Source organism: Saccharothrix sp. 6-C, from assembly GCF_016695385.1.
Classification (GTDB): domain Bacteria; phylum Actinomycetota; class Actinomycetes; order Mycobacteriales; family Pseudonocardiaceae; genus Actinosynnema; species Actinosynnema texasense.
Map to the genome: position 1 here is coordinate 2,975,446 of NZ_CP064192.1, position 57,671 is coordinate 3,033,116.

The 57,671-nt window shown below is 73.1% G+C and carries 51 protein-coding genes (2 of these 51 only partly in view); 35 read left to right on the plus strand and 16 right to left on the minus strand.

The genetic code is table 11. The annotated features are described in order from the left end of the window. The 16 genes from IOD16_RS13155 to IOD16_RS13230 form a co-directional block, all read left to right on the plus strand. Positions 1-112: the 3' portion of an acyl-CoA carboxylase epsilon subunit gene (locus IOD16_RS13155; protein WP_201440270.1), read on the plus strand. The gene continues 95 nt to the left of window position 1, outside the view; 112 of the gene's 207 nt are visible here — the last part of the coding sequence; its start codon lies off the left edge, out of view; it ends in the stop codon at positions 110-112. A 15-nt stretch (positions 113-127) separates the two neighbouring features. Further along, positions 128-1,111 (plus strand): LLM class flavin-dependent oxidoreductase, encoded by a 984-nt coding sequence (locus IOD16_RS13160; protein WP_201440271.1) that lies wholly within the window; start codon positions 128-130, stop codon positions 1,109-1,111. Continuing rightward, complete coding sequence (locus tag IOD16_RS13165) at positions 1,104-2,285, plus strand: MFS transporter (protein ID WP_201440272.1); 1,182 nt, start codon at positions 1,104-1,106, stop codon at positions 2,283-2,285. Before IOD16_RS13160 ends, IOD16_RS13165 begins: the two co-directional genes overlap by 8 nt. After that, positions 2,282-2,866: an NADPH-dependent FMN reductase gene (locus IOD16_RS13170; protein ID WP_123741978.1), complete on the plus strand. Its 585-nt coding sequence runs from the start codon at positions 2,282-2,284 to the stop codon at positions 2,864-2,866. The genes IOD16_RS13165 and IOD16_RS13170 overlap by 4 nt, the downstream gene beginning before the upstream one ends. 11 nt (positions 2,867-2,877) lie before the next feature. Continuing rightward, positions 2,878-3,726 carry a TIGR03621 family F420-dependent LLM class oxidoreductase gene (locus IOD16_RS13175; RefSeq protein ID WP_201440273.1) on the plus strand — a complete coding sequence of 283 codons (849 nt, stop codon included), beginning with the start codon at positions 2,878-2,880 and terminating at the stop codon, positions 3,724-3,726. 55 nt (positions 3,727-3,781) lie between these two features. After that, on the plus strand, positions 3,782-4,609 hold the full coding sequence (locus IOD16_RS13180; protein WP_236594947.1) for an SDR family NAD(P)-dependent oxidoreductase: 828 nt from the start codon (positions 3,782-3,784) through the stop codon (positions 4,607-4,609). 81 nt (positions 4,610-4,690) lie between these two features. After that, positions 4,691-5,491, plus strand: coding sequence for an SDR family NAD(P)-dependent oxidoreductase (locus IOD16_RS13185; protein WP_201440274.1), 801 nt, complete (start codon positions 4,691-4,693; stop codon positions 5,489-5,491). A gap of 55 nt (positions 5,492-5,546) precedes the next feature. Beyond that, complete coding sequence (locus IOD16_RS13190; RefSeq protein WP_201440275.1) at positions 5,547-6,608, plus strand: methyltransferase; 1,062 nt, start codon at positions 5,547-5,549, stop codon at positions 6,606-6,608. A 257-nt stretch (positions 6,609-6,865) separates the two neighbouring features. Then, a complete protein-coding gene (locus IOD16_RS13195; RefSeq protein ID WP_201440276.1) occupies positions 6,866-8,323 on the plus strand; it encodes a helix-turn-helix domain-containing protein in 1,458 nt (485 codons plus the stop codon). Between the two features lie 132 nt (positions 8,324-8,455). After that, positions 8,456-9,664 (plus strand): vanadium-dependent haloperoxidase, encoded by a 1,209-nt coding sequence (locus tag IOD16_RS13200; protein ID WP_201440277.1) that lies wholly within the window; start codon positions 8,456-8,458, stop codon positions 9,662-9,664. A 227-nt stretch (positions 9,665-9,891) separates the two neighbouring features. Beyond that, entirely contained in the window at positions 9,892-10,653 is a 762-nt protein-coding gene (locus IOD16_RS13205; RefSeq protein ID WP_201440278.1) for a GntR family transcriptional regulator, read from the plus strand. Between the two features lie 156 nt (positions 10,654-10,809). Further along, positions 10,810-11,037, plus strand: coding sequence for a 4Fe-4S dicluster domain-containing protein (locus tag IOD16_RS13210; protein WP_123741971.1), 228 nt, complete (start codon positions 10,810-10,812; stop codon positions 11,035-11,037). An 11-nt stretch (positions 11,038-11,048) separates the two neighbouring features. After that, positions 11,049-12,398 carry an ABC transporter substrate-binding protein gene (locus IOD16_RS13215; RefSeq protein ID WP_201440279.1) on the plus strand — a complete coding sequence of 450 codons (1,350 nt, stop codon included), beginning with the start codon at positions 11,049-11,051 and terminating at the stop codon, positions 12,396-12,398. Then, positions 12,395-13,165 (plus strand): ABC transporter permease, encoded by a 771-nt coding sequence (locus tag IOD16_RS13220; RefSeq protein ID WP_123741969.1) that lies wholly within the window; start codon positions 12,395-12,397, stop codon positions 13,163-13,165. Before IOD16_RS13215 ends, IOD16_RS13220 begins: the two co-directional genes overlap by 4 nt. Further along, positions 13,162-13,827: an ABC transporter ATP-binding protein gene (locus IOD16_RS13225; protein ID WP_201440280.1), complete on the plus strand. Its 666-nt coding sequence runs from the start codon at positions 13,162-13,164 to the stop codon at positions 13,825-13,827. Before IOD16_RS13220 ends, IOD16_RS13225 begins: the two co-directional genes overlap by 4 nt. Next, positions 13,824-16,484, plus strand: a complete 2,661-nt coding sequence (locus tag IOD16_RS13230; RefSeq protein WP_201440281.1) for a fumarate reductase/succinate dehydrogenase flavoprotein subunit — start codon at positions 13,824-13,826, stop codon at positions 16,482-16,484. The genes IOD16_RS13225 and IOD16_RS13230 overlap by 4 nt, the downstream gene beginning before the upstream one ends. 101 nt (positions 16,485-16,585) lie before the next feature. Here the strand turns inward: IOD16_RS13230 and IOD16_RS13235 are convergent, their stop codons facing one another. Further along, complete coding sequence (locus tag IOD16_RS13235; RefSeq protein ID WP_201440282.1) at positions 16,586-17,971, minus strand: pectate lyase family protein; 1,386 nt, start codon at positions 17,969-17,971, stop codon at positions 16,586-16,588. A gap of 342 nt (positions 17,972-18,313) precedes the next feature. Here IOD16_RS13235 and IOD16_RS13240 point away from each other — a divergent pair, with 342 nt between their 5' ends. Further along, positions 18,314-19,657 (plus strand): alpha/beta hydrolase, encoded by a 1,344-nt coding sequence (locus IOD16_RS13240; RefSeq protein ID WP_201440283.1) that lies wholly within the window; start codon positions 18,314-18,316, stop codon positions 19,655-19,657. Here IOD16_RS13240 and IOD16_RS13245 read toward each other — a convergent pair. Continuing rightward, the gene (locus tag IOD16_RS13245) at positions 19,615-20,784 is read right to left on the minus strand and encodes a serine hydrolase domain-containing protein (RefSeq protein ID WP_201440284.1); all 1,170 of its coding nucleotides are present in this window, start codon (positions 20,782-20,784) and stop codon (positions 19,615-19,617) included. The two genes, IOD16_RS13240 and IOD16_RS13245, sit on opposite strands and share 43 nt — an antisense overlap. A 150-nt stretch (positions 20,785-20,934) precedes the next feature. Then, on the minus strand, positions 20,935-21,213 hold the full coding sequence (locus IOD16_RS13250; protein WP_123741963.1) for a PspA domain-containing protein: 279 nt from the start codon (positions 21,211-21,213) through the stop codon (positions 20,935-20,937). A gap of 235 nt (positions 21,214-21,448) precedes the next feature. Between IOD16_RS13250 and IOD16_RS13255 the strand changes: the two genes are divergently transcribed. Next, positions 21,449-22,546: a hypothetical protein gene (locus IOD16_RS13255; protein WP_201440285.1), complete on the plus strand. Its 1,098-nt coding sequence runs from the start codon at positions 21,449-21,451 to the stop codon at positions 22,544-22,546. A gap of 187 nt (positions 22,547-22,733) precedes the next feature. On the opposite strand, the gene IOD16_RS13260 is transcribed toward IOD16_RS13255, so the two are convergent. The 5 genes from IOD16_RS13260 to IOD16_RS13280 all read right to left on the minus strand — a co-directional run bounded on the left by IOD16_RS13260 (position 22,734) and on the right by IOD16_RS13280 (position 27,839). Then, positions 22,734-23,909 carry an MFS transporter gene (locus IOD16_RS13260; protein ID WP_201440286.1) on the minus strand — a complete coding sequence of 392 codons (1,176 nt, stop codon included), beginning with the start codon at positions 23,907-23,909 and terminating at the stop codon, positions 22,734-22,736. Then, complete coding sequence (locus IOD16_RS13265) at positions 23,906-24,682, minus strand: DeoR/GlpR family DNA-binding transcription regulator (RefSeq protein WP_236594948.1); 777 nt, start codon at positions 24,680-24,682, stop codon at positions 23,906-23,908. The genes IOD16_RS13260 and IOD16_RS13265 overlap by 4 nt, the downstream gene beginning before the upstream one ends. A gap of 148 nt (positions 24,683-24,830) precedes the next feature. Next, positions 24,831-25,496 carry a hypothetical protein gene (locus tag IOD16_RS13270; protein WP_201440287.1) on the minus strand — a complete coding sequence of 222 codons (666 nt, stop codon included), beginning with the start codon at positions 25,494-25,496 and terminating at the stop codon, positions 24,831-24,833. A 191-nt stretch (positions 25,497-25,687) separates the two neighbouring features. Continuing rightward, a complete protein-coding gene (locus tag IOD16_RS13275; protein WP_201440288.1) occupies positions 25,688-27,028 on the minus strand; it encodes a multicopper oxidase family protein in 1,341 nt (446 codons plus the stop codon). Beyond that, complete coding sequence (locus tag IOD16_RS13280; RefSeq protein WP_201440289.1) at positions 27,021-27,839, minus strand: cupredoxin domain-containing protein; 819 nt, start codon at positions 27,837-27,839, stop codon at positions 27,021-27,023. The genes IOD16_RS13275 and IOD16_RS13280 overlap by 8 nt, the downstream gene beginning before the upstream one ends. Before the next feature lie 195 nt (positions 27,840-28,034). Here IOD16_RS13280 and IOD16_RS13285 point away from each other — a divergent pair, with 195 nt between their 5' ends. Together IOD16_RS13285 and IOD16_RS13290 are read left to right on the plus strand one after the other, a co-directional pair. Further along, complete coding sequence (locus IOD16_RS13285) at positions 28,035-28,946, plus strand: hypothetical protein (protein ID WP_201440290.1); 912 nt, start codon at positions 28,035-28,037, stop codon at positions 28,944-28,946. A 163-nt stretch (positions 28,947-29,109) separates the two neighbouring features. After that, positions 29,110-29,634 (plus strand): hypothetical protein, encoded by a 525-nt coding sequence (locus tag IOD16_RS13290; RefSeq protein WP_201440291.1) that lies wholly within the window; start codon positions 29,110-29,112, stop codon positions 29,632-29,634. A gap of 9 nt (positions 29,635-29,643) precedes the next feature. Here the strand turns inward: IOD16_RS13290 and IOD16_RS13295 are convergent, their stop codons facing one another. Beyond that, positions 29,644-31,125, minus strand: a complete 1,482-nt coding sequence (locus IOD16_RS13295; RefSeq protein WP_236594949.1) for a cellulose binding domain-containing protein — start codon at positions 31,123-31,125, stop codon at positions 29,644-29,646. A gap of 325 nt (positions 31,126-31,450) precedes the next feature. Between IOD16_RS13295 and IOD16_RS13300 the strand changes: the two genes are divergently transcribed. From IOD16_RS13300 to IOD16_RS13315, 4 genes are all read left to right on the plus strand, one after another. Then, positions 31,451-33,145 (plus strand): HAL/PAL/TAL family ammonia-lyase, encoded by a 1,695-nt coding sequence (locus IOD16_RS13300; protein ID WP_201440293.1) that lies wholly within the window; start codon positions 31,451-31,453, stop codon positions 33,143-33,145. Positions 33,146-33,358: 213 nt separating this feature from the next. Then, entirely contained in the window at positions 33,359-36,541 is a 3,183-nt protein-coding gene (locus IOD16_RS13305) for a LamG-like jellyroll fold domain-containing protein (protein ID WP_201440294.1), read from the plus strand. Between the two features lie 613 nt (positions 36,542-37,154). Beyond that, positions 37,155-40,508 carry a DEAD/DEAH box helicase gene (locus tag IOD16_RS13310; protein ID WP_236594950.1) on the plus strand — a complete coding sequence of 1,118 codons (3,354 nt, stop codon included), beginning with the start codon at positions 37,155-37,157 and terminating at the stop codon, positions 40,506-40,508. A gap of 80 nt (positions 40,509-40,588) precedes the next feature. Then, positions 40,589-41,347: a maleylpyruvate isomerase family mycothiol-dependent enzyme gene (locus IOD16_RS13315; RefSeq protein ID WP_201440295.1), complete on the plus strand. Its 759-nt coding sequence runs from the start codon at positions 40,589-40,591 to the stop codon at positions 41,345-41,347. 130 nt (positions 41,348-41,477) lie between these two features. Here IOD16_RS13315 and IOD16_RS13320 read toward each other — a convergent pair whose 3' ends face one another. Beyond that, positions 41,478-42,149, minus strand: a complete 672-nt coding sequence (locus IOD16_RS13320) for an AIM24 family protein (RefSeq protein ID WP_123741948.1) — start codon at positions 42,147-42,149, stop codon at positions 41,478-41,480. 121 nt (positions 42,150-42,270) lie between these two features. Between IOD16_RS13320 and IOD16_RS13325 the strand changes: the two genes are divergently transcribed. Together IOD16_RS13325 and IOD16_RS13330 are read left to right on the plus strand one after the other, a co-directional pair. Next, positions 42,271-42,984: a class I SAM-dependent methyltransferase gene (locus tag IOD16_RS13325; RefSeq protein WP_201440296.1), complete on the plus strand. Its 714-nt coding sequence runs from the start codon at positions 42,271-42,273 to the stop codon at positions 42,982-42,984. Between the two features lie 147 nt (positions 42,985-43,131). Continuing rightward, positions 43,132-43,719 (plus strand): hypothetical protein, encoded by a 588-nt coding sequence (locus IOD16_RS13330; protein ID WP_201440297.1) that lies wholly within the window; start codon positions 43,132-43,134, stop codon positions 43,717-43,719. On the opposite strand, the gene IOD16_RS13335 is transcribed toward IOD16_RS13330, so the two are convergent. After that, the gene (locus tag IOD16_RS13335) at positions 43,716-43,988 is read right to left on the minus strand and encodes a helix-turn-helix transcriptional regulator (RefSeq protein WP_123741946.1); all 273 of its coding nucleotides are present in this window, start codon (positions 43,986-43,988) and stop codon (positions 43,716-43,718) included. The genes IOD16_RS13330 and IOD16_RS13335 overlap by 4 nt on opposite strands. An 87-nt stretch (positions 43,989-44,075) precedes the next feature. Here IOD16_RS13335 and map point away from each other — a divergent pair, with 87 nt between their 5' ends. Then, positions 44,076-44,882 carry a type I methionyl aminopeptidase gene (gene map, locus IOD16_RS13340; protein ID WP_201440298.1) on the plus strand — a complete coding sequence of 269 codons (807 nt, stop codon included), beginning with the start codon at positions 44,076-44,078 and terminating at the stop codon, positions 44,880-44,882. 93 nt (positions 44,883-44,975) lie between these two features. Here map and IOD16_RS40955 read toward each other — a convergent pair whose 3' ends face one another. Beyond that, positions 44,976-47,168 carry a rhamnogalacturonan lyase family protein gene (locus tag IOD16_RS40955; RefSeq protein ID WP_201440299.1) on the minus strand — a complete coding sequence of 731 codons (2,193 nt, stop codon included), beginning with the start codon at positions 47,166-47,168 and terminating at the stop codon, positions 44,976-44,978. 804 nt (positions 47,169-47,972) lie between these two features. Between IOD16_RS40955 and IOD16_RS13350 the strand changes: the two genes are divergently transcribed. The 3 genes from IOD16_RS13350 to IOD16_RS41440 all read left to right on the plus strand — a co-directional run bounded on the left by IOD16_RS13350 (position 47,973) and on the right by IOD16_RS41440 (position 49,148). Next, the gene (locus IOD16_RS13350; RefSeq protein ID WP_201440300.1) at positions 47,973-48,161 is read left to right on the plus strand and encodes a hypothetical protein; all 189 of its coding nucleotides are present in this window, start codon (positions 47,973-47,975) and stop codon (positions 48,159-48,161) included. Positions 48,162-48,232: 71 nt separating this feature from the next. Continuing rightward, positions 48,233-48,634: an ATP-binding protein gene (locus IOD16_RS13355; RefSeq protein WP_201440301.1), complete on the plus strand. Its 402-nt coding sequence runs from the start codon at positions 48,233-48,235 to the stop codon at positions 48,632-48,634. Continuing rightward, positions 48,576-49,148 (plus strand): SPW repeat protein, encoded by a 573-nt coding sequence (locus IOD16_RS41440; protein ID WP_442978101.1) that lies wholly within the window; start codon positions 48,576-48,578, stop codon positions 49,146-49,148. Before IOD16_RS13355 ends, IOD16_RS41440 begins: the two co-directional genes overlap by 59 nt. A gap of 208 nt (positions 49,149-49,356) precedes the next feature. On the opposite strand, the gene IOD16_RS13365 is transcribed toward IOD16_RS41440, so the two are convergent. Beyond that, on the minus strand, positions 49,357-50,073 hold the full coding sequence (locus tag IOD16_RS13365; RefSeq protein ID WP_201440303.1) for an SDR family oxidoreductase: 717 nt from the start codon (positions 50,071-50,073) through the stop codon (positions 49,357-49,359). A gap of 91 nt (positions 50,074-50,164) precedes the next feature. On the opposite strand from IOD16_RS13365, the gene IOD16_RS13370 reads away from it, so the two are divergent. Then, the gene (locus IOD16_RS13370; protein ID WP_201440304.1) at positions 50,165-51,031 is read left to right on the plus strand and encodes a LysR family transcriptional regulator; all 867 of its coding nucleotides are present in this window, start codon (positions 50,165-50,167) and stop codon (positions 51,029-51,031) included. A 125-nt stretch (positions 51,032-51,156) separates the two neighbouring features. After that, positions 51,157-51,717 carry an EF-hand domain-containing protein gene (locus IOD16_RS13375; protein ID WP_201440305.1) on the plus strand — a complete coding sequence of 187 codons (561 nt, stop codon included), beginning with the start codon at positions 51,157-51,159 and terminating at the stop codon, positions 51,715-51,717. 70 nt (positions 51,718-51,787) lie between these two features. Here IOD16_RS13375 and IOD16_RS13380 read toward each other — a convergent pair whose 3' ends face one another. The 3 genes from IOD16_RS13380 to IOD16_RS13390 form a co-directional block, all read right to left on the minus strand. Then, entirely contained in the window at positions 51,788-52,465 is a 678-nt protein-coding gene (locus tag IOD16_RS13380; protein WP_201440306.1) for a hypothetical protein, read from the minus strand. 95 nt (positions 52,466-52,560) lie between these two features. Beyond that, positions 52,561-53,907 (minus strand): beta-xylosidase, encoded by a 1,347-nt coding sequence (locus tag IOD16_RS13385; RefSeq protein WP_236594951.1) that lies wholly within the window; start codon positions 53,905-53,907, stop codon positions 52,561-52,563. Between the two features lie 73 nt (positions 53,908-53,980). Beyond that, positions 53,981-54,991 (minus strand): LacI family DNA-binding transcriptional regulator, encoded by a 1,011-nt coding sequence (locus IOD16_RS13390; protein WP_201440307.1) that lies wholly within the window; start codon positions 54,989-54,991, stop codon positions 53,981-53,983. A 165-nt stretch (positions 54,992-55,156) separates the two neighbouring features. Here IOD16_RS13390 and IOD16_RS13395 point away from each other — a divergent pair, with 165 nt between their 5' ends. The 3 genes in view from IOD16_RS13395 to IOD16_RS13405 are tightly spaced (at most 47 nt apart) and all read left to right on the plus strand, a layout consistent with a single transcriptional unit that may run on beyond the window. Beyond that, positions 55,157-56,398, plus strand: a complete 1,242-nt coding sequence (locus IOD16_RS13395) for a sugar ABC transporter substrate-binding protein (protein WP_201440308.1) — start codon at positions 55,157-55,159, stop codon at positions 56,396-56,398. A gap of 5 nt (positions 56,399-56,403) precedes the next feature. Beyond that, complete coding sequence (locus IOD16_RS13400; RefSeq protein ID WP_201440309.1) at positions 56,404-57,282, plus strand: carbohydrate ABC transporter permease; 879 nt, start codon at positions 56,404-56,406, stop codon at positions 57,280-57,282. Between the two features lie 47 nt (positions 57,283-57,329). After that, positions 57,330-57,671 carry the beginning of a carbohydrate ABC transporter permease gene (locus IOD16_RS13405; protein ID WP_201441342.1) on the plus strand. The gene runs 420 nt beyond the window's last position, so only the first 342 of its 762 coding nucleotides appear in the window; it begins with the start codon at positions 57,330-57,332; the stop codon falls past the right edge of the window.

Sequence of the window (57,671 nt, forward strand, 5' to 3'; positions counted from 1 at the left end):
GTTGCGGGCGGCGGTCGTCGTCGTGTCGGAAGAGGTGCCACGGCGGTCGGCGCGGTGGCGCAGGCCCGAGCGCGTCGCGGGCTTCGCGGGCGCGCGCACCTGGCGGAACTGACCCAAGGAGACCCGGATGGACGTCGGCTTTCTCTTCGACCTGCGCAACCCCGCGCAGTGGGCACGGCCCTGGGCGGACCACTACGCGCGCAGCCTGGAGCTGTGCGAGGAGGCCGACCGGCTCGGCGCGAACGGCGTGTGGTTCACCGAGCACCACCTGTTCCCCGACGGCTACCTGCCCCAGCCGTTGACGTTCGCCGCCGCGGCCGCGGCACGCACCCGCAACGTCCGCATCGGCACCGCCGTCACCCTGCCCGCGCTCCGCCACCCCGCGCACCTGGCGGAGGAGGCGGCCGTGGTGGACCTCGTCAGCGGCGGCCGCCTGGAGCTCGGCATGGGCGCCGGCTACCGCGTGCCCGAGTTCGAGCTGGTCGGCGCGGAGCACAGCCGCCGGTTCGCCGAGACCGAACGCGTCATCCGCGAGGTCCAGCGGCTGTGGCGGGAGGGCGGCATCACCCCGCTGCCGGTGCAGGACCCGGTCCCGCTGTGGGGCGGCTTCTACGGCCCGCGCGGCGCGCGCATCGCCGGTCGGCTCGGCATCGGGCTGCTGCACATCTCGCCCGAGATGTTCCGGCACTACCGCGACGGGCTGGTCGAGGGCGGCCACGACCCGGCGTCGGCCAGGGTGTCCGACCTGCTGCCCGTGCTGCTCGCCGACGACCCGGACGCGGCCTGGGCCCGCGTCGCGCCGCACCTCGCGCACCAGATGAACACCTACCGGCAGCTGTCCGTCGAGGGCACGGGCGCGCCGGTGCCGCCACCGCTGGAGCCGGGGGAGTTCCGCGACCGCCGCGAGGACGGTCCGTGGGGCGCGCTGGAGATCATGACGCCCGCCGAGGCCGCCGCGCGCATCTTCGAACGCACCCGCGGCCTGCCGGTCGAACACCTGATCTTCTGGGCCAGCGTCGGCGCGATGCCCGACGACCTGGTGGTCCGGCACCTGGAACTTGTCAGCCGCGAGCTGGCCCCGCTGCTGGACAAGGCGTCCGCCCGTGCGTGACGGCGTCGTGTGGGACCGCAAGGCGTGGGCGCTGCTGTTCGTCCTCTCGGGCAACATGCTGCTCGACGCCCTGGAGGTCGCCGTGGTGCTCCCGGCGCTGACTCCCCTCGGCGCCGGGTTCGCCATCACGACCTCGGACGCGCAGTGGGTGATGAGCGGCTTCGCGCTCGGGTTCGCGCTGCTGCTCGTCCCCGGCCCCCACCTCGCCGCCCGCATCGGCCGCAAGGAGCTCTACCTGGGCGCGATGCTGGTGTTCGCGGCGGCGTCCGTGGTCGCGGGCCTCACCGACTCGTTCGGCGTGCTCGTCGCGACCCGCGTGGTGAAAGGCCTCTGCGCCGCGCTCACCGCGCCCGCCGGGCTGGCGATCATCGTGTCGGTGTTCGACGGCCCGGCCCGGCGGCGCGCGGTCTCGGTCTACTCGCTGTTCGGCGCGGCCGGTTTCACCTCGGGCCTGCTGCTGTCCGGCGTGCTGAGCGCGCACGACTGGCACTGGACGTTCCTGTTCCCCGCGCCGGTCGCGCTGGTGCTGTTCGCCGCCGGCCTGCGGGTGATCCCCCGCGCGCCCGCCGAGCCGCCGCCGCCGCTCGACCGGGTCGTCCTGCGCGACGGCTCGCTGCTGCGCGCCGGGTTCGGCGCGGCCGTGCTGAACGGCACCTACATCGGGTTGATGCTGCTGGTCACCACGCAGCTCGCGCACCTCGCGCCGTGGCAGCTCGCGCTCGCCCTGCTGCCCGCCAGCCTGCCGCTCGTCCTCGCCGCGCCGCACGGCGCGCGGCTCGTGCGCCGGTTCGGCACGGCCCGGCTGATCGCGGCCGGCGCGCTGTGCTCGTCGGCGGGCAACGCCCTCTACCTCGCGCGGCCGGAACCCGAGCCGTACGCCACCGCCCTGCTGCCGGTGCTGCTGCTGGTCGAGGCCGGGTTCGTGCTGTCGTTCGTCGCGCTGAACCTCCAGGCCACCGCGACCGTCCCGGCCGACCGGCGCGCCGCCGCCGTGCCCGTCTACCAGACGTTCGTGCAGCTCGGCTCGGCCGTGTCGCTGCCGTTGGTCGCGCTGCTGCTCACCACCGGCGGACCGCGGGCGGCGATGGCGCTGGTCACCGCCGCCGCGGCGGTCGGGGCCGCCGTCGCCCTCACCGGCCTCCGCTCGACCACCACCGGAAAGGTCCCGTCATGACCGGAGAACCGCTCACCCTCCTCGTCGTCGTGGGCAGCGTCCGCGACGGCCGGTTCGCGCCGACCGCCGCGCGGTGGTTCGCGACCGTCGCCCGCACCCACCCGGACTTCCGGGTCGAGCTGCTCGACCTGCTGAACTACCCGCTGCCGCTCGTGCTGCCGGAGCCGGGCAGGCGACCGGACCCCGGCACGGCGAAGGTGCGCGACGCGCTGGCGGCCAAGCTCGCCGCCGCCGACGCGTTCGTCGTGGTCACCCCCGAGTACAACCACGCGCCGCCCGCCGCGCTGAAGAACGCGATCGACTGGTTCAACGCCGAGTGGAACGCCAAGCCGGTCGGGTTCGTGTCCTACGGCGGCGCGGGCGCGGGCCTGCGCGCGGTCGAGCACCTCCGGCAGGTGTTCGCCGAGCTGCACGCCACGACCGTCCGCGAGTCCGTGAGCTTCACCAACGTGTGGGACCTCTTCGCCGACGGCGCGCCGCGTGACGCGACCGGCAGCGAGGCGGCGGCGAAGGTGATGCTCGACCGGCTCGCCTGGTGGGGCTCGGCACTGCGCGCGGCGCGGGCCGCGCGCCCGTACTGAAGGGAGAGCACGTGACCACCGTGCACGACCGGCCGTTCCGCTTCGGCGTCGGCCTCTTCACGCCCGTCGAGCGAGCCGAGTGGGTGGCCAAGGCCAGGCTCGCCGAGGAGTTGGGCTACGACGTGGTGCACGTGTCCGACCACCTCGGGATGCCCGCGCCGCTGCCGACCCTGCTGCTCGCCGCCGAGGCCACCGAGCGCATCCGCGTCGGCACGCTCGTGCTGAACACGACGTTCTACGAGCCGGCGGTGCTCGCCCGCGACATCGGGACCATCGACCGCTACTCGGGGGGCCGCGTCGAGGTGGGTCTCGGCGCGGGTTACGAGCGCGGCCAGTTCGACGCGGCGGGGCTGCCCTGGACCCCCGCCGCCGAACGGGTCGCGCACCTGGAGCGCACCGTCGACCGGCTCAAGGCGTCGGCGGGACCGCCGGTCATGGTCGCCGGTCGCGGCGACCGGGTGCTGCGGCTGGCCGCCGAGCGCGCCGACGTCATCGCGTTCACCGGCACCAAGCGCGTCCGGGACGGTGAAGGGCTCAAACTGGGCACCGTCGAGGAGTTGACCGATCGCGTGGAATTCGTGCACGCGCACCTCGGTGATCGCGTGCACGACGTCGAACTCAACATTCCCGTGCACCGCGTATTGCTGCCGGGGGCCGAACACGTGATCGCCGACGTGTGGCAGAATGATCTAGAGCTCACGGTCGACCAGCTCGTCGAGTTGCCGTCAATGCTGATCGGCACACCCGAAGAATGCGTGGAGCAACTGCACGAGGCGCGCAAGCGATTCGGCATCTCCTACTTCAGCGTCCTCGAACCCGAGATGATGTCCTTCTCCCGGGTCATCGAGGCGATGCGTTGAGCAGCACCACACCACCACACCGGTCCACCGGTGAACGAGATCCAGGGAGCATGGTTTGAAGAGGACATTCGTGATCACGGGCGCCACCGACGGCATCGGCGCGGCCGTGGCGCGGGCGCTGGTTTCCCGCGGGGACCACGTCGTGGCGCTCGGCACGAACCCCCGCAAGGGCGAAGCGCTGGTCGGCGAGGCGGACCGCGCCCCCGGCTCCCTGGAGTTCATCCAGGCCGACCTGAGCCTGGTGTCGACCAACCGGCGCGTCGTCGACCGGATCCTGGACGCCAACCCGGCCATCGACGGCCTGGTGCTGTGCGCGCGCTACTTCCGCACCTACCGGCGTGAGACGGCGGAGGGCTTCGAGGACAACTTCGCGCTGTTCTACCTGAGCAGGCTGCTGTTCAGCTACGGGTTGCGGCCCGCGCTGGAGAAGACCGAGCGGCCGGTGATCGTCAACGTGGCGGGCCCGGGGCACGACACCCCGATCGCGTGGGACGACCTGCAGAGCACCCGCCGCTACGACGGCGTGAACGCGATGTTCATGACCGGGCGGCTGGACGACCTGCTCGGGGTGACGTTCGCGGAACGGCACGGCGACGGGCCGGTGCGCTACGTCCTGTTCCACCCCGGCACCACGTCCACCGGGTTCGTCGGCGAGTTCGACCCGCCGACCGCGATGTACATCGAGCAGCAGAAGGCGATGGCGAAACCGGCCACCGAGGTCGTGCCGCCGATCGTGCGACTGCTGGACGACCCGCCGGCCGAGCCGCTCACCGCGTTCAACATGCACACCCGGATGAGCGTGCGCAGCGGGCTGTTCTCGCCCAAGGACGCGGCCCGACTGGCCGAGCTGACCGACGAACTGCTGGCACGCGTCGACGGATAACCGCAATACGGCCCCCGGACGGGTACACCGAGACTCACTCGTCCGGGGGTCGTCGGCGAATGATGGTCACGAGGAGCATTCGTGGATTTGGGGCTGAGCGGCAAGCGGGCGTTGGTGACGGGGTCGAGTTCCGGCATCGGCGCGGCGGTGGCCGACGTGCTGGCCGCCGAAGGCGCGGACGTCGTGGTCCACGGCCGCGACCGCGACAAGCTGGAGGCCGTGGCGGAGCGGGTGCGCGGCCGCGGCCGGCGGGTCGACCTGGCGCTGGGCGACCTGTCGAGCGACGCCGGCGCGGACGAGGTGGTCCGCGCCGCGGCCGAGGGCGGACCGGTCGACATCCTGGTCAACAACGCGGGCGGCACCGACCTGGTGCCGTGGTTCGACGCGGAGCCGGACCTGTGGGCCGCCGCCTACCAGGTGAACGTGGTGTCCGCGGTGCGGATGATCCGCGCGTTCGTGCCCGCCATGCGGGAACGCGGGTGGGGTCGCGTGGTCCAGGTGGGCGGCGGCCTGGCCACCCAGCCGATCGCGATGCAGCCGCAGTACTCGGCGGCGCTGGCCGCCCGGCACAACCTCGCGGTGTCGCTGGCCCGGGAGCTGAAGGGCACGGGCGTGACGTCGAACGTCGTGTCCCCCGGGCCGATCATGGTCGAGTACATGCGCGACTGGCTCGCGCGGGTCGGCCCGGAGCGCGGCTGGGGCACGGAGCTGCCGGAGATCGAACGCCGCGCGGCGGCGGAGTGGGTGGCCAACGACGTCGGTCGGTACGGCACCCCCGAGGAGGTGGCCGCGGCCGTCGGCTACCTGGCGAGCCGGCAGGCCGACTACGTGACCGGCTCGGTGCTGCGCGTCGACGGTGGCTTCGTGGCGGCGGTGTCGTGACCCCCGCGGGACGAGCGGGGCGCAGGCCGATCAACCAACTGACAGGAGTCCGGTGATGGACGGCGCACAATTCGCGGCGGACGACGGCACCGCGCCCGTGCTGCCCGCCGCGGCCCGCGGTGACGCGCGCGAGCTGGTGTTCCACCTCGCCGCGGTGAAGTGGTCGATCGGCACGATCCGCGCGCTGGTCCAACTCGGCGTCCCGGACCTGCTGGCCGAGGGGCCGGGCACGGCGGCGGAACTGGCCGCGGTGGCGGGCGTGGACGCCTCGCGCCTGCGCCGGGTGCTCGGCGCGGCCGCGACGGCGGGCGTGCTGGCCGAGGACGGCGCGGGCCGGTTCTCGCTCACCCCCGCCTCCGACGGCCTGCGCACCGGCGGGCCGGGTGGTTTCCGGGACGTGCTGCTGTTCCTCACCGACCCGATGATGTGGCGGCCCTACGAGGACGTGGCCCACGCGGTGCGGACCGGCGAACCGGCGTTCGACCACCTGTTCGGCGAGCCGTTCTACGAGCACCTGCGCGGTGATCCCGCCGCCTCGGACCTGTTCGACCGGGCGATGGTGCAGAACGACGGCCCCGAGACCTACGAGCTGTTCGACGACCTGCCCCGGCGCCTCCGGATCGCCGACGTCGGCGGCGGGCGCGGCAGCTTCCTGGCCGAGCTGCTGCGCCGCCACCCCGGCGTGACCGGCGCGGTGTGCGACCACCCGCTCGCGATCGCCGGCGCGGCCGACGAATTCGCCCGCTGCGGTGTGGCGGACCGGGCGGAGGCGATCGCGACCGATTTCTTCGAGAAGGTGCCCCGGGGTTTCGACGCTTATCTGATCAAGCGCTCGCTGCAGAATTGGGAAGACGTGGACGCGGCGCGCGTGCTGGCCAGGGTCAGGGACGCGATCGGCGACGATCGTGACGCTCGGTTGTGGATTGTGAACCACCTTCTCACCCGATCAGGTGTACCTGACCTCGGTAAGCTTTCGGATATCGAGATGATGACTATTCTGGGTGGCCGGGAACGGGGATGGGGGGACTGGACCCGTCTGGGGGCTGAAGCGGGTTTCGCGCCGGTCGGAGAACCGGGCGCCGGGCGTGTCACGTTGTTGACGTTCCGCCCGATCTGAGCGCACAGGCTTGAGCACGAGTCAGCCCGCAGCGTCGCGGACTGCGAATCCCACGGCCGGGGCGGGAAGCGCCGTTCACCGCGCGGCGGTCACGGGTGGCGAGGCCACCGACCGACGGGCGCCGCGGCGCGCTCGCACCCCCTGTGGAGAGGTTTCCCCTCGGTGGCGCCGCCGCACGCCGACGGGATCGCGGAGGCGAAACGACAACGCCGTGCCCGGCGCCGTGGCGTCCGGGCACGCCGATCTTGGGGGTGTGTGTGGAGCACGACGTCGATCGGTCCGCCGGCACGGGGCGTCGCGTCCCGGCGGAGTGGCGGCTGCCCGACGGCCTCGGCCTCGACGGGCTGTCCCTGGAGCGGGTGCGGCGGACCAGGGCCGAGTTGGTGGAGCGCGGGCGGTGGGGTGAGGCCGACCAGGTGGTGCGGGAGGTGATCGACCTGCTCGCCGCCGGCCCGGCCGGGGTGCGCGGCCCCCAGCTGGGCGGCCTGGTGTACGTGCCGGGTGGTCCGTCGCCGGACGACTCGCAGTGCGCCAAGGGGGACGTGGCGGGTGTGCCGGAGGAGCAGCGGCTCGCCGCGCGGGCCGTGCAGCTGGCCAACCGGGGCGTGGACCGGGCCGGGGCGGTCGCCACCGCCAGGCAGCTGCTCGCGCTGCCCGGTGGCCGCGAGACGGGCGCGTTCTGGTGCGGGATCCTGGTGTTGGCCCACGCCGACGAGCTGGACACCGCGATGGACCTCAGCGTCCGCGCGATGCGCAGCCCGGACGTGATCGACTTCGGCGAGGCGCGTGGCGTGGTGGCGCTGCTGGTGGCGCGGCTGATGTGGCTGGGCGGCGACCCCGGCGGGGCGGCGAAGGTGCTCGGCGGGTCGCTGCGGCGCGACGTCTGCCGGCAGATCCGCAGCGTGGCCGTGGCGTGGCTGGTGTCCGCGCTGGTCGACCTCGGCGAGCTGAGCCGCGCGCACGACCTGCTGCTGGAGCACGGGTTCAGCGGCACGCTGGCCGGCGTGCAGGACCGCGCGGAGCTGTTCATGGCGCGCGGCGCGCTGCGGTTCGCGCTCGGGCAGTACGACCGGGCGCTGGACGACTTCCTGGACTGCGGTCGTGACCTGACCGCGTGGGGCGTGACGAACCCGGCCGTGGCGCCGTGGCGGTCGCGGGCGGCGGTGTGCGCGAACGCGGTCGGCCGCACCGACCTGGCCCAGGCCTTGGTGTCGAAGGAGATGGCGGCGGCCCGCCGCTGGGGCAGCCCGCGTTCGGTGGGCCTGGCCTCGCACGCCGCGGCGCTGGTCGCGGGCGGCGAACCGGCGTCCCTGCGCGAGGTGGTCGCGGTCCTGGACGGCACGGACGCGGTCGGCGACTCGCTGCACGCCCGCTACGACCTCGCGCTCGCGTTGGGCACGCGGGAGCTGCGCGGCGAAGCGCGCAAGACGCTGGAAGCGGTGCGGGACACCGCCCGCCGCCGGGGGTACGCGATGTGGTCCGGGCGGGCGGAGGAGGTGCTGGCCAGGATGACCGCCCTGGACCGCGCCGGCGGCCTCACCCGGCAGGAGCGCAAGATCGGCGAGCTGGCCCGCACCGGGCGCAGCAACCGGCAGATCGCCGAGGAGCAGTACCTGACGGTCCGCACCGTCGAGTTCCACCTGTCCCGCGTCTACCGGAAGCTGGGCCTGACCGGCCGGCGCGACCTGAAGGCCATCCTCACCCCGCTGTCCTGAGCCGGCCGACCACCTGCTCTGACACCGACATTTCTCCGGTGACGCCGGGGGAACAGTAGCGGGTGGTGCGGCGCGCTCCCGCCATGTGGGCGGCATGGACAGCGCTTCCGTTGTGCCCCAATGCTCTTGGGCATGAACAGAGTTCTGGTCCTGGTGCTCGCAGTGGCCTTCGCGGTGGTGGGTGCGACCCCGGCGGTCGGGTCGCCCCACCACCGGGCGGACGTGGTGGCCGAGTGGTTCGACGTGACGGCGGCGACGGTCGCCGCGGCCGGCGCGCCCACCCAGTCGACCAACAGCCGGACGTGGGCGATCGCCTGGCTCGCCGCCGCACGGGCCGCGCACGACGTCCCCGCCGCGCAACCCGACCGCGCCGACGCGGCGGTGGCGTCGGCCGCGCACACCGCCCTGGTGGCCCTGGCGCCCTCCCGCGAGGCGGAGTTGGACGCCGCGTTGCGCACGACGCTCTCCCGCCTCTCGCCCGGTGGACAACGCGACCTCGGCGTGGCCGACGGCGTCAGGGAGGCGGGCGCCCTGCTCGCCGAACGCGAGGGCGACGGCCTCGACCCGGCTTCGGTCAACGCGCCGTTCGAGGTGCCCGCGCCGGCGCCGGGCGTCTGGCAGCCGACGCCGCCCTCGCTCACGCCGCCGCAGCAAGCGGGCAACCGCCGGGCGCGGCCGTTCCTGCTCGACCGCGCCGACCGGTTCCGCCTGGCGCCGCCACCCGCCCTCGGCTCGCCACGCGACCAGGCGGACTTGGCGGAAGTGCGCGCCTACGGGTCGGCGGACAGCACCGCGCGCACGGCGGCGCAGACCGGGACCGCGCAGTTCTGGTTCCAGGGATCGTTGGTCGGCTACACCCGACCGCTGCGCGCGGCCCTCGACGCGACCGGCGGCCCGCCCGCCCGCCGGGCGGCGCTGATCGCGGCGTTCCACGTGATCCTGGTCGACACCCAGATCGCCACCTCGGACACGAAGTACGCCTACCTGCGCCGGCGACCGGTCACCGCCATCAGGGCGACCGCCGATCCACAGTGGACGCCCCTGCACGCCACGCCCGCGCACCCCGACTACCCGAGCGGCCACACCACCTACTCCGGCGCGGCCGAGGTGGTGCTGACCGCGTTCGCCGGACCGTCCGCGCGGCGGCCGTTCACCACGACCAGCCCGACCGCGCCCGGCGTCACCCGGACCTACCGGCGGTGGGCCGAGCTCACGGAGGACAACGTGGACGCCCGGGTCTGGTCCGGCATCCACACGCGCACGGCGGACGAGGCGGGAGTCGTCCTCGGGCAGCGCGTCGCCCGGTTCGGCCTGAGCCGCTTCGGCTCCCTCCTCGACTGACCCCCGACCGCGGTGCCCGCCCGGCTGGTGGTCGATATCGTCCACCAGCCGGGCATCCCTTGACACCGACGGGATTCGCGGCTCGCCGCGCCGGGGAACGGCTGTCCACCATGTGGACGTGGCCGGAGGTGGCGGAACGGCGGCGTTGTCCCAGGAAACACGGCGATCCAGGTGGCGTAATGCGGTCGTTACCGAGCAAGCCGGGACGGGACCGCAGACTGTGCCGCATGAGCAGCCCCCGACCGGGTCCCACCGAGCGGCGCCTGCGTGCCGACCGGGCGCGACAGGCTGCCGACGTCATCCGCCAGCTCGTCGTGCAGCGCGCCTTCCCCGACGGCGTGCTGCCCGACGAGCGGTTCCTCGCGGCGGAGTTCTGCGCGTCGCGCAACGGCATCCGCGAGGCGTTGGACCTGCTGCGCGAGGAGGGGCTGATCGAACGCGTGCCGGGCGTCGGCACGGTGGTGGTCGCGCAGAAGTACGCCCACGGCCTGAACCAGCTGATGGGACTGGCCGAGACGTTGCACGAGCACGGCGAGGTCGGCAACGACGTGCGGACCGCGGGTCTCGTCCGACCGCCCGGCCCGGTGGCGCAGCGGCTGCGCCTCGCCGAGGGCGAGCAGGTCGTGTACGTGGAACGGCTGCGCAGGCTCAACGGGCTGCCGCTGTCGCTCGACCTCACCTACCTCCCGCGCGACGTCGGCGAACCGCTGTTGGCCGAGGACCTGGAGAACCAGGACATCTTCTCGCTCATCGAGCGCACCACCGGGCTGCGGCTGGGCGCGGCGGCCGTGACGCTGGAAGCGGTGAACGCCGACCTGCACTCGGCCGCCGTGCTGGAGGTGCCGCGCGGCTCGGCGCTGCTGGTCGTGCAACGGCTGAGCCACCTCGCCGACGGCCGCCCGGTGGACCTGGAGTTCATCCGGATGCGCGGCGACCGGCTGACCATGCGCGCCGAGCTGCGGCGCACGCCGCCGGGGGAGGCGCGGTGAACGTCGCACCCCGGTTCCGCCTGCACGTGGACCTGCGCCGCCAGGCCAGCGCCCTCTGTCGCTGACCTCCCCCCCCGCACCTCGCGCCGCGTCCACCCCGGACGTGGCGCGGTTCCGCACGCCCCCACCACCAGGTGACGATCCCGGGAGAACTCCGTGGCCCTAGTGAACAACCGCGCCGACGTGCCGGTGACCATCGACCAGTCGCTGTGCATCGAGGGCTGCCGCCTGTGCGTGGACGTCTGCCCGCTCGACTCGCTCGCGATCAACCCCGAGACCGGCAAGGCGTTCATGCACGTGGACGAGTGCTGGTACTGCGGGCCGTGCGCGCTGCGCTGCCCCACGGGCGCGGTCGAGGTCAACATGCCCTACCTGTTGCGCTGAAGGGAACGACGATGCTCAAGCGAATCCTCGGCGCGGCACTGGTCGCCGTCGCGTCGACCTCGTGCGTGGCCGGCGCGGCCTCCGACGACGAGGTGACCGTCGTGGTCGGCTACCAGTCCAAGACCATCAACACCGTCACCGCGGGCACGCTGCTGCGCGAGCTGGGGCACTTCGAGCGGCGGCTGGCCGAGCTGGGCCGCCGCACCGGCAAGCGGTACGAGGTCACCTGGCAGGACTACGACACCGGCGCGCCGATCACCGCGCAGATGCTCGCCGGGAAGGTCGACATCGGCTCGATGGGCGACTACCCGATGCTCATCAACGGATCGCGCGCGCAGAAGCTGGGGGACGACGGCACGCGGATGGTGTCCGTCACCGGCTACAACGCCCGCGGCGCGTTGAACATGGTCGTGGTGTCGCCCGACTCCACCGCGACCACGCTCGCCGACCTCGCCGGCAAGAAGGTGTCGGCCAGCGTCGGCTCCGCCGGGCACGGCACGCTCGTCCGCGCGCTCGGCGGCACGCAGGTCACCGTCGAGAACCAGCAGCCGTCGGTCGGCGCGTCCGCCCTCCAGGCGGGCAACGTCCAGGCGCTGGCCCAGTTCGTCGCCTGGCCCGGGCAGCTGGTGTTCGCCAAGCAGGCCAAGCTGCTCTACGACGGTGCGGAGCTGAACCTGCCGACGTTGCACGGCGTCGTGGTGCGCAACCGGTTCGCCCGGGAACGGCCGGAGGTCCTCTCGGAGTTCCTCCGCGCCCAGCAGGACGCGACCGCGCACCTGCACGCGAAGCCGCTCGACGCCGCGCACGTCGTGGCGAAGGCCACCGGCCTGCCCGTGGAGGTCGTGTACCTCTACAACGGACCGAACGGCATCTCGACGTTCGACCTGAGCCTCAAGCCGGTGCTGCGCGACGCGTTGCGGCAGGACGTGCCCTTCCTGAAGTCCATCGGCAACATCGAGGAGCTGGACGTCGACCGGTTCATCGACGACGGCCCGCTCAAGGCCGCCGTGGGCGAAGGCACGGCGGACACCGTCAACCCGGCGCGGATCACCGGCCGCGACAGCGCGTGCCAGGTGGACGTCGCCGACCCCGCCACGGCGAGCGAGGTGTGGTTCGAGGGCGAGGAGGCGCCTCGTCCCGCCGCCGACCCGACGTGCCTGCTCAAGCTGGTCAACCAGGTGGGCAAGGCGGTCCGCGTGGCGTACGTGCCCGACGCCGTGACCGGGACCAGGTGGTTCGCCGACCACGCGTTCTGGGTGCGCGACGACGACGGCGCCCTCCGCCCGCACACGACCCGCGCGGGGGCGCGCGGCGACGTGCTGGACTTCACGCAGGCCCTCGCCGCGGCGGGCGCACCGTGACCGCGCGATGGGTGGTGCGGATCGCGTCGTTGGCGTGCGGTCTGCTGCTGTGGCAGGTGTTGACGGCCACGGAGACGGTGGCGTGGCTGCGGTTCGACCGGCTGCCGACGGTGCTGGAGGTGGCGCGCCGGCTGGTGGAGGAAGCTGCCGCCGCCCAGTACTACACGGACCTCGGGGCCAGCCTGGCCCGCATCGCGGCGGGCTTCCTGCTGGCCGCCGCGCTCGGCGTGCCGCTCGGCATCGCGGTGGCCCGGTCGCGGGTCGTCGGCGACGTGCTCCAGCCGCTGCTGGAGGTGGTGCGGCCGATCCCGGCGATCGCGCTGGTGCCGATCGCGATCCTGCTGTTCCCCAGCGACGAGCAGGGCATCGTGTTCATCACCTGCACGGCGGCGTTCTTCCCGGTCCTGGTCAGCACCCGGCACGCGGTGCGCGCGCTGCCGACGATGTGGGAGGACGCGGTGCGCACCATGGGCGGCGGCCGGCGGCACGTGCTGCTCAAGGTGGTGCTGCCGGGCACGTTGCCGGGCGTGTTCGGCGGCCTGTCGGTGGGCATGGGCGTGGCGTGGATCTGCGTGATCTCCGCCGAGATGATCTCCGGCCGGTACGGCGTCGGCTACCGCACCTGGCAGGCCTACACGATCGTGGACTACCCCGGCGTCATCGTCGGCATGGTCACCATCGGCCTGCTCGGCTGGCTGACCTCCTCCGCCGTCGAGCTGACCGGCCGCCGGGTCACCCGGTGGCTGCCGAGGGAGGCGCGGGCATGAGCGTGCGGGTGGAAGGGCTGGCCGTGCGCTACGGCGCGGCCACCGTGCTCCGGTCGTTCGACCTGGACGTGCGGACGGGGGAGATCCTGGTCGTCGCGGGGCCGTCCGGCTGCGGCAAGTCGACGTTGCTGCGCGCCGTCGCGGGCCTGGCGCCGATCGCCGCCGGCCGGATCGTGGTGGACGGCCGGGAGGTGCGCGGCACGTCGAAGGACCGCGCGCTGGTGTTCCAGGACGACGGGCTGCTGCCGTGGCGCACGGCCCAGCGCAACGTCGAGCTCCCGCTGGCGCTGCAAGGCGTGCCGCGCGCCGAACGGCGTGCCCGCGCGTCGGCCTGGCTGGACCGGGTGGGGCTGGCCGGGTTCGGCCGGCACCTGCCCCGGGAGCTGTCCGGCGGGATGAGGCAGCGCGTGCAGCTGGCGCGGACGCTGGCCCAACGACCGAAGGTGGTGCTCATGGACGAGCCGTTCGCCGCGCTCGACGCGCAGACCAGGGCGGACATGCAGCGACTCGTGATCGAGGTGCTGAGGGAGGCGGGCACGACCACCGTCTTCGTCACCCACGACGTGGACGAGGCCGTGCTGCTCGGCGACCGCGTGGTCGTGCTCGGCGCGGGCGAGGTCGACGTCCGGCGCGAGGCGATCCTGGCGGCGGTGATGGCGTGACGACACCGCTGGAGGTCCCCGACGTGTCCCGGCGCGTCCACCTGGAGTGCGACGTGCTGGTGATCGGCGGCGGCACGGCCGGCTCGATGGCCGCGATCACCGCCGCCGAGCACGGCCACGACGTGCTGCTGCTGGAGAAGGCCCACGTCCGGCACTCGGGCGCGCTCGCGATGGGCATGGACGGGGTCAACAACGCCGTCATCCCCGGCAAGGCCACCCCCGAGGCCTACGTCGCCGAGATCACCAAGGCCAACGACGGCATCGTGGACCAGCGCACCGTCATGCAGACGGCGACCCGCGGGTTCGCCATGGTGCAGCGGCTGGAGCGCTACGGCGTGAAGTTCGAGAAGGACTCCTACGGCGACTACCACGTGCGCCAGGTCCACCGGTCCGGCAGCTACGTGCTGCCCATGCCGGAGGGCAAGGACGTCAAGAAGGTGCTGTACCGGGTGATGCGCGAGCGCCGGATGCGCGAGCGCATCCGGATCGAGAACCGGGTGATGCCGGTGCGCGTGCTGGTCTCCGGGGGCCGGGCGGTCGGCGCCGCCGGGTTCAACACCCGCACCGGCGAGTTCGTCACCGTCTCCGCCGGCTCGGTCATCCTCGCCACCGGCGCGTCCGGGCGGCTCGGCCTGCCCGCCAGCGGCTACCTCTACGGCACCTACGAGAACCCCACCAACGCGGGCGACGGCTACTCCATGGCCTACCACGCGGGGGCGGAGCTGTCCGGCATCGAGTGCTTCCAGGTCAACCCGCTGATCAAGGACTACAACGGGCCGGCGTGCGCGTACGTCGGCAACCCGTTCGGCGCCTACCAGGTCAACCGGCTGGGCGAGCGGTTCGTGGACTGCGACTACTGGTCCGGGCAGATGATGGCGGAGGTGGCCCGCGAGATCGCCTCCCCGCGCGGCCCGGTGTACCTGAAGGTGACCCACCTGCCCGAGGAGTCGATCGCCGCCCTCGAAGGGATCCTGCACACCACCGAACGGCCCACGCGCGGCACGTTCCACGCCGGGCGCGGGCACGACTACCGCACCCACGACATCGAGATGCACATCTCCGAGATCGGGTTGTGCGGCGGGCACTCGGGGTCCGGCGTGTGGGTCGACGAGAACGGCGCCACCACCGTGCCGGGCCTGTACGCGGCGGGCGACCTGGCGTGCGTGCCGCACAACTACATGATCGGCGCGTTCGTGTTCGGCGACCTCGCGGGCGCGCACGCGTCCCGGCACGGCGGCACGCCCGGACCGCTGCCCGAGGACCAGGTCGTCGCCGCGCACGAGCTGATCTACCGGCCGCTGCGCCACCCGGGCGGCCCGCCGCAGCCGCAGGTGGAGTACAAGCTGCGCCGGTTCGTCAACGACTACGTGGCGCCGCCGAAGACCGGGGCGAAGCTGAGGGTCGCGCTGGAGGCGTTCGCCCGGATGGAGGGCGAGATCGCCGCGATGGGCGCCACGACGCCGCACGAGCTGATGCGGTGCGCCGAGGTGACGTTCATCCGGGACTGCGCCGAGATGGCCGCGCAGGCGTCCCTGATGCGCACGGAGAGCCGGTGGGGCCTCTACCACGAGCGCCTGGACGTGCCGGAGCGCGACGACGACACCTGGTTCCACCACCTCAACCTGCGCCGGAACGACGCCGGGGAGATGGAGTTCGTCAAGCGGCCGGTCCACCCGTACCTCGTGCCGGTGGAGGGCGTCGAACACCGGACGGGGCAGGTGGAGCACCTCGGCTCCCTGTCGGTGCGGGCGGCGCGGGTCGCGGGCGTCCGGCAGGCGGGTGGCGCCGCCGGCTCGCCCCGGTTGCTGGACCTGGTGGCGTTGGCCGAGGAGCAGCCGGACCTGGCCGCGTTGGAGCCGTACCTGGGCGACGCGGACCCGGCGGTGCGGCGGGCCGCCGTCGCGACCATCACCGAGGTGGTGCCGCCCGGCTTCGAGTTCGCCCTCGTGCGCGCGATGGCCGACGACCGGGAGGAGGTCCGCTCGGCCGCCGCGGCGGGCCTGCGGGAACTGGTCGAGGTCGTGCCGCGCGGCGACGCCCTGCGGGACGCGTTGCTGGCCTCACCGGCGCGTTCGGTCGCACTGGAGGTGTTGTGGGCGCTCAAGCTCGGCACCACCGAGGTGTACGCCGAGGCGCTGGCCGACCCGGACGCCCCGGTCCGCTCGGCGGCGATCCGGGGTCTCGTGTCGCTGCGCGAGCACGCGCTCGTCGCCGCGGCCGCCACCGACCCGCGCCGGGAACTGCGCGTCCAGGCGGCCGAGGGGCTGGGCGTGGTGGGCGACCCGGCGTCGGCGGGCACGCTCGGCGCGCTGGCGGGCGACCCCGACCCGCTGGTGCGCGCGGCGGCCCTGGAGGCGGTCGGGCGGATCGGCCGACCGGCGGCGCTGCGGGACGTCGTCGTCGCCGGCCTCGCCGATCCCGCCTGGCAGGTGCGGGTGGGCGCGGCGTGGGCGGTCGACGACGCGGACCTGCTCCTGCCGCTGCTGGACGACCCGAACCTCGACGTGCGCAAGGCGGCGGTCCGCGCGGTGACCCGGTGGGCACGCCTGCCGGTGGTGGCCGAACGGCTGGCGGCGGCTTCGCACGACAGCGACGCCGACGTGCGGGCCTACGCCCGTCACGCGCTGGAGGAGGTGTCCGCCGCGCCGGGCGCTTGACGGGCGCGCCCGTCGTCCCGGTCCGGACGGCGGGGACGGCGGGCCCCGACGACGGGCGGCGACCGGCCGGGCGCCGGTCGCCGCCCGTCGTGGCGCGGAGGTCAGAGCTTGCCCGCGCCGGAACCCGCCGTGACGGACGACTTCACCGTGCCGACGGCGTCGGCGGTGTAGCTGTACGGGATGGCGGCCACCGTGCCGTTGACCTCGCAGGGGCCGGAGTCGGTCAGGGAGTTGTTCCGCGCCACCAGACGGCCGGGGTCGGAGTCCGCGTAACCGCTCGCGGACCAGCACGCCTGCCGCACGTTCTCGAAGACGTTGCCCTCCACCAGCAGACCGGCGTCCATGACGGAGGCGATGGCGTACGAGTCGGCGTTGTTGTCGACGTTGGTGTAGTAGTTGTTGAACACGTGGACCGTCTCGCCGAAGCGCACGCGAGGGCTGCGTTCGAAGGTGCGGTCGAACCAGTTGTGGTGGTAGGTGACCCGCAGATGGCCGCGGTCCTCGCTGCCGTTGCCGTCGGAGTGGCCGACGAGCGAGGTCTTCCAGTGGTTGCGGATCACGTTCCACGACACGGTGATGTAGTCCGCGGCGTGCGTGATGTCCAGCATGCCGTCGTAGTAGTCGGGGCTGTCCTCGATGGTGCTGGACATGGTGTTGTGGTCGATCCAGATGTGCGTGGCGCTCTCGATCTGGATCGCGTCGCCGCCGACCTTGCCCCGGATGTTCATGTTCTGGATGATCACGTTGGCCGGGCTCATGTCCTCGATGTTGAGGGTGGTCCCGGAGATGCCGGAGCCGGAGCCGACGCCGCGGATGGTCTTGTCCGCGCCGATCTCCACGGTGCCCGAGCCGCTGAGCATGCCGTCGACCAGGATGGTCTTGGCGCCGGAGGACTGCGCCTGCGTGCGGAAGTCGGCGAACGTGCTCACGGTGACCGTGGAGCCGCCCGCGCCACCGGTGGTGCCACCGGCCTGCGCGGCCCAGCCGACGAGCCCGCCCGGCGGCCGCGGGTCCCCGCCACCGGCCTCGACGTCCAGGTAGTCGACGTTGGGCAGCCCGGCCGAGGTGGTCGGGTTCAGCCGGATCGTGTTGCTGCCCGCGGTCAGCGACACGCTGAACGTCCTGGTCACCCAGGTCGACCAGGCGCCGGTGCCCTCGAACGACGGCGACTGGGCCGTCGATCCGTTCACCAGCAGGGCGGCGGAGCGGGCCGCGGACGTGCCGTTGGCGAACCGGACGCCCACCGTCGCGGTGCCCGCGGCCGCGGCGACCACGGTGAACTGGAGGTAGCCGCCGGTGGAGTTCGAGCCGTTGCAGAACCCGCTGCCGGAGTAGCCGGTCCAGTCGGTGTCGATGGCGCCGGAGCAGACCGCGGGCGTGCTCTCCGCCTCGTACCGCGTGGGCGCGGCCTGCGCGGTGGACGACGCCACCGCGACCAGCGCCCCGGCTAACAGGCCGACGCAGGCGATCATGGGTTTCACGCGCATAAGACGTCTCCGTGGCGTAGGGAATAGCCGATTCCGGCGCAACGGAAGACACGGTGCCCCTGGTGCCTCATTGCGCCGCAGGACGGGAAATCGTTTCCCGTCGGATGCTAGGAGGTCTGCAACGGCAGGTCAACGGGGTCGCCGGGAAAACACCGGCTGGTCACGCTTGTGAACAAAAATGGTCGGAGGCGGTCATGTCCGTGAACCGGCGGCGTGCTTTTGCGCGGCCGGCGCCCAGATATGTGAATTCGGTCGGGACCGGCGACCGGTGTTTTACAGGGGTTGCGCCGGGCGCGCCGGCCTCGCGAGACTGCACGCTTCCGCTCACGGTTGGGGGACTCCATGCGGACGTTGCTCGTCACCGCGCTGGCCGCGAGCCTGCTGCTGGTCGCACCCGAGGCGGAGGCGGCGACGATCGCCTGGCAGCCCTGCCCGGACCAGCCCGCGGCCGACTGCGGCACGGTGTCCGTCCCCCTCGACTGGTCCCACCCGCGCGGCCCGCGGGCGGACCTGGCCGTGTCACGGGTCCGCGCCACCGACCCCGCGCGCCGGATCGGCGTGGTGTTCGTGGACGCGGGCGGCCCCGGCGGGTCCGCCGCGGAGTTCGCCCGCGCCCCCTACCTGAGCGCCGAGGTGCGGGCCAGGTTCGACGTCGTCGGCTTCGACCAGCTCGGCACGAACAACAGCTCGGCGATCCGCTGCTCGTTCGACGTGACGCCGCCGAACCCCGGCGACGACCCGGCCGACGAGGCCGGGTTCGCGGCGCTGGCCGAGTACAACCGCGCCGTGCGCGACGACTGCCGCGCCGAGCACCCCGTGTTCGACCACGTCGACACCGCCCGTTCGGCGCGGGACCTGGACGCGGTGCGCAAGGCGCTGGGCGAGCGGCGGATCAGCTTCTACGGCATCTCCTACGGCACGCTGCTCGGCCAGCAGTACGCGGAGCTGTTCGGCCCGCGGGTGCGCTCGATGGTGCTCGACGGCGTGATCGACCACAGCGCCGAGCTGCCCCGGCTGCTGCTGGACCGGGCGCGGGCCGCGGAGGAGGCGTTCGGCGTGTTCGTCGCGTGGTGCGCGGAGAACACCACGTGCGCGCTGCACGGCCAAGACGTCCACGCGGCCTGGGAGCGGGCGCTGGACGAGGCCGACGCGATCGGCTGGGGCCGGGGCGAGCTGATCCACAGCGCGTTCATCGACATCCGCGGCGGCGAGTGGGAGAGCCTGGCGTCGCTCATCGCCGACGTCGGCGGGGTGCGGGCGTCGTTCGAGCCGAACTACGACTCCCTGCGCTACGCCGTGGTGTGCCAGGACTTCGCGCTGCGGTTCGCGGACTTCGCCGAGTACCGGGCGTCGCGCGACGCCGAACTGCGCGCGGCGCCCACGCTGCGCGGCTCGTTCCTCGGCCACCAGGAAGCCGCCACGTGCGTCGGCTTCACCGGGCGCCCGGCCAACCCGCCGCACCGCCTCGACGTCGACGAGGCGCCGCCGCTGCTCGTCCTGACCAGCCGCTACGACGTGGCCACGCCGTACCGGTGGGCGCAGACCGTGCACCGGCAGGCGAAGGGCTCGCACCTGGTCACGTTCGACGGCCCGGGGCACGGCGTCTACCACGCCAACGAGTGCACCCGCGCCGCCGCGGACTCCTACCTGCTCGGCGCCGCGCCCGGCCGCGACGCGACCTGCTGACCCGCCGGGCAGAACTCGGCGAACACCGCGCCGAGGGCGGCGTCCTGGGCCGGGGGCGACGTCAGGTTCGCGGTGACGCCGACCGTGACCTGCCGCCGGGCGTCGGGGGAGTGCATCGTCCACGTGTGGTAGCCGGGCACCGAGCCGTTGAAGCCCCAGATCTCCGGCGCGGCGCAGCCCGGCGGCAGCGGGATCCGCATCAGGCCGAGCCCGAACTCCAGCCCCGCGATCCCGCTGGGCACCGTGCCGCGCATCTCGGCGGCCTGCGCCGCCGGCACGAGCCCGCCCGCGAGCAGGGCGCGGAAGAACCGGTTCAGGTCGTCGACCGTGGACACCAGGTTGCCCGAGCCCCAGAACCGGGACATCTCGTAGTCGGTGACGTCGGTCGGCGCGGCGTCGGGGCCGTGCAGCCACTCGTAGCCGCGCGCGGCCGGCCGGTCGACGCGGGGGTGGCGGTAGGGGAGGTAGCTGTCCCGCATCCCGGCCCGGTCCAGCACGCGCCGCTGCAACTCGGAGTGCAACGACCGGCCGGTGAGCTCCTCCACGAGCTTCCCGAGCACCGCGTAGTTGGTGTTGGAGTACTCCACGCCCCGACCCGGCGGGAAGGACAGCGGCTTGCCCTCGGTGCCCTCGCGGATCGTCTCGTCCGGTGTCCGGTGCCGCCACCGCGTCGAGTCGATCTCCGCCGGGGTGTCCCACCGCTCGGTGAACGGGATGCCGCTGGTGTGCTGGAGCAACTGGCGCACGGTGATCGGTTCGGCGTACGGCAGCAGCCCGGGCAGCCGGTCCTGGACCCGGTCCTCCAGCCGCACCCGCCCCTCGCCGACCAGTTGCAGCACGGCGGTGGCGACCACGGTCTTGGTGATGCTGCCCGCCCTGAACTGCCCGCGCGGCCGGGGCGCGCCGCGCTCGGCGAGACTGCCGACTCCGCTGTGGCCGTACCACTGCCCGTCGGCGTCGAGGACACCGGCGAAAGCGCCGGGCGAGCCGACGGCCACCGCACCGTCCAGCGCCGCTTGGAGCCCGGCGCGCGACGACGGCACCGCCGCGGCCGACGTGACCGCCGCACCGGTGAACAAGACCGTGCCCGCGGCAAGGGCGACCGCTCGGCGCACCACACGATTCATGCGAGATCCCCCAGGATCCGTCAGCGTCGTGAAACCAACGCTGAGCACCCTAGGCAATTCCGCTTCCGCCGGTAACCGGTCGTCGCGCTATATCTTTTCCATATTCGACGTCCGGCGCTTTTCGCGCTTTCGCCGTTCCGGCGCTTCGGGCTACGCGTCGCCGCGCATGGACCGGCGGATCTCCTCGAGCTTGTCGAGCCCGGCCTGCCGACGTGCCTCGAACCGGTCCTCGACCGCCTTCGCCTCCGGGGTGGCCTCGGCGAGCTCTTCCGCGCCGATCCCGGTGGCGACCCGACCCTCGATCCGGTCGCGGACGTGCTCGAACGTGGGCACGCCGCCCTCGGTGTAGTCGGCGGGAGGCACCACGACCGGGGCCGCCTCGTGCTCCACGACCTCGGCGTCGATCACCGGTTCCCGTTCGCCGCTCATCGCCCACTCCGTTCACTGTGCCGACCACGAGGCTACCTCTCGAGGAACGCCCAGGCCTCTTCCCGCCGGTCGCACCCGCGCCACCGGCAGAACCCTCCAGCCCGCGCCGGAGTGCTCGGGGCTGTTCGACTCCGTGCGTTCTTGTCCGGTTGTGTCAGTGACAGGCGTTTGGTCCAGACCATAGCCTGGGAGGTGCCGCCGCTGTCCGTCCCTGTCACGCAGAGGAGTTCCGCTCGTGAGGACAGCACGCACGATCACCGCCATAGCCGCCGCGGCCGTCGCGTCGGCCGCCCTGATCACCGCTCCCGCCGCCACCGCCGTCGCCGGTCCGGTCACCGACTGGGACCGGATGCTCGCCCAGCAGCCGCTCGTGCGCACCGCCGACACGATCCAGGCGGAGGTGCGGCGAGGCGGGCACACCGGTTTCGCCGGACTGGTCCTGGAAGACGACCACGTGGCCCTGTGGTGGAAGGGCGACGTGCCGGCCGCCGTGCGCGCCGCCGCGTCCCGGGGCGAGGCGCCGGTGACCTTCCAGGCCGCCCGCCACTCCGACGCCGAACTGCGCGAGGCCGCGAAGGTCGTGCAGGCGCAGCGCGGACCCGGCGTGCACGCGATCAAGCTCCCCGCCGACGGCAGCGGCCTGGTGCTGGGGGTGACGTCCGGGTTCGCGACCCGCTCCGTGCGGGTCGACGTGCCGGTGCGGACCGTGGTGGAGGAGCCGCTGGCGCCGGTGTCCCGCCAGAACGACGCGCCGCCGTGGAAGGGCGGCGCGACGATCGTGCTGGGCAACGCCGCGTGCACGTCCGGGTTCTCCGTCCGCAACGGCGACAACGCCCGGTTCCTGCTCACGGCGGGCCACTGCGGCAACCCCGGTGTGCGTGTCACCGACCCCACCGGCGAGTACATCGGCACGGCCGGCGCCAAGCACGGCGACCACGACATCATGCTCATCCCCACCGGCAACGTGGTGAACCAGCAGTACGTCGGCGGCGGTGACAGCAACTCCACCGAGGTGGTCCGGGGCTGGGGCGACGTCTACACCGGCGAGTACCTGTGCCAGTCCGGTGTCACCAGCGCCCGGGTGACCGGCGCGCCCGTGTGCAACATCAAGGTCCTGTTCTTCTACGCCGACCGCGAGGACCTGGTGGAGGGCGAGCAGATGAACGGCCAGCCCGCCGCGCGCGCCGGTGACAGCGGCGGACCCGTGTACGGCCCCTCGTCGGCGGGCGGCGTGATCGCCAAGGGCACCGTGACGAGGGCGGCGGGCGCGCGGATCGGCTTCCAGGACTTCCGCACCGCGAACCGCGACTTCGGCGTCTACATCCCGCTCTGACCGTCGACCGTCCACTGTCGACCCCGACCGCCGCCGGGGTCGACAGCGGGACGCCGTGACCGGACCTGCAACCGTCGGCCTCGCCTGACCCGGGGCCCGTGATGGACCGGTACCCCGCTCCTGCCCGCCTTCGAAGGCCCTCGGCCGCGGCCACCGCGCTGGTGCCGCGGCCCGAACGGCTCGGGGGTCAGCGCGACTCGACGCGCTCCTCCGCCTGGCGCGGCGCGAGGACGTTGGCGAAGCCGACGGCCAGCAGGCACAACGCCACCGGCACGAGGAACGCCACGTTCAGCGGGATCCAGTGGGCCAGACCGCCGATCAGCGCCGGGCCCGCGAGCAGACCCACGTAGCCGAGGCCGACGACCCGCGCCATCAACGCGCCGGACGACCGCTTGTCCAGGTTGCCCGCGGCCGAGAAGAGCTGCGGCACGCTGCCCGACAGCCCCAGGCCGAACAACGCCCAACCCGCGAACGCCAACCCCACCCACGGCGAGAACACCACGAGCAAGAGCCCGAACGCGGCCAGCGCCGACCCGTACCGCACGATCGCGACGGGCCCGACGAGCGCGGCGACCCGGTCGGTCGCGAACCGGCCCACGGTCATCGCCACCGCGAACGACCCGTAGGCGAAGGCCGCCGTGCTGGTGGAGGTGCCCAGGACGTCCTCGGCGTGCAGCGCGGCCCAGTCGTTGGCGACGCCCTCGGCCAGCATCATGGCGAACGCGATGGCGCCCAGCAGCCACACCAGCTTGGTCGACGGCTTGGCGGCCGGCGCGTCCGACGCGGCCTCCTCCGGCTCGGGACGGCCGTCCATCAGGAACCGGCTCGCCACCAGCGACACCACGATGGTGAACACGCCGCACGCGCTCAACGTCACCGCCGTGGGCACGTCGGCACCCAACGTGACCGCGCCCACCAGGGCCGCGATCGCGCCGCCGATCGACCACATCGCGTGGAACGACGCCATGATCGGCCTCGGGTAGGCGCGTTCCACGACCACGGCGTGCGAGTTCATCGCCACGTCGATCGTGCCGTTGCCGAAGCCGAAGCACAGCAGGGCCAGCCCCAACGTCCACCACGACGTGGCCAGGCCGGGGAAGAACAGGGCGATGCCGAGCAGCACCCCGGCCGCGGGCAGGAGCTTGCGCTGGCCGAACCGGTCGGCGAGCGGACCGGCCACCTGCATGCCGAGGAACGCCGCCGCGCCGAGCACGAGCAGCAGCCCGCCGAGGGCGCTGTGCGAGATGCCGGTCGCGCGTTCGACGTTCGGGATGTGCACCACCCACAGCCCGACGGCGAACCCGTTGATGGTGAAGTAGGTCCACGTCGCGACGCGTGCGGCGCGCGGCAGGGCGGTCGTCACAGGTTCTCCAGTCGTTCGGCTACGTGCACGAGCACCCCGCGCGCGGCCAGCTCGCGGCGCGCCTCGGCGGGGGAGTCGGGATCGGTGACCAGCACGTCCGGTCGGTCGGCGGGGCAGACGTGGGCCAGCGCGGTGCGCTCGAACTTCGTGGCGTCGGCGAGCACGACCGTGCGACCGGACACGGCCATCGCCTGCTGCTTGACCTCGGCGTCGGCCAGGTTGTGCGCGGTGAGCCCGGCGTCCAGGTCGATCGCGCACGGGCTGAGCACGGCCACGTCGAACCGCAGGGCGCGCAGCGACGCCAACGCCAGCGGGCCGACCATCGCCAGCTCGCCGGGCCTCGGCTCGCCGCCGGGCAGCAGCAGCCGCACCTCGGGCGCGTCGAGCAGCTCGCGCACCGCGTGCAGGGACAGGGGCATCACGGTGACCGGGCGGCCGCGCAGCAGCTTGGCCACCTCGACCGCCGTCGTGCCGCTGTCGAGCACGATCGTCTCGCCGTCCCGGATCAGCCCGACGGCCGCGGCGGCGATGGCGCGTTTCGCGCCGTTCGCGGTCGCCGTGCGCGCGGTGAACGGCGGTTCGACGCCCGCCGGGCTCAGCGGCACCGCCCCGCCGTGCACGCGGCGCAGCGCACCGCCCGCCGCGAGCAGGTCCAGGTCACGGCGGATGGTCATCTCCGACGCGCCGGTGGCCGTCGCCAGGTCCGCCACGGCGACCTGCGCGCCGGAGCGGAGCCGTTCGATGATCACCCGGTGGCGGTCGGCGCTCTTCACGTGAGCAACGGTCGCAAATTATGTGCGTTCGAACAAGTGGTTTGTGCTTACGATCGCATCCGGTCGGTCGAGCGGCCTCCGGCCGGTCGATCCGCACGTGACCGGGCTGGTGGGCGTGCCCGTGCGCGGCGCTCGGCCGAGGGCACCGTCACCTCCGCCGCCCGAGGTCGCCGGGCATCGCCGGCTCCGTCACCGCGCGGGCGAGTTCGTCGGCCGTCCCGGTCCGCCGCGGCGGCGGCGCGCCGACCGCCGCCGCGAGCGCGGACAGGTCGCCGACCTGCTGCTCGGTCAACCGGTGGGCCACGAAGCGGAAGTCGAGCCGCACCTCGACCCGCTTCGAGTGCTCCTCGACCAGGGCGCGGACCGCGGCGGCGTCCTTCCCGCACGCCTCGACGCCGTTGCGGGCCACCACGACGACGCGGTTGCTCTTGTCGCCCCGGAACGGGTAGTAGCGGTCGAAGTCGTCGATGGCGGCGAGGATGCCGCTGAGCAGCGTCGACCGGCCGCCCGGCTCGATCGAGCGGACCGCCTCGTCGATCCGCCCGCCCTGCCCTTCGCCGACCGGGACGACCTCAACCGTGTTGTCCGGCCGGTCGCACTCGCCGCCGAACCGGCGCAGGGCCAGCGCGTCGCCGTCGCCCGCGTTCCGGGCGGCCGAGCCGACCGCGTCCGCCACCTCGCGGAAGTCCGGGCCCGACGCGGAGGCGTCGACCAGGAACGTCACGCGGTGGTCCGGTGGCAGGTACGCGACGAGCCCCACCGTGACCAAGATCAGCAGGACGACGACTCCGATCAGCGTCAACCAGCGCTTCACCTCGCACCTCCTGTCCCCTGGCGCGCAGCGCGGTCCTCCGAGCCCACCGCGACGACCGTCCGGCGGACGGCACGACCGGCCTCGGTGACAGGGCTCCGCTCGTGTCGCGGATGTGCTGCGCCGGTTCGGTTGTACCGCGCGGTGGGAGCGGCTTGTGCGTCACATGACTCAGAAGCGCGGTGTTCCGCGCGTCAGCCGGTGACGTCCAGCACCCCCATCATTCCCAGGTCCTCGTGGGAGGCGATGTGGCAGTGGTAGACCGTGCGGCCCGGTTCGCCGCGGAACGGGACGGCGATCTCGACCGTGCCGCCCGGCGGGACGTTCACGGTGTCGCGCCAGGCCCGCAGCGGCTCCGGGACGCCGTCGCGGGACAGGACCTGGAACGAGTAGCTGTGCAGGTGGAACGGGTGGTCGGTGGTGTGGTCGTTGACGACCTCCCAGACCTCCAGGGTGCCGAGACGGGCCTGGAGGTCCACCCGGTGGTGGTCGAAGGTCCTGCCGTCCAGGGTGAAGTGGTCGGTCGCCGCGCCGCCGAACGCGATCCGCCGCCGGCGCGCGGCGTTCGCCTCGTCCAGCGCCTCCACGTCGCGCAACCGGGCGGGCAGCGCCACCGGGGCCAGGCCCGCCGGCACGTCCAACGCGGCCACCCGGAACGCGGCGCCGGCCGCCCCGCCCTCGCCGTAGACCGAGTACGGCAGCGCGGTGAGCTCCAGCCGGCCGGCGACGCTGGTGTCCACCAGCACCTCGGCGCGTTCACCGGGGGCCAGCAGGACTTCGGCGAGCTCGACCGGCTCGGCCACGAAACCGCCGTCGGTCGCGACCAGGTGCAGGGCGGTGGGCTCGCCCGACCGCCGCACGCCGAGCAGCAGGTGGTCGCCCGCCGTGGCGTTGAGCAGGCGCAGGCGGGTCCGGCCGCTGGTGGGCGTCAGCACGGGGCGGACCGCGCCGTTGACGCTGACGTCCGGGCCGGTGCGGGTGAGCATCAGGAGCCGGTCGTCGCACGACTCCAGCAGCTCGTCGGTCGCGCCGGTGACGACGATCGGCCCGGCGAGGCCCGCGAGCAGCTGCCGTTCGACGTCGCCGTGGGCGTGCGGGTGGTACCAGTAGGTGCCGGCGACACCCTCGGGCACGGTGAACTCCTGCGCGCTCGTCGAGCCGGGCGACAGGTGGGTCAGCGGGGCGTCCACCGCCGGTGCGAGCGGCAGGCCGTGCAGGTGGAGGCTGCTGTCGGCGTCGAGGCCGTTGCGGAACTCCAGCCGGACCCGGTCGCCTTCGCGGAGCTTGACCAGCGGACCGGGCGTGGAACCGTTGTACTGCAGCGAGTTCCCGGTTCCGGTGGCGACCAGCTCACCGCGCAGCACGCCGTCCGCGCCCGCGCGCAGCGGGAGCGTGGCGGGCTGGGGGAGCGCCGGGCCGTCGGCGGGCCCGGCCAGGGAGGCGCGCAGGAGCGGCACACCGCCGGCGACGAGCGCCCCGGCCGTCAGCCCGCCCGCGATCAGCGCGGTGCGCCGGGACATCTTCCGCTCAGCCATGGTGGTGCGCTCCGGTGGACGTCGCGGGCGCGGCGGTGGGGGACGTCAGCGCGTCGTCGGTGACGGTCAACCGGCCGACCATGCCCTTCTCGCGGTGGTCGCCGGCCGCGCAGTGCACCGCGTACCGACCCGGCCGGGCGTCCACCACGGCGATCCGGGTCCGGCCGCTGGGCACCTCGAGGTCCACGCCCAGCTCGGTGATGGTGAACGTGTGGTTGTCGTCGGTGTCGTTGGTGAACTTGAACGCCACCGGCTGTCCCCGGCCGACGCGCAGCTGTGCGGGGGAGAACTTGAAGTTCGTCAGGTCCACGGTCGGCAGCGCGGCGAGCTGCTCGTCGGTCAGCGACCCGGTGTCGTCGGCCTGGGGCCACACCACCAGCAGGGTCGCCGCCAACGCCACCCCGACGGCCGCGCCACCGCCGACGCCGACGAGCCGGTCGCCGCGCCCGGCGCTCGGGCGCAGCACCAGGACCAGCGACGACACGATCGCCACCCCGGCGGCGGCCACGAGCGCCGCCGCGGTCGCGAACGGCAGCACGGCACCGGGTCGGACCAGGTCGAACGCCAGGTCGACCGGCCGGATGATCACCACCAGTGCCGCCACCGCGATCGTCGCGAACGGCGCCACCCGGGCGCGTCGCCACAGCAGCACGGCCGCGGCCAGGGGCAGGACCGAGACGGCGGCCATGCCCGGGTCGGGTCGCCCGGCCAGGACCAGGAAGGCGAACGCGTTCGCCGCCGCCAGGACCGCGGCCGCGGCCAGGGCGGTGTTCGCCGAGGAGGTCCGGCGTCGGGGTGCAGGGGTGCTCATGACGACTCCAGGTTGGTGATTGATTAGTCACTCACTACTCGCACAGCTCATCGTGCACCTGACAACCTGTCAAGCGGAGCTGAGAAACCGACCGCTTCTCGCTGGTGAGTGTTCAGTCACTCTTCGCGGTGCGGTAACGGCTGCGGGAACCGGGCCGATGACCTGCGTACATCCGTTCGGCGCAGGGAAGTGGTCGTGGTGGTGGAGAACTCGCCGTCAGGTCTGGTCATGCTGGAGGCCGGGGTGCCGGTCGTCGTGACGGGCGAGGAGGATCACCAGGCGTGGTTGGCGAGGTACCCCGTCGCGCCGGGTGGGCAGCGTCGCGTCGCGGTCGGGTTGACGTGGTGCGTGATCGGTTCGGGCAAGTACCGCGGCCAGTACGCCGTCGAAGTCAGGTTGGACGGTCGGCGGGTCGGTGAGCTGACGTACCTGATGTCCCGGCGCTACGCCGACATCATGGGCCAGGTGCTCGACGCCGGTGGCGTGCCGGGGTGCGAGGCGGTGATCCGGGTCGGCGACCGCGGCCTGGAGGTCGTGCTCTACCTGCCGCGTGACGCCTCGGGTGTCGTCGTGCCGCCGCAGACGGCCGTCCTCGCCCCGCCGGCGCCGCGGAAGTCCCACCGTCCTGTGTGGATCGCCGCCGGGGCCGTGGTGCTCCTGTTCGTCGTGATCGGGGCGTTCGCGGACGAAACACCGTCCACGAAGGACACCGCCGCCGCGCTCACCACGACCGCGACCAGCACGACGACCACGACCACCGTGCCGACTACGACGACGACCACCACCACGACCACCACGACTACGACCGCCACCACGACGACTACGGCCACCACGACCACCGCCGCGCCTGCTCCGAAGCCGCAGCCCAACCCCGAACCGAAGCCGCAACCCAACCCGCAGCCCGACACGGCGACCCAGGCCCCGCCGCCGCCCGCGCCGAACCAGGGCTGCCACCCCAGCTACCTGCCGTGCGTGCCGTTCGCGAGCGACGTCGACTGCCGACCCGGCAAGGGCAACGGTCCCGCGTACGTGACCGGCCCGATCACGGTGATCGGGCCGGACGAGTACGGCTTGGACTCGGACCACGACGGCGTCGGCTGCGAGTAGGCGGGCGCCTGCCCGCCCGCGTCAGCCGCAGTGCTTGTCGGTGTGGATGCAGGAGTTCGGCGCACGGATGCGCAATGTCTCCCTGAACAGCGGTGTCCGCCGAGCCTTGGGAGGGCTACCCACACAAGGGAGTCGGGGCGTCGTCGATGAAGGGCAGGGAGTCATGCCACGGAGGTTCGCGTCGTTCTTGGCGTCGGTGTTGCTCGCGGCGGCCGGCGTGGTCGCCACCACCGGCGCGGCCGGCGCGGTGACCGTGGAGCAGGTCTGCGTCGGCACGTGGGCGGTGACCTACGACCCGCCCATCACCAACACGCCGCGGGTCGTGGAAGGTCACCTCACCGGATACTTCCCGACCTGCACCAACCTCGCCGCGCCCAGCGGGTCCTACGACCAGGTGTTCACCGACACCGTGTCGTGCGCGACGCTGCTCAGCGCGGGCGCGGCGGCGCGCACGTACACGTGGAGCAACCCGCTGGCCGCGCCCACGACCTTCGCCTACAACTGGACCGTCAGCGACGTCGCCGGCCAGGCGGTGATCACCAACACGGGCCTGATCACCGGCGGCACGTTCGCGGGTGCGAGCGCGGAACAGGTGGCCGTGCTGGTGACACCGGACGTCCTGGGATGCGGTGGCGCCGGGATCTCCAGCCTCACCGGCCCGACCACGCTGACCGTGTTCCGCCCGTAGCCGCGACCGTCACCAGGCGATGGGGAGGGTGGCGAGGTAGTCGGTGAGCAGGCCGTTGATGAGCCGGTGGTCGTTGAGGGAGAAGTGCCAGTCGCAGCCGAGCCGGTCGAGCCTGGGGTCCTCGTAGTTCCAGAAGCGGACCAGGCGGTCGCCGCGGGCGTTGCGGTCGGTGACGACCTGCTCGGCGGCCTGGGCGAACAGGTTCGTGGCGCTGACCACGATGACCGTGCCGGGACCGTACTGGGTGCGGAGCTTGTCGAGGAAACCCTGGTACGCGGACTTGTAGGCGGCGGTCAGGCTGTCCGGGGTCCACTGCTCGCCGGGGTTGATCGCGGTGGAGAAGTCGTTGGTGCCCAGGCCGACCACGACCAGCTGGGGGTGCCACGTGGCGGGGTTGCGCCACACGTCGCCGGGCACGTTCTGCAGGCCGCGCTCGTAGAAGGTGCGGAAGGTGGTGTCCGGTTCGCCGCCGTTGTAGTTGCGGACCATGCCGCGGCCGGAGTGGGCGTTGACCTGGTAGTCCGCGCCGAGCGCGCGGGCGGTGAGCGGGCCGAACGCGAGGTCGGTGTTGGTGTTGCGGTCGACGCCGCCGTTGGCCGAGCAGTCGCGGGTGGTGGAGGTGTTGCCGTAGCCGGCGGTCAGCGAGTCGCCGATGAACTCGATCTGGCGGGTGCGCGCGGTCGGCTTGGCGAGGATCTCGCCGCCGGCCGCGGGCAGGAACCCGCCGAACTGGCCGGTGGCCCAGGCGCTCTCGGTGCGCTTGACCAGCCGCACGGTGTGCTCGGCGTTGCTCAGGCCGTTGATCCACCGGGTGATCCGGCCGGGCGTGACCAGCGTGGCGACGGTCGTCCCGTCGACCTGGACGTCGTAGTCGTTGACGCTGTCGTCGAGCACGATGCCCACGCCGGTGCCGCGGAAGCGGCTCTCGAAGTAGATGCCGGGCCACGTGTACCGCGCGGCGGCCTCGGTGGCCCGGACCCGGCCGACGGTGTGCGACTGGCCGAGGACGTCGGTCACCGGCGGCGTGGACGTGGTCGTGGTCGTCGTGGTGGTCGTGGTCGTCGACGTGACGGTGGTCCCGGTGCACGGGGTGCCGTTGAGCGCGAAGTCCACCGGCGTCGGGTTCGAGCCGGTCCACGAGCCGTTGAAGCCGAACCCGGCGCTCGCGCCGGTGCCGAGGCGGCCGTTCCAGCTCAGGCTGTCGACCTGGACCCGCGCGCCGGACTGGCTCGCCGTGCCGTTCCACAGCTGGGTGACCTTCTGGCCCGCGGCGAACGACCACGTCAACCGCCAGCTCGCGACCGGGTCGCCGAGGTTGCTCACGCTCACGTTCGCGCCGAAGCCGCCCGTCCACTGGTTGCCCACCTGGTAGGCGACCCGGCAGCCGGTGGCCGCCTGGGCGGGCGCGGTGACGGCGGCGGCGGTCAGGGCGGCGGTCACGCCGACGACGACCGCGCCGGCGATCACCGACCGATAGCGGGTGGTGCGCACCTGGTTCCTCCACGGGCCGGTCCGACGAATGCGCCTGGGAGCGCTCCCGGAGACGGTAGCGAACATATTTCGCAACCAGAAGGTTTGGCGCGGATCAGGGCCGCAGCGTATTGATTGGCGCCCGGATCGAGATGTCGGCCGGGTGGTGCGGCTCGCCGGGATCGCCGACCACCGCCGAGCAGCCCGGTGCGCCCTGACCGGGCAGGGGGAGTCTCGCTGTCCGTCACCCGATGGCTCGGTTCACCCGCTCACGGCCGGCCTCGACGCGCGCGTGGTGCCAGGCTCCCGGGCGAAAGCCCGGTCGGTGAACGAGGCAGGAGCACGAATGCGGGTCCCGTGGCGGTTGCTGGTCGTCCTCGCCGTCGGCGCCGTCACGGTGTCGGGCACCGCCGCCGCGCCCGCCGAGCGCGTGGCCCGGCAGCACGTTCCCTCGCTGGAGCTGGACGGCGACTCGTTGACCTGGTCGCAGTTGGTGACCGTGCTGGAAGCCGACCGCGTCACCGTCCACCTGGGCCTGAAGTCCCGCCAGGAGATGGCCGGGACCCGGCGGGGCGCCGAGGCGGCGCTCGCGGCCGGGCAGCGCGTGTACGGGTGGAACCAGGCGTTGGGCCCCTTGAAGGACGAGCCGCTGCCCGAAGCCGAACGGGTGGAGTTCCAGCGGCGGGTGCTGCGCTCGCACGCCGCCGGCGTCGGTCCCGCGCTGGACGACCGGGTGGCGCGGCTGGCGCTGGTGCTGCGGGCCAACACGATGGCCCGCGGCGCGATGGGCGTGCGACCGGAGTTCGTCGACCGGATCCTGGAGCTGGTCAACGCGGGCGTGACGCCCCGGATGCCGGAGATCGGGTCGTTGGGCACCGGCGACCTCCAGCCGATGGCGGCGGCGGGCCTGGTGCTCACCGGCGAACCCGCGCCCGCCCGCTTCCAGGGCCGGGAAGGGCCCGCGCCGGAGATCCTCGCCGCGGCCGGCGTGGCGCCCGGCTTCACGCTGGCCCAGGGCGAGGCGTTGCCGCTGATCAGCGGGAGCAGCGTGGTCACCGCCCGCTACGTCGACGCCGTCGTGCGCGCCGAACGGCTGCTCGACACCTACGACGGCGCGTTCGCGCTGTTCCTGGAGGCGACCAGGGCCGAACAGGGCGCGTTCGACGCCCGCACCCACGAGGAACGGCGCATCCCCGCCGAGGTCGAGGCCGCCCGCGTCACCCGGGCGCTGATCTGCGGCACGGGCTGGATGACCGACGAGGGGCGCAAGGCGATGGGCGACGACAGCCCCCGCATCCAGGACGCCGTGTCGATCCGCGCCACCCCGCACATCGTCGGCGCGCTGCGGCAGCGACTGGCCGACGCCCGCGGTCACGTCGAGCGCGAGGCCAACGCGTCCACGTCCAACCCGCTGGTGTTCCCCAAGCCGGGCGGCGGCCACGAGTTCGTCATGGGCGGCAACTGGGACGCCGCGCTGCTCGGCCACGAGATCGACGCGCTCAACGCCCAGGTCGCCGACCTCGGCGTGCTGTCGCAGGAGCTGTCCGCGCGGCTGCTGGCCGACAAGTGGAGCTACCACCTGCCGGCCAACCTCGCCGGGGGAGAGGTCGGCCTGAACTCGGGCATGGTGCAGGTGCAGACCGTCGCCGTGGCGCTGGTGCCCGAGATGCAGCAACTGGCCACGCCGGCCGGCACGCTGTCCCGGCCGGCGAAGTTCGGGCAGGAGGACCACAACACGATGGCGATGGCCTCGGTCCGCGCCCTGCACGCCAACCTCGACCGCCTGGAGACGGTGCTGGCCGTGCACGTCCTGATGGCGGCCCAGGGCATCGACCTGATCAAGGACAGGATGGCCGCGTTCCCGCTGGGCCAGGGCACGGTCCGGTTGCACCGGGCCGTCCGCCGGCACATCGCGCCGTTGGGCGACGACCGCTACCTGACCCCGGACCTGGAGAAGGCGACCGACCTCGTGCGCAGTGGCGAGCTGAGCCGCGAGGTGCGTGCCGCTCTCTCCCCGGGCGGGCACGAGTGCGCGGCCTGACGATCCGGCGGGGAAGCCGCCGGCGGCGGGTGTAGGCGGTCGGACGCGACCGGCGACGTGGGCGGACCTGGTTCGGACCTTTGTGGAAGGTTGAGCGGTCCAGTTGTGGGAGCGCTCCCAAATGTGAGTCTTCTTGTTGTCTTCTGCTCGGGTTTGTGGATAGATGAACGGCGTTTGCGATGGGCCTCATAGTCGAGCCCCGAGGAGAGTTCCATGCCCCGTGCCGCCAGACGGCTGTCCGCCCTGCTCTTGGCACTCCTGCTCACCCCCGTCCTCGCCGGTCCCGCGACCGCCGCCGCGCCGCCCGCGCACGGCCTCAAGGGCGAGTACTTCCGGATGTCCGCGCCCGGCGCCCGCGACTTCGCCGAGTCCGGCGGCGCCACCCTCGACCCGAACGTCGACTTCGCCGACCTCACCGGCGTCTTCCAGCAGCTCACCGGCCGCACCGAGCACACCACCGCCCGCTGGACCGGCCGCCTCACCGCGCCCGCCACCGGCGACTACACCTTCCACGCCGTGGGCGACAACGGCTTCCGGATGTTCCTCGACGGCGCGCCGGTCATCGACCACTGGGTCGGGGACTGGGACGTCGAGCAGCACAGCGCGCCGGTCCACCTCGTCGCGGGCGAAGCGCACGACTTCCGGATGGAGCTGTTCCAGGACGTCGGCGGCGCGAACCTGCGCCTGCGCTGGTCCACGCCGACGCTGGCCAAGCAGCCCGTGCCGGAGACGGCGTTCCTCCCGCCCGCGGACTTCCCGGTCTACCCGGTCGGCCTCACCGTGGCGCCCGACGGCAGGCGGCTGGAGGCGGCCTTCGACCGGCAGGTGCACCACCTCGGCGACCTCAAGGCGCACCTCAAGGTCGAGGTCGACACCGTGCCGTTCCCGGTCGAGTCCGTCGCCCTCGACCGACGCGACCGCACCAAGGTCGTCGTGCGGCTCGGCGCGACCATCCAGAAGCCGCAACGGGTCCGCGTCACCTACGACGGCGACGGCGGCCTGGTCGTCGGCGCGGAGACCGTGCCGCGGATCATCCGCAGCGCGACCAACACCTCCACCCAGCGCCTGCTCACCGAGTGGGGCGAACACGTCGACGAGAACCGCCCGCTGCCCGAGTACCCGCGCCCGCAGCAGAAGCGCGACGAGTGGCTGAACCTCAACGGCCAGTGGGAGTTCTCCGCCGCCACCGCGGGGCAGCAGCCCGAGTTCGGCCGCCGGCTCCCCGAGCGGATCACCGTGCCGTTCCCGGTGGAGTCCCAGCTGTCCGGCCTGGAACGGCACGAGGACCACATGTTCTACCGCCGCCAGTTCGACGTGCCGCGCGACTGGCGGGTCGGCCGCGGCCAGCGGCTCAAGCTCAACTTCGGCGCGGTCGACCACCACGCCCGGGTGTGGGTGGACGGCACGCTCGTCGCCGAGCACACCGGCGGCTACACCGCGTTCACCGCCGACGTCACCGACGCCCTGCGCGGCGGCGGCCGGCACGAGCTGATTGTCGCGGTCACCGACACCACCGGCGACAACCAGCCGATCGGCAAGCAGTCCCGAAACCCGGGCGGCATCGTCTACACGCCGTCCTCGGGCATCTGGCAGACCGTGTGGCTGGAACCCGTGCCGGACAAGGCGATCGACGACGTGAAGACCACCCCGGACATCACCGGCGGCACGCTCGCCGTGCACGTGTCGTCCTCGACGGCCTCGCCGACCGCCAAGGTCACCGCCACCGCCCGCGACCAGCGGGGCAAGAAGGTCGGCACGGTCACCGGCGCGCCGAACACCGACCTGACCCTGCCGGTGCCCAACCCGCGCCTGTGGAGCCCCGCCGACCCGTACCTGTACGACCTGGACGTGTCCCTGGAGGACGGCCGCGCCAAGGACGAGGTCGAGAGCTACTTCGGCATGCGTTCCATCGGTGTGCGTGACGTCGCCGGCTTCCCGAAGCTCGTCCTCAACGGCGAGCCGGTGTTCTCGCTGGCCATGCTCGACCAGGGTTTCTGGCCCGACGGCCTGAACACCGCACCCAGCGACGAAGCGCTGGCGTGGGACATCAAGGCCCAGAAGGACCTCGGGTTCAACGCGCTGCGCAAGCACATCAAGGTCGAGCCCGCCCGCTGGTACTACCACGCCGACCGGCTCGGCATGCTGGTGTGGCAGGACTTCGTGAACGTCAACGTCACCGACCGGACCGGGCAGGAGGCGTTCCTCACCGAGGGCCGGCGTGCGATGGCGCAGCTGCACGACTCGCCCGCCGTCATCGGCTGGGTCGTGTTCAACGAGGGCTGGGGCGAGTGGAACCGGGAGGAGACCGGCCGCATCACCGAGTCGGTGAAGGCCGCGGACCCGTCCCGGGTCGTCAACGCCCACAGCGGCGTCAACTGCTGCGCGTCGAAGGGCGACTCCGGCAAGGGCGACGTGATCGACCACCACGACTACAACAACACCGACCCGGCCTGGCCGGACGCCACCCGCGTGGCGATGGACGGCGAGCACGGCGGGTTCACCCTGCGCACCCCCGGCCACCAGTGGCCGGGCGCGCCGGCCGTGATCTACAGCGGTGTGGCCGACAAGGCGGCGCTCACCGCCAAGTACGTGTCGAACACCGGGACGCACTACCTCGACGCGGCCGGCGCGGAGCTGTCCGGGTCGGTCTACACGCAGATCACCGACGTGGAAACCGAGCTGAACGGCCTGTGGACCTACGACCGGCGGGAGATCAAGGTCGACCCCAGGCCCGTGCGCGAGATCAACGAGCGGGTCATCGCGGCCGGCGCCGCGGCGGCCGAGCGCACGTACGACGGGCAGGGCTTGTGGTCGTTGGACGGCAACGGCGACGACACCGGTGGCGCGCCGGACCCGGTGTCCCTCACCGGGGACGCGGCGTGGACGACCGGCGTGCGCGGGCAGGCGCTGACGTTCGACGGGAACGGCGACTACGCCCAGACCGCCGGGCCGGTGCTGGACACCACCGGCTCGTACTCGGTGTCGGCGTGGGTGCGGATGGACTCGCTGCCCGGCAACTACGCCACCGCGGTCAGCCAGGACGGCCGCCGCGTGGAGAACCCGTTCTACCTGCAGTACGGGCAGGGCAGGTGGGCGTTCAGCGTGCCCGGCGGCCGGCGGGCCACGCTCGCCGCCACACCGGAGCCCGGCCGCTGGTACCACCTGGTGGGCGTGCGTGACGAGGCGGCGGGCGAGAACCGCCTGTACGTCGACGGCGTGCGTGCCGCCGCGATCCCGATCGGGCCGGACGAGGTGAGCACCGGGCCGTTGGCCATCGGTCGCGCCAAGTACGCCGGGGTGCGCGGCGACTTCTGGCACGGCTCGGTCGACGAGGTCCGCGCCGTGGACCGCGCCCTGACCGACGCGGAGGTGGCGGAGCAGCACGCCGCCCGCTGACCGCCCGGTCCGAGGCCGAGCCCGCGAGTCGTCACCGCCGTGATCCCGCCCGGTGACGACTCGCGGGCCGCCGTGCTCCCCAGCGGCCCGCGCGGAGCACCCTCCGGGCCGATGTCGCCGGGCGTGAGCACGGACACCTCGAGGCCGGAGCCGACGCCGTCGGTCTCGCGGCGGCAGTCGACCAGGGTGACCGTGCAGCAGACAGCCGGTCCACCGGCACCGGATGGGCGCCCCGCCGCGCGATCCGCTCGTTCAGACCGATCAAAGTAGACATTGACAGAACCGGCAGGGCGCTCAGGCCGGTCCCGTCGCGGGCCCTGGTCGCCCGCGCCGGATCGCGCACCAGGCGGACCGCCCTGCCGATCGCACCGGACAGCCACCGCGCCGCCCCGGCCGATGCCGGACCCGGGCCACTTCTCCACCTCGACCGGCAGGGCCGGGCCGTCGGCCGCCACGTCCAGCCCCCCGGCGCGGTCAACGCCGGCTTCGCGCCGTCGTGCGACACCCTTGATCGGGTACACCACCACGGTGCTGCCTCGTGACGATCGTTCACGAACGACCTGCCGGTAGCCTCGGCCCCCGCCTGCGGTCGACGGGCGGAACGGGGGCGACGATGGCGGCGGCGGACGCGAACACGGCTCGGATCGTCGAGTTCTGGCGCACGGTGGAGATGTTCAGCCCGCAGAAGACCGAAAAGGTCGACCGCGAGCGCATGGTCTACGCCGTGCGGCCGGGTGAACCGCTGCCGTGGGAACCCGGCCACGAGCTGGCACGTCGGCGGCTGCGGCCCAACCAGGCCTGGCGCCACGTCGTCTACCTCGGCATCTACCCGCTGGACAGCGTGTTCGAGGTGCTGTCGCGGGTGTTCACCCCGGACGCGGAGAGCTACGACGAGCGTCCGGCGGGTGAGAGCGCCGTCGGCGCGTTCGCGGTGGACGAAAGCGGTCACGCCGTGCTCGACTCGGAAGTGCTCTCCAGCTGTGCCTGGGCGACCGGCCAGGTGGTTCGACACGGAGGCGGCCCGGTCGACTGGCTGTCCGGCTTCGACAAGTCCGCCGAGGGGTTCTCCGAGGTCTGGCGGGACATCGTCACCGTCGAGGACGTCGGACCGGGCGGTCACGCCGAAGTCCCGACGCCGTTGCGCCTGGACCACGACCGCCTCACCGCCTGCCTCGATGCCGCCGTCGCCGCCACGGGCGCCGGCGTCGCCCTGCGGCCGGGTGGGATCCGCGTCAGCAGCCAGGTCGTGGCCCGGCGCACGGCGACCTCGAATCACCACGACTTCCTCAACAGCTTCATCGTGGACGACCTGGGCACCGTGGCCGGGCGGCTCGCCGACGGCGACTTCGGCGCGGCGTTGCGCGACTACCTGGCGCCCGAGGAGGTGATCGCCAGGTCGAGGCGGGTCGACGTCCGTGACGACGTCCACACCGTGCTGGAGGCCACCGCGCCCGACTTCGTGCCCTCCGGCCGGTGGCCGAGCAACCCCGAACACCCCTTGGCCCTGAACCAGCAGCTCGCGGTGAGCACCGCGGCGAGCATGCCCGGCGCCGGTGTGACAGGTGTCAACGGACCGCCGGGCACCGGCAAGACGACGATGCTGCGCGATCTGGTCGCGGCGCTGGTCGTGGCACGAGCCGAACGGCTGTCGACGCTCGGCGACCCCGGCAAGGCGTTCACCGGTAAACAGTTGCGGTGGAAGACCGGGCAGCGCACGCGGGTCGTCGGCGAGTGGCGTTCCGATCTCGTCGGGTTCGAGATGGTGGTCGCGTCGTCCAACAACGGCGCGGTGCAGAACGTCACCGACGAGATCCCGGCGGCGGACGCGATCCACTCGTCCTGGCGCGACCACGCCGCCGAGGTCGACTACTTCGCCGAGATCGCGGGCAGCCTGCTCGCCACCGAAACCGGCTCCGGGTCCGGGTCCGGGTCGGAACACGATGCCGGCGCCGGTTCCGAGGAGACGACGGCCGCTTGGGCGCTCGTCGCGGCACGACTGGGCAACAAGGCCAACCGCAGCCGCTTCGTCAACGCCTTCTGGTACGAGACCAGGAAGAAGGACGACCCGAAGTCGTGGGACGGGATGCTCGCGGTCCTCAAGGGTTACGAGAACACCACACCCGGATCCACGTGGCGGCAGGCCGTGGCGGAGTTCCGCGCCGTGGAGTCGCGCGTGAACGCCATCCGCTCTCGCCGGACCGAGGTGTACCAGGCGGTGGTGCGGCACCGCCGGCTGACGGAGGAGGTCGCGGGCCTGCGGCGGGACGTTGCCGATGCCCGGGAACGCCTCGCGTCCGCCCGCGACCGGCACACCACCGCCGCAGTCGTGGCCGACCGGCTGGGTGCGGAGTTCGCCGAGGTCGAAGCGGCACACCGGGCCGAGGTCGACCGGATCACGCGCGAGCACCTGGCCTCCGCCGAGCAGGCGGTCGCGGCCTGGCGGGAACAGCTGGGGATCCGCTGGCACGCCCACCGCGAGCACCAGCGGAACCGCCCCGGCTTCCTGGAGTGGTTGCGGACGCTCGGCAGCCTCAACCGGCAGTGGAGGGGGTACGACGCGTGGCTCGCCCACCAAGTCCAACAGGCGCAGGCGGGATTGGCCTCGGCGCAACGCGTCCCACCTCCGACGACACCCCGTCCGCCAAGCATCCCGGCGGCCTTGACGGAAGCGGAACGCGATGTCACCGCCGCCCACCGGGACGTGGAAGCCGCGCGACTGGCCGGTGAGGAGAGCGAACGAGCGCTCCGCGTCCGCGAGGTCGGACTCGCCGACGCGCGGCGACTCACGGAGGCCGGCGCGGACGCCCTGGGCAGGCACTTCCCGGGCGACGCGTGGCACCACGACCGTGAGAGCCGCGAGACGACCGCGTTGTGGACCGACCCGGAGTGGAACGCCGCCCGCAGCGAGTTGTTCCTGGCCGCCTTGGCACTGCACAAGGCGTTCCTCCGGCACGCGCCCACCCAGATGCGGCGCAACCTGCAAGCCGCCATGGACCTCGTCGCGGGGGAGGCGCCGTCGGACATCACGGCGGACGCGGCCCTGGAGGCGTGGCGCAGCCTGTTCTTCGTCGTGCCGGTGGTCTCCACGACGTTCGCCTCCTACGCCAGGCTCTTCGGGCACCTGGGGCACGAAGCCCTCGGCTGGCTGCTGGTCGACGAAGCCGGGCAGGCGACCCCGCAGAACGCGGTCGGCGCGTTGTGGCGCACGCGGCGTGCGGTCGTCGTCGGCGATCCGTTGCAGCTGGAACCGGTGACCACCCTGCCCTTCCGCGCCGAGCAGGCGATCAGGTCGCAGTTGGGCGTCGACGAGCGGTGGTCGGCGAGCCGGACCTCCGTGCAGCGGCTGGCCGACCGCCTGACGCCGCTGGGCACGCTGCTGCCCGACGGTGAGGGCGAGACGTGGGTCGGGGTGCCGCTGACCGTCCACCGGCGTTGCGACCAGCCGATGTTCGACATCGTGAACACCATCGCCTACGACGGCCTCATGATCGACGGCACGGGAGAGGCGGCGGGGGAGCGGTTCGCCGAGGCCTACCCGGAGCTGCCGGCGTCGAAGTGGATCGACGTCGTGTCGAACACCTCGCAGGGTCACTGGGTGCCGGAGGAGGGCGAATGGCTCGACCGCGTGCTCGGCGCCCTGGCGGACTTGGACTTCGACATGTCGGAGGTCATGGTGGTCGCCCCGTTCCGCGACATCGCGCGACGCGTCGCGACCCGCGCCCGTCGGCACCCAGGGCTGGTGGCGGGCACCATCCACACCGCGCAGGGCAAGCAGGCGGATGTCGTGGTGCTCGTCCTCGGCGGTGACCCGGCGCGTCCGGGCGCGCGCCGTTGGGCAGCCGGCAAGCCGAACCTCCTCAACGTCGCGGTGAGCCGTGCCAAGCGCCGCCTCTACGTCATCGGCAACCGGTCCGCCTGGTCCTCGCAGCGCTACTTCGACGTGCTGTCCGCGAACCTCCCCACCTGACCCCGGCAGCTCTCCCGGACCGACCTGGTCGACCGCGTAATTCGCTGTGCGGTCGACTGGCGGGGTGGTAGACAGCGCCGGTGGATGAGAGTTTGGGGTTCGCGCGGTTGTCGGAGCTGATCGACGAGCGGTCGGCGGCGTTTCGGGCTGCGGTCGCTTCCGCGCCCAGCCTCGACGTGACGGTGCCGACCTGCCCGGAGTGGACGTTGCTGGACCTGGTGCGGCACATCGGGGAGGGACGCCGTCGCTGGGCGGCCACCGTCGCCGCCGGGCCCGCCGACGCGCCCGCGGCCAGGTCGACGTGGCAGCAGGACCCGCCTCGGGAGCGCGAGGCACTGCTGGAGTGGCTGGCCGAGGGGACGCGGCAGCTGCTCGACGCGCTGCGGGAAGCCGGCCCCGATCGCGGTTGCTGGACGTGGTGGGGTGCCTCGCAGTCGCCGAGGACCACCGGCGCCGTCGCACGGCACCAGCTCCAGGAGATCGCGGTGCACACCTACGACGCCCAGCTCGCCGCGGGCGCCCCGGAGCCGCTGCCGGAGGTCGTGGCGTTCGACGGCGTGGACGAGTTCCTGGTCACGTGCTGCGCGACGACGTCCCCCTGGCCGCACGAGCCCGCCGTCGTCGACTACCACGCCACCGAGGGCCGTTCCTGGCGACTGCTGCTCTCCGCCGACGGCGCGCTGGTGACCGACGTCGGCACGGACGCCGCCGACGCCTCGGCCCGGGGCCCGGCCTCCGACGTGGTCCTGTTCCTCTACGGCCGCATCCCCGCCGACTCCTTGGAGCTCGACGGCGACCGACGCCTGTTCGACTGGCTGGCCGCCTGGGAACCCGCCTGACCCGCACCTCTCACACCTCGGTGAAGGCCGCCGGGGTCGAGGCGCGCGAAGGCATGAGGGACGGCGTCCTCAGGGAGCGCCGTGACGGGCCCCGACCCCGGTGAGGACCGGGGCCCGTCACGGCGACACGTCACTGGTTGGGCGGCGCCGGGTGGCCTTCGGACGCCTGCACGACCACGATGCCCTGGCCCGACAGCGCGAGCTGGTAGGCCTCGCCCGAGCCGCGCCCGATGGCGGCGCCGAGCTTGGCGGTCTTGCGGATCGAGGACTGCAACGAGGTGGACCACAGGACGGAGGACTGCATGTCGACGTACGTCGGCACGTCCACGTTCAGCACGACCGGCGTGCCGAAGGCGGTGACGGCGAGCGCGCCGGTGCCGGTGAACGTCGTGTTGAACAGGCCGCCGCTGAGCATCGACGCGCCCTCGACGCGGTTGATGTCCCACTTGAGGGTGCTCTCGAACGCGAGCACGTTCTTGCCGTTGACCGTCACGCCCTCGTTCTCGAGGTAGAGCACGAACACCTCGTCGGCGTCCTGCGCGAGGAACACGTCGCCGCTGCCGGAGACCTTCATCAGCGACATCCCCTCACCGGTGAAGGCCTTCTTGAACAGCTTGCCGAGGCCGCCGCTGCCCTCGTAGGCGAAGTCGACGTCGCCCTGGTAGGCGACCATCGACCCCTGCTTGGCGAAGAAGAACCCGCCGCTGCCGGTGAGGTCGACCTTGAGCATGCGGTCGTTCTGCAGTTGGAAGCTGCCGGGCTCGACGGACCGCTCGGCGTGGTTGAACAGTGAGCTGCGCATCCCCCGATAGTGCAGGTGATCATCGTCGGCCGCACCACCGGGGGCACGGCCGACGCGCGGGTCGAGCCCGGCGGTGGAAACCCGGTCGGTTTCGTCCGCCCACCGCACTAGGGTGCCGCCGGTGACGGAGAAGGCGCTGACGGCAGCCGGGCAGGACTGGGAAGAGCAGGCGCGGAACTGGATCGCTTGGGTCCGCGAACCCGGCCTCGACTCCTACTGGCGTTATCGCGACGAGTTCTTCGCGCTCGTGCCGACCGCCGGCCGGGCCACCCTCGACGTCGGCTGCGGCGAGGGCCGGGTGGCCCGCGACCTCGTCGAGCGCGGGCACCGGGTCACCGGCATCGACGCCTCGCCGACCCTGGTGGAAGCAGCGCGGCTGGCCGATCCCGGGAGCCGGTACCTGCGGGCCGACGCGGAGGATCTCCCCTTCCCCGACCACAGCTTCGACCTCGTCGTCGCCTACTGCGTGCTGATGGACGTCGACGACCCGGCGGGCACCATCGGCGAGATCGGCCGGGTGCTCGAACCCGGCGGCAGGCTCTGCCTGTCGATCACCCACCCGATCACCAACACCGGCAGCCGCCGCGACGGCGTGTTCGTCCTCGACCGCCCCTACTTCGGACGTCACCGCTTCGAGGAGGAGGTCGAGCGGGAAGGGCTGCGGATGAAGTTCCAGGGGTGGAACCACCCGTTGAGCGCCTACACCACGGCGTTGGAAGAGTCCGGCCTGCTGATCGAGGCCCTGCGGGAGCCTCGGGTCGCCGACGACGCGTTCCCGTGGCACCTGTGGATGAGGGCGGTCCGCCCGCGACTGCCCGAGGTCACCCGCACCTGACCGGTGGGGTCGGACGAGATGCCTGCCTTTCGCACTCTCTATAGCTTCAGTGTTGCATGAAAGCAACGCATCGGTGGCCCCTGGCGGTGATGACCGAGTTCTCGGCATGTGAGGATTCGTCGGGTAATCGCGACCAAGGGGGACGGAATGGGTGACGGGCGGTTCACCAGGGGTCACGTGGTCACGTTGATGATCACCTCGCTGATCGGTGTCGGCTTCGGCGCCGGGTGGTGGTTCTCCGGGGTGGCGGCGGTGTCGGCCGGCGGGACCGCGCTCGCGGTGGTGGGTGCCGTGATCGCCTTGGCGCTGACCGGGTGGGTGTTCCGCTTCGGCCGCGCCGGTCGTGGGTCGCCCCCCGGTGGTGGTCGGTCCGACAGCCCGTTCGGCAAGGGGTACGGGATCGCGGTGCTGCTCATGCTGGTGGCGATCTTCGGCGGCGCACGGCTGCTGGCGTCGCTCGACCTCGCCCGGGCGACACCCGCGTGGGTGCTGTTCGTCGTCGGCGCGCACTTCGCGCCGTTCGCGAAGCTCTTCGGCTCGAACCGGTACCTGCTGCTGGCCGCGCTGCTCTGCGGGACGGCCGTGTTCGCCGTCGTGCTCGGCGCGGTCGGGCCGGAGTGGGCGTGGCGGCTGGTGCCCGGCTTCGGCGGCGCGGCGGTCCTGTGGGGGACGGTCGTGGCCGGCTTGCGCGACGGGTGGCGGCAGGTGGCCCGGGACGCGGTCCGCGCCGGCTAGGAGACGGCCTTCAGCGGCTGGTCGCCGCCGCCGCGCCACGTGGCCGCCAACTCGTGCAGCGGCAGGTCGAGGGCCTCGCTGAGGCTGACGATCGTGCCGAACCCCGGTGACGGCAGGCGGCCGGTCTCGATCTTGCGCAGGGTTTCCGGCGAGATGCCGGCCGCCTGCGCGACCTCCGCCGGGTCGCGTTCCGCTCGCGCGCGGCGCAGCAGGGCGCCGAGACGCCTGCCTGCTTCGATCTGCTCGGGGGTGAGCGGTTGGCGGACCATGCCCCCAGGATAGGGTTGGTATTGTAATACCGGCAAGTGCTACGGTGTCGGTATAACAATACCAACACCCCGGGGCGCGAGGTTTCCGTGATCGAGTTGAAGACGCCTGCGGAGATCCGCCGCATGCACGTGGCCGGGCGCTTCGTCGCCGAGGTGCTCGACGAGGTCGGCCGGCTCGCCGACGTGGGCGTCAACCTGCTGGACCTGGAGCACCACGTGCGCGGCATGATCGAACGGCGCGGTGCGGAGTCGTGCTACTGGGACTACGCGCCGTCCTTCGGCAGCGGTCCCTTCCGCAACGTCATCTGCCTGTCCGTCAACGACGCCGTGCTGCACGGCCTGCCGCACGACTACGCGTTGCGCGACGGCGACGTGCTCAGCGCGGACCTCGCGGTCGGCATCGACGGCTGGGTGGCCGACTCGGCGCGCACGGTGATCGTCGGCACGCCCGCCGAGGAGGACCTGCGGATCATCCGCGCCACCGAGGAGGCGTTGGAGGCGGCGATCGAGGTGGCGCGGCCCGGCAACCGCCTGGGTGACATCTCCGCGGCCATCTGGGCGGTGGCCCGCGACCACGGCTACCCGGTCAACACCGAGTTCGGCGGCCACGGCATCGGCCGGACCATGCACGAGGACCTGCACGTGTCCAACAAGGGCCGGCCGGGCCGCGGCCTGACGCTCCGGCCGGGGTTGACGCTCGCGCTCGAACCCTGGTTCACGCGCACGACCGATCGGATCGTCTACGACGACGACGGCTGGACCATCCGCTCGGCCGACGGTTCGCGCACGGCCCACTCGGAGCACACGATCGCCATCACCGAGGACGAACCCCTGGTGCTCACCCGGCGCGACTCGGAAGAGCCCGCGACGAAGGCCGACCCCGCCGGCGGGTGACCGGCGGGGTCTGGGAAGCCTCCCGCCGCGCCCGGGGGACATCCCGCGGCGGGCGGCTTCCTGGCTCACGTCACCCGGCGACGCCGGGCGGGGCTACCTCGGCGGGTAGGTGATGGCCGGTCGGGGAGGAGTGGCCATGCCCGCGCCGAGGAAGTAGTCGACGTGGTGGGACTGCAAGTAGCCCTTGAGGGTCATCGCGTTGCGGTAGGCGGGGTTGTGCGCCAGCGTGTACAGCCTGGTGCCGCTCGGTCGGTCGGTGGTGAAGATGATCAGTTCGGTGAACGCGGCGTTGGTGTAGACGACTTCCTCGCGCCAGTCGCCGAAGAGGTCGCCGTAGAGGGTGGGGGAGTTGCCCTGCGCCGCGTCGACCGCGCCGTACTGCGAGGTGGTGAGCAGTCGCGGCACGCTGTTGGTCGTGGTGGGGCTGGTCGGGTTCCACTTCTCGAACTTGCCGTCGTTGAGCAGTTCCATGGTGGTGTCGCCGTCCCAGTACAGGCCCAGCTGCGGCCAGGGCTGCAACGACGTGCTCGACTGGGTGAGCCGGTTGGTGGCCGCGTTGTAGACGCCGGAGAAGGCCCAGACCTCCATGCCGGGGTGGCGGGGGTCGATGTCGCCTGCCATGCCCCGGCCCACGTCTGCGGTTCCGGACTCGGTGTGCCGCCAGATGATGCCGCCACCGGCCGCGTCGTAGTAGTAGTCGCGCAGGCCGCTCGGGTTGACCTGCTGGACGCCGTAGCCCTCCAGCCCGGGGCGGCCGGGGTCCAGGTCGGCGAGGTGGAAGCGGTCGCCGTGCACCACGCCGGCCGGGCCGAGGGTGTAGCGCAGCGTGCCGTTGCCGTTGAGCACGAAGCCGATCTCGGCGATCTCGTCCTTGCCGTCGCCGTCGACGTCGATGATGCGGGTGTTGTGGCCGTCGGGCAGGTTCTGGTTGCCGCGCAGGAACTTCCACTGCATGGTCAGCGCGGAGCCGGTGAACCGCCAGGCGGCGAACATGAGGTTGAAGTCGCCGTTGCCGATCCGGTTCTTCATGAACGAGACCAGGCTCGGGTTGACGCCGTCGAGGTAGCCGACGCCGAAGCGCGCGTACATCGGTCCGTCGGCCAGGTAGTCGGTCGGCACCGGCGCGGTCGCGCGGGGCGCGCCGGTCATGCCGTCGAGGATGGCGATGAACTGGCGGTTGTTGTTGCTGTCGGCGAACCGGACGCCGTTGCCGAAGGTGACGCCGTTGGCGATCCGCACCGCGACTTCCGCGCGGCCGTCGCTGTCGAGGTCCTGGACGGTGACGCCGTCGTTGTGGCCCACGTCGATGGTGGACGAGCCGCCCTCGATGTTGTCCTGGTCGGTGCTGTTGGGGCCCATGTCGACCTGCCAGAGGAACCGCCCGTCGCGGCGGTAGGCCTCGATCTTCTGCGGCGAGGTCTGCCGGTCGAGCACGTAGTCGTACTCGCCGTCGCCGTCCAGGTCGCCGACCCACAGGAACTTCACCGCGCCGCCGGCGCGCAACGGCACCCGGACCACGGGCTCGACCGCCCGGTTGGCGGCCAGGGTGAACGCGCCGCTGGGCGCCTGCTCCACGCCGGCGACCACCGGTCGGACGCGGTAGCTGTTGGCCCGGGTGACGTCGGCCGTCGAGTCGGTGAAGTTCGTGCCGCCGGTCAGCACGGCGGAGTTGAGCCTGACCTCGCCGCCGCCGTCGGTGGACCGGTAGACGTTGAAGCCGATCCCGGCCGGGTCCAACCCCAGCAGCCGCCAGCTGACCAGGACCCCGGAGGTGCCGGAGCGCACCGCCACCACGCCGCGGCCCAGGCTCTCCATCTTCCGGACGCCCGCCTCGCCGCCGGCGGTGGTGACGTCGAGGTAGTCGATGTTGGCCAGCCCGGCGGTGGTGGTGGCGGCGAGCTGCACGGTGTTGCGGCCCGCCGTCAACGGCACGGTGAGCGTCTTGGTCGTCCAGGTGTTCCACGCGCCGGTGCCGTCGAACGCGGAGCCGGCCTGCGCCACCGCGCCGTTGACGCTGATGTCGGCCGGGCGGGCGGTGGAGCCGTTGGCGTAGCGGATGGCGAGGGTCGCGGCGCCGGCGCCGACCGCGTCGACCGTGAACCGGGCCGTCGCGCCGACCGCGCCGCCGGAGTCGCAGAACCCGGAGCCGGAGTAGCCGGAGTGGTTCGACGCGAGGGCCCCGTCGCAGGTGGCGGGTGCGGCCTCGGCCTCGTACCGGGTCGTCGCGGCGTGCGCGGCGGGCGCGGTCAGCACCGCCACCGCCACACCGGACAGGACTGCGGTCACGGCAACGACTGCGGACGTCTTTGTCGGTCGTCTCATGATGGTCCCTTGACGTGCCGGGGTGGCGGGCACCCCGGCGATCGGACGGTTCGGTTGTGGCGGCGGGGACACCGGCTCCTCCCACGGCAGGACGCGGCGGCGTGTGGGATGAGGCATGAAAACGGTTACCTAGCTCGGTAGCGAACCAGGCGTTCCAAGGAGCTGTCAACCTCCGGCCATGAGGGAGATCATGGTTGACAGCAGCGCTGATGGAGATTTCCCAGTTCGGGGGCAGTGAGTGAAACCGTTTTAACGCATCGCGCGTCGTCGGCGGATCGTCGACTGTTCGTCAGGTGTTCGTCAGGTGCGACGGCCGTGGTCCGGGGCATGATGGTGTCGCGACTCGCGGGGGCGGTACCCACGCGAGTCGACCATTCTCAGCGGGGGAGCGGGCCCGGGAAGCCGGGCGGGGGTGGCGCGTTCCGCGCGGACGGTCGTGACGAGGGCTTCGAGCGCGTCGTCCAGGCGCGGCGCGCAGGACGCTCAGCGTGACCTGCCGCCCGACGGTGCGCTCACCCGGCCACAGCCGCACCAGGTCGAGCCTCACGACGTCGAAGACCGACTCGGCGTCCGCCGGCACCGGGGAGCTGACGACCCGTCACGCCCGGCGCGGGGATCGCAAGCTGAAAGCAAGGTTCATCCGCGCCGTTGTCGGCCGCGGTGGTGCACGCTCTCAGGTGACGATCCCCGTGCACGACCGGGCGCCGCCGCATCGTCGCGGCCGACGCCCGCCCCCCGGCCCCTCACCGAAAGTCGAGCTGCGGCAGCGTGACCGCGATTCCCGCCGAGCACGATTCCGCCGCCCTCCTGCTGATCTGCGACCAGTGCGGTCGGTCCTACGACACCGGCCACCCGCACGCGGTCTGGCGGTTGTTGTGGACCCGCGCGGTCGCGGACGGCTGGAGCGGGCGCGACCGCGCCATCGGACCCCACTCGTGCTCGTACTGCACGGACTGAGCCGCGGTGGGAACCGGCAACCGCAAGGTGATCGTCAGGTCCACCCCGGCCGGGTCGCGGGATGCTGGAACGTGTACTCCGAGCGGCACCCCCGTGATCCGGCGCGCGGCCACGACACCGTCGTCCTGGTCATGGAGGACCACGACCGCCCGCCTGGACCCGAGGTCGCGTCCTGGTTGCGCGACCGCGTCGACGGTCGGTCCGACCGGGACGCCCTGCGGGTGGGCGTGGTCGTCGGCGAGCTGCTGGACAACGCCTGGCGCCACGGCGGACCGCCCTACGTGCTGGAGCTGACGACGGACGCGTGGACCGGCACGGTGACGGTCCGGGTCCGCGACCACACGCCCCGGCACGCCGCCCGGTGGCGCCTCGGAGCCGGGCTGCTCATCGTCGACGGGCTGGTCGAGCAGTGGGGTGTCGTCTCGGCCGCCGCGAACACGACCGTGTGGGCCAAGGTGCGGTTCGACGACTGACCTCCGACCCGCCTCGATCGCCCGCGGCCCGCCCGGCCGACCGGAACCACCGCACCAGGAGGTCGTCATCGACCACGAACTCGACCACTCGTTCCGCGCCGTCGGCGTCCGACCGGCGCGGACCCCGCGACGCCACGCCTTCGCCGCCCGGCTGAGCTCGGGCGCGTTCCTGCTCGGGCTGTGGCTGGTCGTGTCGCCGTTCGCGCTGGGGTACGGCGTCCTCGGGGTCTCGTTCACCGGCCACGGCAACGAGGTGGTCACCGGGGTCGTCGTCGTGGTGGTCGCGCTGACCGGTGCGATGGCGCCCGCGGACGCCCGGTGGTCCGGGCCGGTGCTGGTCGTGGCGGGGGTGTGGCCGGCCGTCGCGCCGTGGCTGGTCGGCTACCGGGGCGAGGTCGACGCCACGGCCGCGACGGTCAACGACCTGGTGGTCGGCGGTGCGGTCGCCGTGCTCGGCGCCGCGATCACCGCGGCGATCCGTCCATTGAGGACCGCGGAGCCGGAGGACGGGTGACGCCCCTTCCCGGTCGGCGTCGGCGTCGGCGACGGCCAGGGTGATGTCCAGCACCTTGTCCGACAACGCCTGCGCCGCCCGGGGGTCCAGGAAGACGCGGGTGTCGCCGCGGACCACGACCACGTCGTCGGCCGCGGGGTGCGGCTGGATCGACAGGTCGAAGTCGAGTTCGGCCCGGGAGAGTCGAGCGGGGGTGGGGCCGGTCCGGTCACCAGGGGATCGGGCCCTCGTCGTCGAAGAAGCCGCCGCGCGGCCCGTCGTCCGGCAGGGTGGCGAGCCGGATGGCGATCGCGGCGCCCTGTTCGGGGGTGCGCGGCGCGGCGAAGCCGGTGAAGTCGGTCGCGACGTAGCCGGGGCAGGCGGCGTTGACGATGACGGTCGTGTCCGCGAGGCGGCGGGCGTACTGCGCCGTGACGCTGTTGAGCATCGACTTCGACGGCGCGTACGCGGCCATGACGGGGCCGGTGCGCAGGGTGAGCGAGCCCATGGTGCTCGACATGTTCACGATGCGCGGCGAGCCCGCGCGGCGCAGCAGGGGGAGCATCGCGTTCGTCACCCGGACCACGCCGAGCACGTTCGTGTCGAGGACGGCGCGGACGACGTCGAGGTCCAGCGTCGTCGGGTCCTGGGCGCCGTTGTCGGACCGGCCGGCGATGCCGGCGTTGTTGACGAGCACGTCGAGCCGTCCCGCGGTCCGCTCGATGGTCGCCGCCGCCTCCGCGGCGCTGTCGTCGGAGGTGACGTCGAGGGCGACCCCGAACGCGTCGACGCCCTCCGCGCGCAGCCGTCCGACGGCGTCCTCGCGCCTCGCCCCGTCACGCGCGCCCACCGCGACCGTGAAGCCGATCGCCCCGAGGCCCCGGGCGATGGCGAAACCGATTCCCTTGTTCGCGCCGGTGACCAGCGCGATCTTCGTGTCGTCCACCAGAGCGATGCTCGGCGCGTCGCGCCCCGCTGTCCAAGATCGATCCGGTAAGCCGTGATACCCCACGGGTATCAGGCGGTAGGCTCCGTCCGTGCACGACCTCGAGACCCGGGAACTGGCGTACTTCGTCGCCGTCGCCGAGGAACTGCACTTCGGACGTGCCGCCGATCGGCTCGGGATCGCGCAGCCGCCGCTGTCGCGGGCGATCCGCCGGCTGGAGCAGCGGCTCGGCGTTCGGCTCTTCGACCGGGACCGCCGCGGCGTGGCGCTCACCGAGGCCGGCGGCGTGATGCTCCGCGAGGCCCGGACGGCGCTCGACGCGGTCGCGGCCGTCGCGCGCCGGACCCGCCGCGCCGGGGACCCGAGGCGGCCGCTGGTGCTGGTGACGAAGGCCGGGGCGTCGCACGAGCTGCTGCAACGGCTCCTCGACGCGGCGGCCCGCGAACCCGGCGCGGCACCTGTCGAGGTGCTCCTGTGCGAGGTGGGCGAGCAGGCGGGGCTGCTGCGCGACGGGAGCGCCGACGTGGCGCTGATGCACCGCCCGTTCGACGACCTCGTTGGCTTCGACACCGAGGACCTCCACGTCGAGGGCCAGGTCGCGCTCCTGCCCGCGGGGCACCCGTTGGCGGCCCGCGACCGGCTCGCGCTCGCGGACGTCCGCGCCGTGCCGGACCTGCCGATCGCCCGCTGGCCCCGGCTCGACGGGACCTACCCGGACGGGCCCGGGCCGGAGGTGCGCACCCAGTCGCAGCTCGCCCAGCTCGTGGCGCTCGGCAAGGCGCTGCTCGTCATCCCCGCGTCCAGCCGCGCCTGGCAGTGGCCCGACCACGTCGCCGTGCCCGTCGTGGACGCGCCGGACGTCACCACGGTGATCGCCTGGCCGGCCGGCAGCCGCTCCCGGGCCGTCGCCGCGCTCGTCCGCTCGGCGGCCGGGCTCCGCGACGCCGCACCGCGCTGAGCGCCGTGCACCACGTCCACCCGATCGTGCGTCCCGGCGACCCGTTCGGGCGTTGTCCGGCGGCCGGCGGCGGCACCATCCTGTGAGCCGTCCGGATCACCCGATCACGTGCGTGCGGAGGTTTCGTGCCGGTCAACGACATGCTCAAGGCGAAGATCAACCACGGCTTCACCCGACTGGACGCCGACGGCGACGGGCTGCTCACCGAGCAGGACCACGTCCTGATGGGCAAGAGGGCCGCGGCCGCGCTCGGGCACGACCCCGACTCGCCGCAGGAGCAGCGGATCGTCGACGCCTACCTGCGGATCTGGCACGAGCTGCACCTGCCGCACATCCCGGGCGGCGGCACGTCCATCTCGCGCGAGCAGTTCGTCGCCTCCACCGGCTCCCTCGCCGACGACCCGGACGCCGCGCGGAGCAGCGTCGGCGCGGTGGCGGAGGCGTTCCTGGGCATCGCCGACCTCGACGCCGACGGCCGCGTGAGCCCGGACGAGTACCTCGCGTTCCAGCGCGGCCACTTCCCCGACCTGACCGAGGCGGAGGCCGCCGAGGCGTTCGGCCACCTCGACGTGGACGGCGACGGCTACCTCACCGCCGAGGAGTTCACCCGGGCGACGGTCGAGTTCTGGTCGAGCACGGACCCGGACGCGCCGGGCAACTGGTGGATGGGCCGCCCCGTGGCGTGACCCGTCCGCGACCCGTGCGGCGGCTCGCCACCGCCGCACGGGTCCGCTCACCGACCCCGGCGAGCGCCGTTCACGGTCGCCGCACCACGATGTCGTCCGGGGAGCGCGGGTCGATCTCGTAGTGGGTGTCGAACTGGCTGCTGAAGCCCGTCACGCGGACGGTGCGGCCCACGGCGAGCCCGGTCAGGTCGATGCCCGTCCCGGTGTTGACGAAGATCGTCAGCTCGCCGGAGCCGTCGTCGACGAAGAACTTGTGCCCGTACGGCAGGTCGGACGCCGGCGCCCGGGTGACGGTGGCGGTGACGCGCGCCAGCAGCCCTTCGGTGGCCTCGCCGACCGCGCCCGTGGCGAGCGGCACGGGGCGGACCTCCGGGCCCTTGCCCCGCACGTGGACCTCGGCCGGGTCGGCGGGCACGAGGACGAGCAGCCCGTAGCTGTCGCGCAGCGTGCCCGTGACCCGCACCTTGTCGCGCGGGGTCACGTCCGGGTCGACCGGGACGCTGACGTAGATCCCGGCGGTGCGGTCCTGGATCGCGAAACCCCGGTCGAAGAAGCTGGACTCGAACGCGCCCGACGGGGTGGTGGCCGTGCCGGCCACGGTGACCACCGTCCCCGGCGGCAGGGTCCGCGCGTGGGCGATGGACACCACGTGCCGCGACGCCTCCGCCGCCCGGGCGGGCAGCGCCACCCCCATCGAGACGAGCACCAGGACCAACACCGCGGAGATGCCGCGCGGTGACCGACGCATGCCGAACCCCTTCCGACCCAGCCGTGCCGGTGCGGCCCGGCTTCCCGCCACCATCGCGGTCGCGGGCGCGGCCCGCCGGCGGAAGGGGCGATCCACTACGGAATCCCCACCCCCCGAGCCGCCGGCGGTGGCAGGACGGTGATGGTGAACGCGTCCTCGACGTCGGCGCGCGGCAGGTCGACGGTCGTGGCGTCGCCGGACAGCGCCACGACGGCGTCCCGGACGGTGACGGGTCCCCGCACCGCGCCGCCGCCGTTGTGCGGGACGCGGTGGACGACCACCCGCACCCGGCCGTCGCGCACGATGCCGCTGGTGGCGTCGAGGCGCTGCAACGCGACCGCGACGGCGCCCGGCGTGCCGCGACCGCCGACCAGGACCTTCGCCGCGCCCGGCGCCGCCGTGGCGAACGCGTCGCGGGTCGGACCGGGCGTCACCGAGGCCACCAGGCCGGTCTGCGAGCCGTAGAAGCGGTAGACCCACCACTCGCCCTTCGGCAGGTGCCGCCCGGAGGGGTCGCGGACGAGCAGGTTGCCGAGGTCGTCGTGCAGGTCCGCCGCGCCGGCCCAGTTGGCGCGCAGGCCGTCGGCGCCGGCGCGTTCCAGCCTGGCGATGTACCAGGAGCCGGCGCCGGGGTTCTGCTCGTCGCCCGCGCCGTACTCGTTGACCTGGTAGGGACGAGGGTGGGGGATGGCGCGCGCGTCGAGCGTGGTGTCCGCCGCCGCCACGTCGGCCACCGGGTCGCCGGGCAGCGCGTGCCAGCTGACGACGTCGGGGACCGTGTCGGTGGCGCGGACGAAGTCGAGGTACTGGTTCCACCACGGCCCGTCGGTCGTCGGCACGCCCGCGAAGCTCGGCCCCACGATCGGCTGTCGCGGGAACGCCGCCCGCACGCGCCGGTGGGTGCGGCGCCACAGCTCGAAGTACTGCGCCTGCGGCCGGTTCCAGAAGGTCGGGAGGTTCGGCTCGTTCCACAGGTCCCACTGCACGGGCGCGCCCGCGGCCCCGACGTCGTGGATCAGGCGGGTCAGGAAGGCGTCGTAGTCCGCCCAGTCGCCGTCGTCGCCGGGGAACCGCGCGATGGGGTGGCCGTCCGCGCCCCACAGGTCGTGCGGCAGCAGGATGAACTCGCCGCCCAACGACCGGGTGCGCAGCAATTGCGCCCGGGTCGCGCGCCAGCGGCGGTCGTACCTGCCCGAGACCCAGCCGCCGGGGCTGTCGAGCTGCGCGCCGCCGGCCCGCATGCGGCGGAACCGCACGTCGTGGAAGAAGCGGTCCGCGGGACCGGACGCGTCCTCGGTCATCCCGTAGATCCACCCCGAGGCCCGGTGGGTCGGGGCGCCGCCGGTGGCGGAGAAGTCGACGCCGACCCGCTCGGCGGCGGGCGCGCCGGGCGTGGTCGGGGCCGCGGGGGGAGCGGCTGGTCCGCCGGGTTCGGGACGCACGATCGACTCCTCAGGGGCACGAACCGGTTCGACCTACGGCGGCGGGACGGTCGCGGAACGGTCGCGGAACTCGTCAGCGGCGGCGGGCGCCGGTGCTCGACCGCAGGGAGACGGCCGGTTCCAGCAGGGCGTTGCGAGGCGTGGCGGCGGGGTCGGCGATCCGCTCGACCAGCAGGTCCACGGCGAGGCGGGCCATCTCCTCGGCGGGCACGTCCGCCGCCGTCAGCGGTGGGTGGAAGCCCTCGGCGAGACGACCGGCGACGACCCCGGTGATGGAGAAGTCGCGCGGCACGTCCAGGCGCGCCCGGTGCAAGGCCTGCTGCAGGCCGGGCAGCGCGGCCTCGTTGATCGTCACCGCCGCCGTCACCCCGGGCCAGCGCCGGCGGATGTCCTCGAAGCACGTCAGCCCCGCCGCCGGCTCGTCGGCGCAGTAGACGGTGTGCGCGGTCAGCCCCCGCGCGTCCGCCGCCTCCTGGAAACCGGCCGACGACCGCACGGCGGGCCCGTAGCCCGCCGCCACCAGCTCGTCGGACCGGTTGATCAGCACCACGTCCCGGTGGTCGAGGTCGGCGAGGTGGTGCACGCAGCGCCGGATCAGCGCCGCGTAGTCCACGTCGACCCACCACGACGCGCCGGGGTGCTCGACGTGGCCGATGGTCACGAACGGCAGCCCGGCCTGCTCCAGCCGCGCCACGCGCGCGTCGTCCAGCAGGATCTCCATCAGGATCACGCCGTCCACCCGGCGACCGGTGACGATCCGCTCGAACGACCGGTCGTGGTCGCCGCCGCTCGGCGACAGCAGCACGTCGAGGTCGTGGGTGGCGGCGACCTCGACGACGCTGGCCACGAAGCCGAGCTGCGCGTCGGTGAGCCGGCTGCTGGCGGGCGGTATGACCAGGCTCAGCGTGCGGGTCCGCCCCTCGGCGAGCGCCCGCGCGCTGGCGTTGGGCCGGAAGCCCAGCTCGTCGATGACCTCGTTGATCCGCCGGGCGGTCGCCGTGGACACCGGGCGCTTCCCGCTCAGCGCGTAGGACACCGTGCTGCGCGACACGCCCGCCCGCTTCGCGATCTCGCCGATGTTCATGCGCTCTCCGTTCAACCGGTTCGACAGAGTGTCGATGATAGGCCCATGAGGCCTTGCACGGGTCTGCTCGGACGGTTACGTTGACCGGACGTCGCATGGGTCGAACCGGTTCGACCTCGACGGTCTTGACGGGTCGTCAGCGCAGCCGCCAGGGAGGACCACCCCGTGAACCCCTCACCGATCGCCCGCCGGTTCGCCGTCGCCCTGTTCGCGGCCGGTCTGACCCTGTCCGCCTGCACCTCGTCCGCGGGGGACTCCGGCGACGCCGGGGGCGGGACGTTCGCGGTGTGGGACCCGTACCCCCAGTTCGACGGCGGCTCCCAGTGGGCGAAGGTGGTCCAGGACTGCGGCGCGCGGGCCGGCGTGGAGGTCGAGCGCCAGGCTTACGACACGTCGGACCTGACCAACAAGGTCCTGCTCGCCGCCCAGCAGGGGGTCGCGCCGAACGTCCTGGTCGTGGACAACCCCGTGGTGTCCACCCTCGCCGAGGCGGGCGTGCTGAAGGCCAACCAGGACACCGGTGTCGACGCGTCCCAGGCGGCGCCGAACCTCCTGGCGGCGGGCGAGTCGGAGGGGAAGACCTACGGCGTGCCGATCGGGGCGAACACCCTGGCGCTCTACTACAACAAGGCGGTCCTGGCGGCGGCGGGCGTCGACCCGGCGTCGATCGACGACTGGGCCTCGCTGGACGCGGCGCTGGCGAAGGTGGCGGCGGCCGGCAAGAAGGGCATCACGTTCTCCGCGATCGGCACCGAAGAGGGCACGTTCCAGTTCCTGCCGTGGTTCTGGGGCGCGGGCGCGCAGCTCACCGACCTCTCCTCGACGCAGGCCGTGGCCGCGGTGGAGCTGTGGAAGTCGTGGGTGGACAAGGGCTACGCGCCGAACTCGGTCATCGGCAACACGCAGACCACGAGCTGGCAGGAGTTCGCCACCGGCGAGTACGCCTTCGCCGAGAACGGCACGTGGCAGCTGGGCAACGCGGCCGAGGCGGGCTTCGAGCACGGCGTCATCCCGATCCCGGCCCGCACCGGCGGTGTCGCGCCCGCGCCGACCGGCGGCGAGTTCGTCACCGTGCCGGTCCAGGACGACCAGGGCCGGGAGGCGACCGCGGCGAAGATCGCCAACTGCCTCACCGGCCCGGACACCGTGCAGGCCACCGACACGGCCCTGACCTACGTCTCGGCGGTCGCGGCCGTGCGCGAGCGGCAGGTCGCCGACAACCCGGCGTTGGCGGTGTGGGCGGACGCGGTGCAGGCGGCCAAGGGGCGCACCGGCGACCACCTCGGCACCCGCTACCCGCGCATCTCGCAACCGCTGTGGACCGCCGTGCAGGCCGCGCTCACCGCCTCCAAGACGCCGGCCGACGCGTTGAAGGACGCCCAAGCCGCCGCGGCCTCGGCGAAGTAGGCCTCATGCGCAAGCACCTCGTCGGTTGGGCGTTCCTGAGCCCGATCGTGGCCTACCTGCTCCTCTGCTACGCCTACCCGCTGGTGACGACCATCGACCTGAGCGTCCGCGACTACACCGTCCGGTCCTTCGTGCGCGGCGGCGCCCCGCTGACGGGGTTCGAGAACTACCTGACCGTGTTCGCCGACCCCACGTTCCGGACCGCGCTGCTCAACACGGTGCTCTTCACCGCCGTGTCGCTGGCGCTGCAGTACGGCATCGGGCTGGCGATGGCGGTGTTCTTCTCCCGGAACTTCCGGCTGTCCGCGACCCTGCGGGCGCTGTTCCTGGTGCCGTGGCTGCTGCCGCTGATCGTGTCGGCCTCCACGTGGGCGTGGATGCTCAACAGCGAGGCGGGCGTGGTCAACGCGCTGCTCGGCCTCGTCGGCGTCGACGGCGTGCACTGGCTGACGTCGCCGGACTGGTCCCTGGTGTCGGTGACCCTCGCCAACGTCTGGATCGGCATCCCGTTCAACCTCGTCGTGCTCTACAGCGGCCTGCGCGACATCCCCACCGAGGTGCACGAGGCGTCCGCGCTGGACGGCGCGAGCTCCTGGCAGTCGTTCCGGCACATCACCTTCCCGCTGCTGCGGGCCGTCTCGACGGTCACGTTGCTGCTGGGCCTGGTCTACACGCTCAAGGTGTTCGACCTCGTCTGGATCATGACGCGCGGCGGGCCCGGCGGGTCGTCCACCACCCTGGCCACCTGGTCCTACGAGCTCGGCTTCGGCAACGCGCTGCCCCGCTTCGGGCCCAGCGCCGCGGTGGGCAACGTGCTCATCCTGATCGCGCTCGTCGCCGGCCTGGTGTACGTGCGCGTGCAGCGCGAGCGGGAGGCGTCGTGACGCGGTCGTGGTGGCGGACCGGGGTGGGCCTGCTGCTCACCGCCGTGATGCTGTTCCCCGTCTACTGGATGGTCAACGTCTCCCTCACCCCGGCGAGCCGGATGCGCAAGTCGCCCCCGGACCTGTTCCCCGTCACGCCCACGTTCGAGGGGTACGCGCGCGTGCTGGACGAGCAGTTGCCGTACTTCGGCACCAGCCTGCTGCTCGGGGTGGGCACCGTCGTGTTGACATTGGCGTTGGCCGCGCCCGCCGCGTACGCGTTGGCGAAGCTGCGCCCACCCGGTCGCGGCCCGCTGGTGTTCGCGCTGCTGGTCGCGCAGATGATCCCCGGCATCGTGATGGCGCTGGGGCTCTACGGGATGTTCGTGCGCCTCGGCGTCACCAACACG

What these genes read in the sequence shown, in the direction of transcription:
- IOD16_RS13160 (WP_201440271.1), top strand. Translation starts at nt 128, where the DNA reads ATGGACGTCGGCTTTCTCTTCGACCTGCGCAACCCCGCGCAGTGGGCA.
- IOD16_RS13275 (WP_201440288.1), bottom strand. Translation starts at nt 27,028, where the DNA reads ATGGCTGAGCGGAAGATGTCCCGGCGCACCGCGCTGATCGCGGGCGGG.
- IOD16_RS13320 (WP_123741948.1), bottom strand. Translation starts at nt 42,149, where the DNA reads ATGCGCAGCTCACTGTTCAACCACGCCGAGCGGTCCGTCGAGCCCGGC.
- IOD16_RS13200 (WP_201440277.1), top strand. Translation starts at nt 8,456, where the DNA reads ATGAACAGAGTTCTGGTCCTGGTGCTCGCAGTGGCCTTCGCGGTGGTG.
- IOD16_RS13290 (WP_201440291.1), top strand. Translation starts at nt 29,110, where the DNA reads ATGCCACGGAGGTTCGCGTCGTTCTTGGCGTCGGTGTTGCTCGCGGCG.
- IOD16_RS13335 (WP_123741946.1), bottom strand. Translation starts at nt 43,988, where the DNA reads ATGGTCCGCCAACCGCTCACCCCCGAGCAGATCGAAGCAGGCAGGCGT.
- IOD16_RS13205 (WP_201440278.1), top strand. Translation starts at nt 9,892, where the DNA reads ATGAGCAGCCCCCGACCGGGTCCCACCGAGCGGCGCCTGCGTGCCGAC.
- IOD16_RS13390 (WP_201440307.1), bottom strand. Translation starts at nt 54,991, where the DNA reads ATGAACATCGGCGAGATCGCGAAGCGGGCGGGCGTGTCGCGCAGCACG.
- IOD16_RS13190 (WP_201440275.1), top strand. Translation starts at nt 5,547, where the DNA reads ATGGACGGCGCACAATTCGCGGCGGACGACGGCACCGCGCCCGTGCTG.
- IOD16_RS13170 (WP_123741978.1), top strand. Translation starts at nt 2,282, where the DNA reads ATGACCGGAGAACCGCTCACCCTCCTCGTCGTCGTGGGCAGCGTCCGC.
- IOD16_RS13240 (WP_201440283.1), top strand. Translation starts at nt 18,314, where the DNA reads ATGCGGACGTTGCTCGTCACCGCGCTGGCCGCGAGCCTGCTGCTGGTC.
- IOD16_RS13215 (WP_201440279.1), top strand. Translation starts at nt 11,049, where the DNA reads ATGCTCAAGCGAATCCTCGGCGCGGCACTGGTCGCCGTCGCGTCGACC.
- IOD16_RS13310 (WP_236594950.1), top strand. Translation starts at nt 37,155, where the DNA reads ATGGCGGCGGCGGACGCGAACACGGCTCGGATCGTCGAGTTCTGGCGC.
- IOD16_RS13300 (WP_201440293.1), top strand. Translation starts at nt 31,451, where the DNA reads ATGCGGGTCCCGTGGCGGTTGCTGGTCGTCCTCGCCGTCGGCGCCGTC.
- IOD16_RS13400 (WP_201440309.1), top strand. Translation starts at nt 56,404, where the DNA reads ATGCGCAAGCACCTCGTCGGTTGGGCGTTCCTGAGCCCGATCGTGGCC.
- IOD16_RS13245 (WP_201440284.1), bottom strand. Translation starts at nt 20,784, where the DNA reads ATGAATCGTGTGGTGCGCCGAGCGGTCGCCCTTGCCGCGGGCACGGTC.
- IOD16_RS13305 (WP_201440294.1), top strand. Translation starts at nt 33,359, where the DNA reads ATGCCCCGTGCCGCCAGACGGCTGTCCGCCCTGCTCTTGGCACTCCTG.
- IOD16_RS13235 (WP_201440282.1), bottom strand. Translation starts at nt 17,971, where the DNA reads ATGCGCGTGAAACCCATGATCGCCTGCGTCGGCCTGTTAGCCGGGGCG.
- IOD16_RS13250 (WP_123741963.1), bottom strand. Translation starts at nt 21,213, where the DNA reads ATGAGCGGCGAACGGGAACCGGTGATCGACGCCGAGGTCGTGGAGCAC.
- IOD16_RS13225 (WP_201440280.1), top strand. Translation starts at nt 13,162, where the DNA reads ATGAGCGTGCGGGTGGAAGGGCTGGCCGTGCGCTACGGCGCGGCCACC.
- IOD16_RS13330 (WP_201440297.1), top strand. Translation starts at nt 43,132, where the DNA reads ATGGGTGACGGGCGGTTCACCAGGGGTCACGTGGTCACGTTGATGATC.
- IOD16_RS13380 (WP_201440306.1), bottom strand. Translation starts at nt 52,465, where the DNA reads ATGCGTCGGTCACCGCGCGGCATCTCCGCGGTGTTGGTCCTGGTGCTC.
- IOD16_RS13280 (WP_201440289.1), bottom strand. Translation starts at nt 27,839, where the DNA reads ATGAGCACCCCTGCACCCCGACGCCGGACCTCCTCGGCGAACACCGCC.